54 protein-coding genes, 5 tRNA genes, 1 other RNA gene and 1 pseudogene (2 of these 61 running past the window's edge) are annotated in these 54,961 nt (G+C 72.2%); 21 read left to right on the plus strand and 40 right to left on the minus strand.

Going from position 1 to position 54,961, the window contains the following annotated elements; translation table 11 throughout:
* A protein-coding gene (locus AB0424_RS08535) for an MDR family MFS transporter (RefSeq protein WP_366303207.1) crosses the window boundary here: on the minus strand, window positions 1-945 show its 5' portion. The gene continues 654 nt to the left of window position 1, outside the view; only the first 945 of its 1,599 coding nucleotides appear in the window; its start codon is at window positions 943-945; its stop codon lies beyond the left edge, outside the window.
* Window positions 946-960: 15 nt separating this feature from the next.
* Window positions 961-1,404: a MarR family transcriptional regulator gene (locus AB0424_RS08540; protein WP_366303209.1), complete on the minus strand. Its 444-nt coding sequence runs from the start codon at window positions 1,402-1,404 to the stop codon at window positions 961-963.
* A 158-nt stretch (window positions 1,405-1,562) separates the two neighbouring features.
* Between AB0424_RS08540 and AB0424_RS08545 the strand changes: the two genes are divergently transcribed.
* Window positions 1,563-1,805 carry a hypothetical protein gene (locus tag AB0424_RS08545; RefSeq protein WP_366303211.1) on the plus strand — a complete coding sequence of 81 codons (243 nt, stop codon included), beginning with the start codon at window positions 1,563-1,565 and terminating at the stop codon, window positions 1,803-1,805.
* Between the two features lie 130 nt (window positions 1,806-1,935).
* Here the strand turns inward: AB0424_RS08545 and AB0424_RS08550 are convergent, their stop codons facing one another.
* Complete coding sequence (locus tag AB0424_RS08550; RefSeq protein ID WP_366303213.1) at window positions 1,936-2,598, minus strand: TetR family transcriptional regulator; 663 nt, start codon at window positions 2,596-2,598, stop codon at window positions 1,936-1,938.
* Between the two features lie 48 nt (window positions 2,599-2,646).
* Between AB0424_RS08550 and AB0424_RS08555 the strand changes: the two genes are divergently transcribed.
* Window positions 2,647-3,579: an oxidoreductase gene (locus tag AB0424_RS08555; protein WP_366303215.1), complete on the plus strand. Its 933-nt coding sequence runs from the start codon at window positions 2,647-2,649 to the stop codon at window positions 3,577-3,579.
* Window positions 3,580-3,616: 37 nt separating this feature from the next.
* Here AB0424_RS08555 and AB0424_RS08560 read toward each other — a convergent pair whose 3' ends face one another.
* The 9 genes from AB0424_RS08560 to AB0424_RS08600 form a co-directional block, all read right to left on the minus strand.
* Window positions 3,617-4,435, minus strand: coding sequence for a hypothetical protein (locus AB0424_RS08560; protein WP_366303217.1), 819 nt, complete (start codon window positions 4,433-4,435; stop codon window positions 3,617-3,619).
* Between the two features lie 119 nt (window positions 4,436-4,554).
* A complete protein-coding gene (locus AB0424_RS08565; protein WP_366303219.1) occupies window positions 4,555-5,463 on the minus strand; it encodes an RNA polymerase sigma factor SigF in 909 nt (302 codons plus the stop codon).
* Between the two features lie 235 nt (window positions 5,464-5,698).
* Window positions 5,699-6,544, minus strand: a complete 846-nt coding sequence (locus AB0424_RS08570) for an RNA polymerase sigma factor SigF (RefSeq protein WP_366303221.1) — start codon at window positions 6,542-6,544, stop codon at window positions 5,699-5,701.
* 213 nt (window positions 6,545-6,757) lie between these two features.
* Window positions 6,758-7,051: a Dabb family protein gene (locus AB0424_RS08575; RefSeq protein ID WP_366303223.1), complete on the minus strand. Its 294-nt coding sequence runs from the start codon at window positions 7,049-7,051 to the stop codon at window positions 6,758-6,760.
* Window positions 7,052-7,060: 9 nt separating this feature from the next.
* Window positions 7,061-7,225, minus strand: a complete 165-nt coding sequence (locus AB0424_RS08580) for a hypothetical protein (RefSeq protein ID WP_015034987.1) — start codon at window positions 7,223-7,225, stop codon at window positions 7,061-7,063.
* Window positions 7,226-7,632: 407 nt separating this feature from the next.
* Window positions 7,633-7,717: transfer RNA gene (locus tag AB0424_RS08585), tRNA-Ser, on the minus strand.
* Between the two features lie 67 nt (window positions 7,718-7,784).
* Entirely contained in the window at window positions 7,785-8,213 is a 429-nt protein-coding gene (gene tadA, locus AB0424_RS08590; RefSeq protein ID WP_366303225.1) for a tRNA adenosine(34) deaminase TadA, read from the minus strand.
* A gap of 65 nt (window positions 8,214-8,278) precedes the next feature.
* The gene (locus AB0424_RS08595) at window positions 8,279-8,812 is read right to left on the minus strand and encodes a hypothetical protein (RefSeq protein ID WP_366303227.1); all 534 of its coding nucleotides are present in this window, start codon (window positions 8,810-8,812) and stop codon (window positions 8,279-8,281) included.
* Between the two features lie 238 nt (window positions 8,813-9,050).
* Complete coding sequence (locus AB0424_RS08600) at window positions 9,051-9,260, minus strand: hypothetical protein (RefSeq protein ID WP_366303229.1); 210 nt, start codon at window positions 9,258-9,260, stop codon at window positions 9,051-9,053.
* A 91-nt stretch (window positions 9,261-9,351) separates the two neighbouring features.
* Here AB0424_RS08600 and upp point away from each other — a divergent pair, with 91 nt between their 5' ends.
* The gene (gene upp / locus AB0424_RS08605) at window positions 9,352-9,987 is read left to right on the plus strand and encodes a uracil phosphoribosyltransferase (RefSeq protein WP_366303231.1); all 636 of its coding nucleotides are present in this window, start codon (window positions 9,352-9,354) and stop codon (window positions 9,985-9,987) included.
* Between the two features lie 71 nt (window positions 9,988-10,058).
* On the opposite strand, the gene AB0424_RS08610 is transcribed toward upp, so the two are convergent.
* A complete protein-coding gene (locus tag AB0424_RS08610; protein WP_366303233.1) occupies window positions 10,059-10,694 on the minus strand; it encodes a LytR C-terminal domain-containing protein in 636 nt (211 codons plus the stop codon).
* 115 nt (window positions 10,695-10,809) lie between these two features.
* Window positions 10,810-11,106, minus strand: a complete 297-nt coding sequence (locus tag AB0424_RS08615) for a type II toxin-antitoxin system VapB family antitoxin (protein ID WP_017240525.1) — start codon at window positions 11,104-11,106, stop codon at window positions 10,810-10,812.
* A 97-nt stretch (window positions 11,107-11,203) separates the two neighbouring features.
* On the opposite strand from AB0424_RS08615, the gene AB0424_RS08620 reads away from it, so the two are divergent.
* The gene (locus AB0424_RS08620) at window positions 11,204-12,811 is read left to right on the plus strand and encodes a helicase HerA-like domain-containing protein (RefSeq protein ID WP_366303235.1); all 1,608 of its coding nucleotides are present in this window, start codon (window positions 11,204-11,206) and stop codon (window positions 12,809-12,811) included.
* On the opposite strand, the gene AB0424_RS08625 is transcribed toward AB0424_RS08620, so the two are convergent.
* From AB0424_RS08625 to AB0424_RS08645, 5 genes are all read right to left on the minus strand, one after another.
* Window positions 12,812-14,365, minus strand: coding sequence for a M28 family metallopeptidase (locus AB0424_RS08625; RefSeq protein ID WP_366303237.1), 1,554 nt, complete (start codon window positions 14,363-14,365; stop codon window positions 12,812-12,814).
* A gap of 115 nt (window positions 14,366-14,480) precedes the next feature.
* Complete coding sequence (locus AB0424_RS08630; RefSeq protein WP_366303238.1) at window positions 14,481-15,107, minus strand: HhH-GPD-type base excision DNA repair protein; 627 nt, start codon at window positions 15,105-15,107, stop codon at window positions 14,481-14,483.
* Window positions 15,108-15,149: 42 nt separating this feature from the next.
* A complete protein-coding gene (pip, locus tag AB0424_RS08635; RefSeq protein ID WP_366303240.1) occupies window positions 15,150-16,130 on the minus strand; it encodes a prolyl aminopeptidase in 981 nt (326 codons plus the stop codon).
* Window positions 16,131-16,140: 10 nt separating this feature from the next.
* Window positions 16,141-16,701 (minus strand): alpha/beta hydrolase, encoded by a 561-nt coding sequence (locus AB0424_RS08640; RefSeq protein WP_366303242.1) that lies wholly within the window; start codon window positions 16,699-16,701, stop codon window positions 16,141-16,143.
* A 53-nt stretch (window positions 16,702-16,754) separates the two neighbouring features.
* A complete protein-coding gene (locus AB0424_RS08645; protein ID WP_366303244.1) occupies window positions 16,755-19,070 on the minus strand; it encodes an excinuclease ABC subunit UvrA in 2,316 nt (771 codons plus the stop codon).
* Between the two features lie 102 nt (window positions 19,071-19,172).
* Here AB0424_RS08645 and AB0424_RS08650 point away from each other — a divergent pair, with 102 nt between their 5' ends.
* A complete protein-coding gene (locus AB0424_RS08650) occupies window positions 19,173-19,961 on the plus strand; it encodes a TetR/AcrR family transcriptional regulator (RefSeq protein ID WP_366303246.1) in 789 nt (262 codons plus the stop codon).
* Window positions 19,962-19,989: 28 nt separating this feature from the next.
* On the opposite strand, the gene AB0424_RS08655 is transcribed toward AB0424_RS08650, so the two are convergent.
* Window positions 19,990-20,697 (minus strand): TetR/AcrR family transcriptional regulator, encoded by a 708-nt coding sequence (locus tag AB0424_RS08655; protein WP_366303248.1) that lies wholly within the window; start codon window positions 20,695-20,697, stop codon window positions 19,990-19,992.
* A 184-nt stretch (window positions 20,698-20,881) separates the two neighbouring features.
* On the opposite strand from AB0424_RS08655, the gene wrbA reads away from it, so the two are divergent.
* On the plus strand, window positions 20,882-21,490 hold the full coding sequence (gene wrbA / locus AB0424_RS08660) for an NAD(P)H:quinone oxidoreductase (protein ID WP_366303250.1): 609 nt from the start codon (window positions 20,882-20,884) through the stop codon (window positions 21,488-21,490).
* Between the two features lie 77 nt (window positions 21,491-21,567).
* Here the strand turns inward: wrbA and AB0424_RS08665 are convergent, their stop codons facing one another.
* Window positions 21,568-21,855 (minus strand): metal-sensitive transcriptional regulator, encoded by a 288-nt coding sequence (locus tag AB0424_RS08665; protein ID WP_366303252.1) that lies wholly within the window; start codon window positions 21,853-21,855, stop codon window positions 21,568-21,570.
* A 101-nt stretch (window positions 21,856-21,956) separates the two neighbouring features.
* Window positions 21,957-22,628, minus strand: a complete 672-nt coding sequence (locus AB0424_RS08670) for a TetR/AcrR family transcriptional regulator (RefSeq protein ID WP_366303254.1) — start codon at window positions 22,626-22,628, stop codon at window positions 21,957-21,959.
* A 64-nt stretch (window positions 22,629-22,692) separates the two neighbouring features.
* On the opposite strand from AB0424_RS08670, the gene AB0424_RS08675 reads away from it, so the two are divergent.
* Window positions 22,693-24,099 (plus strand): MFS transporter, encoded by a 1,407-nt coding sequence (locus AB0424_RS08675; protein WP_366303255.1) that lies wholly within the window; start codon window positions 22,693-22,695, stop codon window positions 24,097-24,099.
* Between the two features lie 2 nt (window positions 24,100-24,101).
* On the opposite strand, the gene AB0424_RS08680 is transcribed toward AB0424_RS08675, so the two are convergent.
* The gene (locus AB0424_RS08680) at window positions 24,102-24,518 is read right to left on the minus strand and encodes a YciI family protein (RefSeq protein WP_366303257.1); all 417 of its coding nucleotides are present in this window, start codon (window positions 24,516-24,518) and stop codon (window positions 24,102-24,104) included.
* A 124-nt stretch (window positions 24,519-24,642) separates the two neighbouring features.
* Between AB0424_RS08680 and AB0424_RS08685 the strand changes: the two genes are divergently transcribed.
* Window positions 24,643-25,272: a MarC family protein gene (locus AB0424_RS08685; protein ID WP_366303259.1), complete on the plus strand. Its 630-nt coding sequence runs from the start codon at window positions 24,643-24,645 to the stop codon at window positions 25,270-25,272.
* A 162-nt stretch (window positions 25,273-25,434) separates the two neighbouring features.
* On the opposite strand, the pseudogene AB0424_RS08690 reads toward AB0424_RS08685, so the two are convergent.
* A pseudogene (locus AB0424_RS08690) lies at window positions 25,435-25,668 on the minus strand (crosslink repair DNA glycosylase YcaQ family protein); the annotation flags it as partial.
* A 147-nt stretch (window positions 25,669-25,815) separates the two neighbouring features.
* The gene (locus AB0424_RS08695; protein ID WP_366303262.1) at window positions 25,816-26,616 is read right to left on the minus strand and encodes an alpha/beta hydrolase; all 801 of its coding nucleotides are present in this window, start codon (window positions 26,614-26,616) and stop codon (window positions 25,816-25,818) included.
* 139 nt (window positions 26,617-26,755) lie between these two features.
* Between AB0424_RS08695 and AB0424_RS08700 the strand changes: the two genes are divergently transcribed.
* Entirely contained in the window at window positions 26,756-27,607 is an 852-nt protein-coding gene (locus AB0424_RS08700) for a helix-turn-helix transcriptional regulator (protein ID WP_366303263.1), read from the plus strand.
* A gap of 144 nt (window positions 27,608-27,751) precedes the next feature.
* On the opposite strand, the gene AB0424_RS08705 is transcribed toward AB0424_RS08700, so the two are convergent.
* From AB0424_RS08705 to AB0424_RS08715, 3 genes are all read right to left on the minus strand, one after another.
* The gene (locus AB0424_RS08705; protein WP_366303265.1) at window positions 27,752-28,810 is read right to left on the minus strand and encodes an aldo/keto reductase; all 1,059 of its coding nucleotides are present in this window, start codon (window positions 28,808-28,810) and stop codon (window positions 27,752-27,754) included.
* 89 nt (window positions 28,811-28,899) lie between these two features.
* Entirely contained in the window at window positions 28,900-29,733 is an 834-nt protein-coding gene (locus AB0424_RS08710) for an alpha/beta hydrolase (RefSeq protein WP_366303266.1), read from the minus strand.
* Between the two features lie 32 nt (window positions 29,734-29,765).
* Window positions 29,766-30,767: a DUF5937 family protein gene (locus tag AB0424_RS08715; protein WP_366303267.1), complete on the minus strand. Its 1,002-nt coding sequence runs from the start codon at window positions 30,765-30,767 to the stop codon at window positions 29,766-29,768.
* Window positions 30,768-30,889: 122 nt separating this feature from the next.
* Between AB0424_RS08715 and AB0424_RS08720 the strand changes: the two genes are divergently transcribed.
* Complete coding sequence (locus AB0424_RS08720) at window positions 30,890-32,080, plus strand: MFS transporter (protein ID WP_366303268.1); 1,191 nt, start codon at window positions 30,890-30,892, stop codon at window positions 32,078-32,080.
* Between the two features lie 21 nt (window positions 32,081-32,101).
* On the opposite strand, the gene AB0424_RS08725 is transcribed toward AB0424_RS08720, so the two are convergent.
* From AB0424_RS08725 to AB0424_RS08740, 4 genes are all read right to left on the minus strand, one after another.
* Window positions 32,102-32,311, minus strand: a complete 210-nt coding sequence (locus AB0424_RS08725) for a DUF4287 domain-containing protein (RefSeq protein WP_366303270.1) — start codon at window positions 32,309-32,311, stop codon at window positions 32,102-32,104.
* 76 nt (window positions 32,312-32,387) lie between these two features.
* Window positions 32,388-34,625: an FtsX-like permease family protein gene (locus AB0424_RS08730; RefSeq protein ID WP_366303389.1), complete on the minus strand. Its 2,238-nt coding sequence runs from the start codon at window positions 34,623-34,625 to the stop codon at window positions 32,388-32,390.
* Window positions 34,626-34,642: 17 nt separating this feature from the next.
* Entirely contained in the window at window positions 34,643-35,317 is a 675-nt protein-coding gene (locus AB0424_RS08735; protein WP_366303272.1) for an ATP-binding cassette domain-containing protein, read from the minus strand.
* A gap of 58 nt (window positions 35,318-35,375) precedes the next feature.
* Window positions 35,376-35,783, minus strand: a complete 408-nt coding sequence (locus AB0424_RS08740) for a hypothetical protein (RefSeq protein WP_366303274.1) — start codon at window positions 35,781-35,783, stop codon at window positions 35,376-35,378.
* 362 nt (window positions 35,784-36,145) lie between these two features.
* Here AB0424_RS08740 and AB0424_RS08745 point away from each other — a divergent pair, with 362 nt between their 5' ends.
* Window positions 36,146-37,405: a hypothetical protein gene (locus AB0424_RS08745; protein WP_366303276.1), complete on the plus strand. Its 1,260-nt coding sequence runs from the start codon at window positions 36,146-36,148 to the stop codon at window positions 37,403-37,405.
* Window positions 37,406-37,517: 112 nt separating this feature from the next.
* Here AB0424_RS08745 and AB0424_RS08750 read toward each other — a convergent pair whose 3' ends face one another.
* Window positions 37,518-38,156 (minus strand): helix-turn-helix domain-containing protein, encoded by a 639-nt coding sequence (locus AB0424_RS08750; RefSeq protein WP_366303390.1) that lies wholly within the window; start codon window positions 38,154-38,156, stop codon window positions 37,518-37,520.
* A gap of 305 nt (window positions 38,157-38,461) precedes the next feature.
* Between AB0424_RS08750 and AB0424_RS08755 the strand changes: the two genes are divergently transcribed.
* Window positions 38,462-39,262, plus strand: a complete 801-nt coding sequence (locus AB0424_RS08755; RefSeq protein ID WP_366303277.1) for a VOC family protein — start codon at window positions 38,462-38,464, stop codon at window positions 39,260-39,262.
* Window positions 39,263-39,302: 40 nt separating this feature from the next.
* Here AB0424_RS08755 and AB0424_RS08760 read toward each other — a convergent pair whose 3' ends face one another.
* The 3 genes from AB0424_RS08760 to AB0424_RS08770 all read right to left on the minus strand — a co-directional run bounded on the left by AB0424_RS08760 (window position 39,303) and on the right by AB0424_RS08770 (window position 43,211).
* Window positions 39,303-41,246 (minus strand): serine/threonine-protein kinase, encoded by a 1,944-nt coding sequence (locus AB0424_RS08760; RefSeq protein WP_366303279.1) that lies wholly within the window; start codon window positions 41,244-41,246, stop codon window positions 39,303-39,305.
* Between the two features lie 238 nt (window positions 41,247-41,484).
* Complete coding sequence (locus AB0424_RS08765) at window positions 41,485-42,960, minus strand: pentapeptide repeat-containing protein (protein ID WP_366303281.1); 1,476 nt, start codon at window positions 42,958-42,960, stop codon at window positions 41,485-41,487.
* Between the two features lie 163 nt (window positions 42,961-43,123).
* Window positions 43,124-43,211: transfer RNA gene (locus AB0424_RS08770), tRNA-Ser, on the minus strand.
* Window positions 43,212-43,353: 142 nt separating this feature from the next.
* Between AB0424_RS08770 and ffs the strand changes: the two genes are divergently transcribed.
* The 6 genes from ffs to AB0424_RS08800 all read left to right on the plus strand — a co-directional run bounded on the left by ffs (window position 43,354) and on the right by AB0424_RS08800 (window position 52,054).
* An RNA gene (ffs, locus tag AB0424_RS08775) (signal recognition particle sRNA small type) lies at window positions 43,354-43,452 on the plus strand.
* A gap of 182 nt (window positions 43,453-43,634) precedes the next feature.
* A complete protein-coding gene (locus AB0424_RS08780) occupies window positions 43,635-45,779 on the plus strand; it encodes a DNA polymerase III subunit gamma and tau (protein ID WP_366303282.1) in 2,145 nt (714 codons plus the stop codon).
* 61 nt (window positions 45,780-45,840) lie between these two features.
* Window positions 45,841-47,091: a phosphoribosylamine--glycine ligase gene (gene purD / locus AB0424_RS08785; protein WP_366303284.1), complete on the plus strand. Its 1,251-nt coding sequence runs from the start codon at window positions 45,841-45,843 to the stop codon at window positions 47,089-47,091.
* A 260-nt stretch (window positions 47,092-47,351) separates the two neighbouring features.
* Window positions 47,352-49,325, plus strand: coding sequence for a hypothetical protein (locus tag AB0424_RS08790; RefSeq protein ID WP_366303286.1), 1,974 nt, complete (start codon window positions 47,352-47,354; stop codon window positions 49,323-49,325).
* Window positions 49,326-49,553: 228 nt separating this feature from the next.
* A complete protein-coding gene (locus AB0424_RS08795; RefSeq protein ID WP_366303287.1) occupies window positions 49,554-51,014 on the plus strand; it encodes a N,N-dimethylformamidase beta subunit family domain-containing protein in 1,461 nt (486 codons plus the stop codon).
* A 128-nt stretch (window positions 51,015-51,142) separates the two neighbouring features.
* Window positions 51,143-52,054 (plus strand): phosphoribosylaminoimidazolesuccinocarboxamide synthase, encoded by a 912-nt coding sequence (locus AB0424_RS08800; RefSeq protein ID WP_366303289.1) that lies wholly within the window; start codon window positions 51,143-51,145, stop codon window positions 52,052-52,054.
* Window positions 52,055-52,098: 44 nt separating this feature from the next.
* On the opposite strand, the gene AB0424_RS08805 is transcribed toward AB0424_RS08800, so the two are convergent.
* From AB0424_RS08805 to AB0424_RS08820, 4 genes are all read right to left on the minus strand, one after another.
* Window positions 52,099-52,174, minus strand: a tRNA-Gly gene (locus AB0424_RS08805).
* A 161-nt stretch (window positions 52,175-52,335) separates the two neighbouring features.
* Window positions 52,336-52,408: transfer RNA gene (locus AB0424_RS08810), tRNA-Gly, on the minus strand.
* An 80-nt stretch (window positions 52,409-52,488) separates the two neighbouring features.
* Window positions 52,489-52,560 (minus strand) — tRNA-Gly (locus AB0424_RS08815).
* A gap of 136 nt (window positions 52,561-52,696) precedes the next feature.
* On the minus strand, window positions 52,697-53,038 hold the full coding sequence (locus AB0424_RS08820; RefSeq protein ID WP_366303291.1) for an Lsr2 family protein: 342 nt from the start codon (window positions 53,036-53,038) through the stop codon (window positions 52,697-52,699).
* Window positions 53,039-53,405: 367 nt separating this feature from the next.
* Between AB0424_RS08820 and purS the strand changes: the two genes are divergently transcribed.
* The 3 genes in view from purS to purL are tightly spaced (each overlapping or abutting the next) and all read left to right on the plus strand, a layout consistent with a single transcriptional unit that may run on beyond the window.
* Entirely contained in the window at window positions 53,406-53,651 is a 246-nt protein-coding gene (purS, locus tag AB0424_RS08825; protein ID WP_017240564.1) for a phosphoribosylformylglycinamidine synthase subunit PurS, read from the plus strand.
* Complete coding sequence (gene purQ / locus AB0424_RS08830) at window positions 53,648-54,328, plus strand: phosphoribosylformylglycinamidine synthase subunit PurQ (RefSeq protein WP_030760273.1); 681 nt, start codon at window positions 53,648-53,650, stop codon at window positions 54,326-54,328. The genes purS and purQ overlap by 4 nt, the downstream gene beginning before the upstream one ends.
* Window positions 54,328-54,961: the 5' portion of a phosphoribosylformylglycinamidine synthase subunit PurL gene (gene purL / locus AB0424_RS08835; protein WP_366303293.1), read on the plus strand. Its footprint extends 1,616 nt past the window's final position; only the first 634 of its 2,250 coding nucleotides appear in the window; its start codon is at window positions 54,328-54,330; its stop codon lies off the right edge, out of view. The genes purQ and purL overlap by 1 nt, the downstream gene beginning before the upstream one ends.

Genomic DNA, 54,961 nt, shown 5'->3' on the forward strand with positions numbered 1-54,961 from the left:
GTACTGGCTGAAGAAGACCGTGCCGGCGAACATCGCGACGCCCACGAACAGCGAGGCGAGCGAGGCGAGGGTGATCGTGCGGTTGCGGAAGAGGCGGAGCGGGATGATCGGCTCGCTCGCCCTGGACTCGACGAGGACGAAGAGCCCGCCGAGCGCGACCGCGCCGAGGACCATGACGGCCGTCTGCCAGGACATCCAGTCGTACTTGTCGCCGGCGAAGGTGACCCAGATCAGGAGCAGGGAGACGGCGGCGCTGATGAACAGGGCGCCGGCCCAGTCGACCTTGACCTGCCGCTTCACGACGGGGAGGTTGAGGGTCTTCTGCAGGACGATCAGCGCGATGATCGCGAAGGGCACGCCGACGTAGAAGCACCAGCGCCAGCCGAGCCAGTCGGTGTCGGTGATGACGCCGCCGAGCAGCGGGCCGCCGACCGTGGCGACGGCGAAGGTCGCGCCGAGGTAGCCGCTGTACCGGCCGCGCTCACGCGGGGCGATCATGGCTGCCAGGATGATCTGGGAGAGGGCGGTCAGACCGCCGACGCCGATGCCCTGGACGACACGGCAGGCGATGAGCATGCCGGTGCTCTGCGAGAGGCCGGCGACGACCGAGCCCGCGACGTAGACGATCAGGGCTATCTGGACGAGCAGCTTCTTGGAGAAGAGGTCGGCCAGCTTGCCCCAGAGCGGCGTGGTCGCGGTCATCGCCAGCAGGGCGGCGGTGACGACCCAGGTGTACGCGGACTGGCCGCCGCCGAGGTCCGAGATGATCTGGGGGAGGGCGTTGGAGACGATCGTCGAGGACAGGATGGCGACGAACATGCCGAGCAGCAGCCCGGACAGCGCCTCCATGATCTGGCGGTGCGTCATCGGTGCGCCGCCGGAGGCGGTGTCCCCCTCCTTGGCGCTCCCGCCGCGCACACCGGTCTCGGGTGTGGTGGTAGCCATCAACTTCCTTCGTTCTCAAGCGTGGTGGGCCCGGCAGTCCCCGAAGGAATCGCGGAGGCGGGCGAGCAGGGTGGTGAGCAGTTCGACGTCTTCGTCGGACCAGTCCGCGAGGGTGCGGGCGAGCGTGGCGGTCAGCCGCCGGTCGAGGACCGCGAGCATGTCCGCGCCCGCCGGGGTCAGGTGGAGGATGCGGGAGCGCCGGTCGGCGGGGTCGGGCAGGCGCTCGACCCATCCGCGGTCCACCGTGTGGGCCACGTGACGGCTGCTGACCGACATGTCGACGGCCATCAGCTCGGCCATCCGGCCCGTCCGGATGTCCCCGTGGTGGTTCAGCAGGGCGAGGACGATGGCGGACCCGCCGGGGCAGTCCGCCGGCAGGGTCCGCGCGAGTCCGCGCTTCACGGCTCCGACGGCGCTCACCTGGCGGGCGAGGTTCTCGTACCGATTGCCTCTGTCCATCAGGCACCCCATCGATGTTGTTGCTTAGGGCAACCATAGAGATGGATGGTTGCTTCAGGCAAACTAAATCGGTCAAACGGCGCTAAAGAATCGGCAAAGGAGGAGAGGGGAGTACGAGGGTTGGGGGCCCCGCCCCCCGTTCGCTAGGGTCCTGGCACATGGCACACAACCCCCAAGCACCGTACGGCCAGGGCCAGAGCCCTCAGGGTCAGGGCCCCGAGGGCTACGACCCCGCCGGCAGCACGCAGATGTTCCGCGCCTTCGTCGACGAGGGCACCCCGCAGAGCCGGCAGCCGCAGGCCGCGGCCACGTCGGGCGGCGGCCCCAAGGTCGGCCTGATCGTCGGCGTGGTCGCGGTGATCGTCGTCCTCGCGGCCGTCGCCTGGCTGGCGCTGGGCTGACCCTCCGCACGTCCGCACACCCGGGTGGGCCGGATCCGCGTCAGGCGGACCGGCCCGCTTTTTCTTTGCCGGCCGTACCCCTTCTTCTATGGCCCTGCCCCGGCGGGCTTCTGCGTCCGCGCCCCTTCTTCTACGGCCCTGTCCCGGCGGGTCCGTCCAGAGCCGGAGCGAGCACCGCGAACGCCTCGCCGATCAGCGCCTCCGGGGCCTCGCCGACCTGGGGGCCCTCGCCGGCGCTCCACCGGCGAAGGACGGCGTCGAAGGCGGCCAGGGCCATGCTCGCGGCGAGCCGTGGGCGGAGGTCGGTCGCGGGATCGAGACCCAGTCGGGCCCCCAGCTCCTCGGCCAGGCCCTCGCGCCACTCCGCCTGGTGCTCCAGGAAGCGGGCGAGCAGGGAGGGCGTCCGGAGGATCAGCCGGACGACGGGGAGGACGCGCTCGGCGTGGTCGCCGCAGGCGGCCAGGGGGACCGAGACGACGTGCCGCAGCGCCTCGGAGAGGGGTTCCCCGGCGGGGCGGGTCGCGAGGGAGGCGCGCATGTCGGCCCCCATGCCCGCCAGGAACTGGACGACCACGTCCTCCTTCGACGCGAAGTAGCGGAAGAAGGTCCGCTTGGAGACCCCGGCCCTGGTCGCGATCTCGTCGACGGTCGCCGCGTCGAAGCCCTTGAGGGCGAACAGCTGGAGGGCCGCCTCGGTGAGCTCGGTCGCGACGAGCTGGCGTTTGCGCTGGGCGAGGCTGGTCTCGGGGCGGAGGGTCACGGCCCGATGGTAACGCCGTGCCCTGGATGACATCCACAGTCACACTTGACACTCGGTGACATCAGCGGCAGCGTGTGTCGCATGACCGAGAAGCAGCGCCGGACCGCCGGTCCGATCCCCGATCAGACCGGGCGGGTCTTCGTCGTCACCGGAGCCAACAGCGGCCTCGGCCTGGCCACCACCCGGGCCCTCGCCCGCGGCGGCGGGCGGGTCGTCCTCGCCGTGCGGGACGAGAGGAGGGGCCGGGAGGCCGCCGACGGTCTCGCGGCGGACGGAGTGGATCCCGGCCTCCTCGACGTCCGGCGGCTCGACCTCGCCGACCTCGACTCGGTGCGGGCCTTCGCCGACGGGATACGGACGGACCACCCCCGCCTCGACGTCCTGGTCAACAACGCGGGCCTGATGGCGCCGCCCCGCACCCTCAGCCCCCAGGGCCACGAGCTCCAGTTCGCCGTCAACCACCTGGGCCACTTCGCGCTCACCGGGCTGCTGCTCGACCTGCTCGCCGCCGGGCGGGACCCCCGCGTGGTCACCGTCAGCTCGATCAACCACCGCCAGGGCACCCTCCGCTTCGACGACCTCACCGGCGAGCGCGGATACGCGCCCATGGCCTTCTACAACCAGTCCAAGTTCGCCAACGCCGTCTTCGGGCAGGAGCTCCACCGGCGACTGACGGCGGCCGGTAGTCCGGTCCGCGCGGTCCTCGCCCACCCCGGCTACACCGCCACGAGCCTCCAGACCAAGGACACGAGCGGCCTCGCGCGGCTGGTCTTCGGACGCATCGGCAACCCGCTGCTCGCCCAGCGCCCCGAGCGGGGCGCCCTGCCACAGCTGTACGCGGCGACCGACCCGTCCGTCGAGAGCGGTGAGTTCATCGGCCCGGACGGCCTCGGGGAACTGCGCGGTGCGCCGGCCCGCGTCCGCCTCTCCGCCGCGGCGGCCGACCCCGGGACGGGCCGCCGGCTGTGGGAGCTGTCGGAGAAGCTGACCGGGGTGCGCCCTCCCGGCCTGTGAGGCACGGGGCGACCGTGCCGGGCTCCGGCGCGGCCGCTCACCGCCACACGGCGGTGACCGCGCGGGTGTCCACGTGCATGCCGAGCGGCACCCGCCAGGAGTCCACGCAGACCGTGTACGTCCGGGTCGTCGCCGTCCCCGCGGCGATCGGAGCGGGCAGCGGCCGGGTGGAGGCGACGGTCGCCCAGTCGACGCCGAGGGCGCCGATGACGTGCGTGGCGAAGGTGACCGTGCCCGACGTCGCGGCGGAGCCCCCGGTGTTGCGGAAGGTGACGGTCACCTGCTCGCACCAGCGCCGGTCGGCGTCGGCGAGGGCGGGCGCGGAGACGGTGAGCACGGCGGGTCCGGGCGACGGCGCGGGGCTGCCGCCGGGCGTCGTCGGGGGCCGGGTCGCGGGGGTCGTCGGCACGGGGGAGGAGGGCGGGCGCGTCGGGTCCTGGCCGCCGGGCCGCGGGGCCGTCCCGCCGCCCGTGGAGGGCCGTCCGGGGGCCTGGGGCGTCAGCGGGCCGGTGCCGGTCCCCGAGGGCGCGCCGGGGCCCCGTGTGGCCGCCGGAGCGGCTCCCGGACCGGCCGTGGCGCCCGTCCCCGGGCTCGTACCCGCGCCGGGCACCGTGGACGGGCCGGAGGGTGCGGGGGACGGGGACGAGGTGCCGGAGGTCGGGCCGGGGGTCGTGGGGCCGTCCAGGGGGACCAGGGTGACCGCGCCGGAAGGAGCGACCGCGCCCTTCGGCGCGGGGCCGGCGCCGACCGCCGCGAAGCCGTCGTCGTCCCCGCCGCCGCACGCGGTCAGCGCCCCGCCGAGGCAGAGCGCCACCGCCACGAGTACCGGCCCCGGGCCGGGCTTCCTTGGCCTCATGGCCCCAGTCTGACTGACGGATCGTCAGCAAACCAGGGCTCAGGGGGAGTCGGCTCGATCGAAGGGTTCCGGCCGGTCCGGACGGGGCGGCCCCGTCGGTGCGACCGAGCCGGTGCGGCTCAGTCGGAGATGAGGCCCTCGCGCAGCTGGGCGAGGGTGCGGGTGAGCAGGCGCGAGACGTGCATCTGGGAGATGCCGACCTCTTCGCCGATCTGCGACTGGGTCATGTTGGCGAAGAAGCGCAGCATGATGATCTGCCGCTCGCGGGGCGGCAGTTTGGCCAGCAGGGGCTTGAGCGACTCGCGGTACTCGACGCCTTCGAGGGCGGTGTCCTCGTAGCCGAGGCGGTCGGCGAGCGAGCCCTCGCCGCCGTCGTCCTCGGGGGAGGGGGAGTCGAGCGAGGAGGCGGTGTACGCGTTCCCGACGGCGAGACCGTCGACGACGTCCTCCTCCGACACGCCGAGCACGGCGGCGAGTTCGGGCACGGTCGGGGAGCGGTCGAGCTTCTGGGCGAGCTCGTCGCTGGCCTTGGTGAGGGCGAGCCGCAGCTCCTGCAGCCGGCGCGGCACGCGCACGGACCACGAGGTGTCGCGGAAGAAGCGCTTGATCTCGCCGACGACGGTCGGCATCGCGAACGTCGGGAACTCCACGCCCCGTTCGCAGTCGAAGCGGTCGATCGCCTTGATCAGCCCGATGGTGCCGACCTGGACGATGTCCTCCATCGGCTCGTTGCGGGAGCGGAAGCGGGCCGCGGCGTACCGCACGAGGGGGAGGTTGAGCTCGATGAGGGTGTCGCGGACGTAGGTCCGCTCCGGGCTGTCCGCGGCGACTCCCTCGGTGTCCAGGGCGCGCAGCCGCAGGAAGAGGGAGCGGGAGAGGGTGCGGGTGTCGAGGGCTCCGGACGGGACGGCCACGGGCGGCGGAGGCGTGGCCTCCGTGGTCTCGGCCGCGGTCGGCGCCGTCGTCTGCGTGGGCACGGGAACGGGCGTGAGCGTGAGCACCTTCGAGCTGCCCAGTTCTGTGGACATGCCACCCCCTTGAGGTCGCGGACGGTCGCGGTGGCCGCGACCATCTGAGGAACGCAGCCTCCACCTGAATACCGGCGGTGGGGCTGCGGCAAACTCGGTTCCAGCAGAATGTCACATGTCGGCAACACGCTGTAGTGACTTGTCGACACGACGAAGGCGCATATCCGCAGGAAACAAGGGGTGTACGGCATTTGGTGCGACGCGGAACTGCTCCGAACCGGTCTACCCGTTTCGGTTACGCCTCGATTCTGTTTGCGGATCGCAGGCGCGCGAAGCTCCTGGCGAGGAGTCTTGACACGTGCATCTGGGAGACGCCCAGTTCCTGACTGATCTGAGACTGGGTCAGGTTGCTGTAGTAGCGCAGCATGAGGATCCGCTGCTCCCGCTCGGGCAGCTGGACGAGCAGGTGCCGGACGAGGTCCCGGTGCTCGACGCCGGCCAGTGCGGGGTCCTCGTAGCCGAGCCGGTCGAGGAGCCCGGGCAGCCCGTCGCCCTCCTGCGCGGCCTCCAGGGAGGTGGCGTGGTACGAGCGTCCGGCCTCGATGCAGGCGAGCACCTCGTCCTCCCCGATCCGCAGCCGCTCGGCGATCTCGGCGGTCGTGGGGGAGCGGCCGTGGGCGGTCGTCAGGTCCTCCGTGGCGCCGTTCACCTGGACCCACAGCTCGTGGAGCCTGCGCGGCACGTGCACCGTGCGGACGTTGTCGCGGAAGTACCGCTTGATCTCGCCGACGACGGTCGGCATCGCGAAGGTGGGGAACTGCACGCCGCGGTCGGGGTCGAAGCGGTCGATGGCGTTGATGAGGCCGATGGTGCCGACCTGGACGACGTCCTCCATCGGCTCGTTCCGCGAACGGAAGCGGGCCGCCGCGTACCGGACCAGGGGGAGGTTCGCCTCGATGAGCGCCCCGCGCACCCGGTGGTGCTCGGACGTGCCCGGCTCCAGGTTCTTGAGCTGCCCGAAGAGGACCTGGGTGAGCGCGCGGGTGTCGGCGCCACGGGTGCTCTGGGGGCGGGGGCGCGGGGTCTCCGCGCCGCCTGCCTCGTGCTGGGGCGGGACTTGAGGCGCTGTACTGGCCGGCACGTTCACGCCACCCCTTCGGCAGGTCTTGCTGGTCGACCGGATCAACTACGGTCAACTCATCCGTCAAAAGCGGTCATAGCATCACAAGACATGTCCACTGTGTGCAAGCACCGCATAACCACGTGTTGAGGGCATGATGGAGGAAAAAGGGGAGGTCACGCACGGAAAAGGCCCCCCGCCGCGAGGGCGGGGGGCCTCCGGGTGAGGCGGGGGCTAGAAGGCGTAGTCCGCGATCACCCAGGTGGCGAACTCGCGCCACTGCGCGACGCCGGCCTGGTGCGCGGGGTGCTCCAGGTAGCGCTGGAGCGCTTCGGTGTCCTCGACCGCCGAGTTGATGGCGAAGTCGTACGCGATCGGCCGGTCCGTGATGTTCCAGTCGCACTCCCAGAACCGCAGCTCGGGGATCTGCCCGCCGAGCGCGCGGAACGCCTCGACGCCCGCGACGACGCGCGGCTCGTCGCGCTCGACTCCCTCGTTGAGCTTGAAGAGGACCAGATGGCGGATCACGGAGGGCTCCTAGTTGATGAGTTCGGTCATGAACTCGCCGACACCCTGGGCGGCGCTGGAAATGCCCTCGAACCCTACCTGGACGAGATCGGCGGCCCGCGCCGGGGATGTGACGATCGTGTACAGCACAAAGACCACGACCGCGTAGAGCGCGACCTTCTTCGCTTGCACCACTGACCAGCCCTCCCCGGTACCCCCGCCGTACGATCGCGCCACTCTAACCGAGCCCTTATGGACCAAGGGCCCGGAGATCCGGGCCTTTTGCCGCCCCCCGGAAGGGTGACGCGGACGCAGGATGGATGTCGAGCCCAGCGGATCTGGCAGGAATCCGCGGGGCTCCTGGAACCGGCCCGCACTGCGGGGTCCGCGCCGCGAGCTTCCCCCCGAACGCGGCACGGACTTGCAGGTCCGGTTCTCATCGGGGGGAACGGCTTGTCCCCCCGATGCCGTTCCCCCCGTCCTACGCGAGAGGGCCCCGGCCGCGCCACGAGCGCGGCCGGGGCCCTCTCGCGTGCGCTCGGGCCGGGCATCCGGGATACGCCGAAGGGCCCGGTGCACTGCACCGGGCCCTTCGATCGAAGCGGTAGCGGAGGGATTTGAACCCTCGGTGAGTTTCCCCACACTCGCTTTCGAGGCGAGCTCCTTCGGCCGCTCGGACACGCTACCGAGAGAGAGCTTAGCCGAAGTTGGCGCTGCGATGAAATCCGTATCCCCGACGAGGTCAGCGGGGGTGTCAGCGGTCGCGGAAGAAGGCCGTCAACTGCTCCGCGCACTCCTCGCCGAGCACGCCGTGGACCACCTCGGGACGGTGGTTCAGGCGACGGTCCCGCACGAGGTCCCAGAGCGAGCCGGCAGCGCCCGCCTTCTCGTCGAGCGCGCCGAAGACCACCCGGTCGACCCGCGACTGGACGAGGGCGCCCGCACACATCACACAGGGCTCCAGGGTCACGACGAGCGTGCACCCCGTCAGCCGCCACTCGCCGGTCTCGGCGGCCGCCCGGCGCAGCGCGAGCACCTCGGCGTGCGCGGTGGGGTCACCGGCCGCCTCCCGCTCGTTGTGGGCCCGGGCGAGGACGCGCCCGTCCGGGCCGAGCACGACCGCGCCGACCGGTACGTCACCGGCCGGCCCGGCCGCGGCGGCCTCGTCGAGCGCGAGCCGCATGGCATCCCGCCAGGGATCCCGTACGGGGTCGGCCGCGGAGTGGGGAACGGGTACCGCCGATGCCACTAGCGCACGGCCTCCAGCACCTCGGAGGCGCCCAGCGCGTCCGCGATCACCGCGAGGGCGTCGCTGTCGAGCGCACGGAGCTCGCGCTCCGAGAGACCGAGGTCCGCGAGGACCAGCGCGTCGCCGACCGGGGCGGACGGCACCGCCCCGGCGAGCGCGCCGGCCTCGTCGTCCTCGTCCTCGTCGTCGGTGAGCGGTTCCCCGTCCTCCGTGCCGTCCAGATCCAGGGACGCCAGCTCGTCGAGCTCGGCGTCGAGGTCGTCGCCGAGGATCTCCCGGGTGAGGATCTCCCCGTACGAGGAACGGGCGGCGGCGGCGCCGTCCGAGACGTAGATCCGAGGGTCTTCCTCACCCTCGATCCGTACGACCCCGAACCACGCGTCCTCCTGCTCGATGTAGACGATCACCGTGTCGTCGTCCGAGACCTCGCGGGCCAGCTCGGTCAGATCCGACAGGGTCTCCACGTCGTCGAGCTCCGTGTCGCTCGCTTCCCACCCGTCTTCGGTGCGCGCGAGCAGTGCGGCGAAGTACACCTGACTCTCTCCCACTGATCAGAGGTGTGACGTTCCGGCGGCGCGCTCCTGGTGCCCCGCCCAATCGGCATCGTGACAGAAACGGGGCGCGCAGGAGAGGTCTTCGGCTCTTGAGTCGTGCATCAGTCTGAACGACACCGCCATCGGGCGGGCGTGCGACCCCGGCGCACGGAGGGGGCGCACGGCGGACCACCGGCCCGTCGCGTCCGCTGCCCCGCCCGGCGGTCCCCCGCCCGTCTCACCAGCGGAAGGTCCGCATGCGCATCGCCTGGCGCATCCGGGCGGCCCGGGCGCGCCGCGGCTGCACGCGTTCGCGCAGCGCCTTGGCCTCGTTCAGCTCGCGGAGGAACTGGGCGCGGCGCCTGCGGCGCTCCGCGTCGGTCTCCGGTGCCGGCGTCCGGTTCGCCCTCTTGGCGGTTCCCTCGGCCGGTTCTTCCAGGTCGGGCATAGGCCACACCACCCCATCACTGGGTCCCTGTGTCCCCACCTTCCCCCAGTGGCGTGGTCGATGCCAGTGTGCGGCGGGCTACTGTTGGGGCATGCGTCTCCACGTCGTCGACCACCCCCTGGTCGCCCACAAGCTCACCACCCTGCGCGACAAGCGCACGGACTCCGCGACCTTCCGCCGTCTCGCCGACGAGCTGGTCACCCTGCTCGCCTACGAGGCCACCAGGGACGTCCGGACCGAGCAGGTCGACATCGAGACCCCCGTCACGGCCACGACCGGCGTGAAGCTGTCGTACCCGCGTCCGCTGGTGGTCCCGATCCTGCGCGCCGGTCTGGGCATGCTCGACGGCATGGTCCGGCTGCTCCCGACCGCCGAGGTCGGCTTCCTGGGGATGATCCGCAACGAGGAGACGCTGGAGGCGTCGACCTACGCCACGCGGATGCCGGAGGACCTCTCGGGCCGCCAGGTGTACGTCCTCGACCCGATGCTGGCGACCGGCGGCACGCTGGTCGCGGCGATCCGCGAACTCATCGAGCGCGGCGCCGACGACGTGACCGCGGTCGTGCTCCTCGCCGCCCCGGAGGGCGTCGAGGTCATGGAGCGCGAGCTGGCCGGCACGCCGGTCACCGTCGTGACGGCCTCGGTCGACGAGCGCCTCAACGAGAACGGCTACATCGTGCCGGGCCTCGGCGACGCGGGCGACCGCATGTACGGCTCCGCCGAATAAGCACCGTCGGCTCCGCCGAATAGGCACAGTCGGCTCCGCCCGGGAATCAGGCGGAGCCGTCGCGTGTCACGTCAGCTCTGTGCGCAGGGCTTGGCCACGGGCGCGGGCTTGGTCAGGGCGACCAGGGCCGCGTCCGCCGTCGTTTTCGGGGACAGCGCCGTGAAGGCGGTCCCGATGATCAGGTCCACGTCGGCGGTGGCCCGGGCGTCCATCTTGGTCGTGGCGCCCTTGAGCTGGGTACCGAGGACCGGGAAGGCGCCCTTGGCGGCCGCGGGCGCGCCGAGGAGCAGTCCGGTGCCGGTGACCTTCTTGTCGTAGGCGGTGGGCGCGTTCCCCACCTTGCCGATCGTGAAGCCGCGTTTCTTCAGCTCGTCGGCGGTCGTCTTGGCGAGTCCGCTGCGCGGGGTCGCGTTGTAGACGTTGACCGTGATCTGCCCGGGCTTGGGGAGGGCGACGGCGGGGGCCGTGCTCGCCTTGGCGACGGGCTTGCAGTCGGCCTGTTTCCCGGCGGCCGTCTTCGTGCCCTCGTCGCCGGAGAAGACGTCGACGAGCTGGAGGGTGCCCCAGCCGGCCGCGCCGAGCACGACCACGGCGGCTGCGGACGCGAGGACGATCCGGCGCCGGCGGTGGGGGCGGCGCATGCGCGGGTAGACGTCCCCCGTGATGCGGTACTTTCCGCCCATTCCGGGGGGAGTGAGCATGCTCATGAACGCAGCGTAGTGCCGCCCGTCGGCGATGCCTACTTGATGATCATGTGATCGCGTCCGGATGGGGGTGAACTGACCCCGAAAGGGTCAGTGCGAAGGGCCGACCGGCGCCTTCTCAGTCCATCTCGAGGACGCGCGCGTGCAGCACCTGGCGCTGCTGGAGCGCCGCGCGGACGGCGCGGTGCAGTCCGTCCTCCAGGTAGAGGTCGCCGCGCCACTTCACGACGTGCGCGAAGAGGTCGCCGTAGAACGTGGAGTCCTCGGCGAGCAGCGTCTCCAGGTCCAGCTGGCCCTTGGTGGTGACCAGCTGGTCGAGGCGGACCGGGCGCGGCGCGACGTCCGCCCACTGCCGGGTGCTTTCCCGGCCGTGGTCGGGATACGGCTTTCCGTTACCGATGCGCTTGAAGATCACACGGAAAGCCTACCGGGCGAGCGGCTCCCGGCGCAGCCAGGCGCGGGCAGTGCGATGCTGGTGCACATCGTGACAAAACCGAAATGAGGGTGCGGTCATGAGCGTGAGCGAGCAGCCGCCGGAGGCTCCGGCGCCCGCGTCCGGGCCGGCCGCCGGGATCGCCGCCGGGTACGCCTTCGACGGCCCGGCACTCGATCTGGGGGCGCTCCTCTGGGACGGCGCGTGTCATCCGGACGCGCCGATCCGCATCCCGCTGCCGGTGCTCAACCGCCACGGCCTGGTGGCCGGCGCCACCGGCACGGGCAAGACGAAGACGCTCCAGCTGATCGCCGAGCAGCTGTCCTCGCACGGGGTGCCGGTCTTCCTCGCCGACGTCAAGGGCGACGTCTCGGGGATCTCGGCGCCCGGCCAGGACGGCGAGAAGGTCAGGGCGCGGGCCGCCGAGGTGGGCCAGGAGTGGCGCGCGACCGCCTTCCCCTGCGAGTTCTACGGCCTGGGTGGCCTCGGCTCCGGCATCCCGGTGCGCGCGACGGTGACCGGCTTCGGCCCGGTCCTGCTGTCGAAGGTGCTCCAGCTCAACCAGACGCAGGAGCAGTCGCTCGGCCTGATCTTCCACTACGCGGACGCGAAGGGGCTGGAGCTGGTCGACCTCAAGGACCTGCGGGCGGTGGTCGCCTTCCTGGTCTCGGACACCGGGAAGGCCGAACTGAAGGGGATCGGCGGTCTCTCGACGGTAACGGCCGGGGTGATCCTGCGGGCCCTCACGGCCTTCGAGCAGCAGGGGGCGAGCGGCTTCTTCGGGGAGCCGGACTTCGACACGGGCGAGTTGCTGCGGACGGCGGCGGACGGGCGCGGGGTCGTCTCGGTCCTGGAGCTGCCGGCCGTGCAGGACAAGCCGCAGCTCTTCTCGACGTTCCTGATGTGGATGCTGGCCGACCTCTTCCACGACCTGCCGGAGGTCGGCGACCTGGAGAAGCCGAAGCTGGTGTTCTTCTTCGACGAGGCGCACCTGCTGTTCAGCGGGGCCTCGAAGGCGTTCCTGGAGTCGATCACCCAGACCGTGCGGCTGATCCGCTCGAAGGGCGTCGGCGTCTTCTTCGTGACGCAGACCCCGAAGGACGTGCCGTCGGACGTGCTGGCGCAGCTCGGCAACCGGGTGCAGCACGCGCTGCGCGCCTTCACCCCGGACGACGCCAAGGCGCTGAAGGCGACGGTGCGGACCTTCCCGAAGTCGCCGTACGACCTGGAGGAGGTCCTCACCGGCCTGGGGACGGGCGAGGCGGTGGTGACCGTGCTGAGCGAGAAGGGTGCCCCGACGCCGGTGGCGGCGACCCGGCTGCGGGCGCCCGAGTCGCTGATGGGACCGGTCGACGCGGCGGCCCTGGACGCGGCGGTGAAGGGCTCGCCGCTGTACGGGCGGTACGCGGAGGCGGTGGACCGCGAGTCGGCGTACGAGAGGCTGACGGCCGAGCAGCGGGCGGCGGAGGGGGCGGCGCTGGAGGCCGCGGCGGCCGAGGAGGCGGAGAAGGCCGCGAAGCAGGCCGAGAAGGCCGGAGCGAGGGCTCCCCGACGGAAGGAGGAGCCCTCGCTGGCCGAACAGGTGGTGGGCAGTGGGATCTTCACGTCCCTGGCCCGGTCGATCGGCACCCAGCTGGGCCGGGAGATCAGCCGATCGGTCTTCGGGACGGCCCGCCGCCGGAGGTGACTACTCGGTGACCTCGTGGTGGTCGTCGTGCAGGCCGCCGCCGCTGCCCGCGTCGCCGGTGGTCGGGACGGAGACGACCGGCTTGCGCAGCGAGGAGATGTCGTGGGCGTAGGTGCCCACGGCGTTGGCGATGACCTTGATGTTGGCGTCGAACGCCTTCATGTTGACGTTGCTCAGGTTGTCGCCCTTGGCGTGGTAGTTCACGTCGTAGGCGACGCCCGCGGTGCCGCCGAAGCGGGCGGCCTGGGCGGCGGTCTTGATGCCCTCGGCGCCGGTGAAGGTGCCGCCGGAGGGGATGCCGACCTCGATGAACGGACCGTAGTCGGAGCGGCCGGTGAAGTCGGTTCCCTCGTGCGGGAGTCCGCGCGCGTCCATGAAGTCGGTGATGTCGCGCTCCAGCTGGGCGGAGCCCTCCGGACCCGCGCCGGCGCCGGTGGCGTCGGAGTCGTCGCCGTCGTAGACGAAGAGGCCGTAGTTCGGCGAGGCGATCATGTCGAAGTTCAGGTAGAGCTTGATCTCGTTCTTGTCGAGCGCCGTGAGGGTGTTCACGTAGTGCTCGGAGCCGAGGAGGCCGTTCTCCTCCGCGGACCACCAGGCGAAGCGGACCTTGTTGCGGACCTTGTCCTTCGACTTGGCGAGCTCCAGGGCGGTCTGGAGGAGGCCGGCCGAGCCCGAGCCGTTGTCGTTGATGCCGGGGCCGGCGGTGACGGAGTCGAGGTGGGAGCCGAGCATCACGGTGTTGGCCGCGTTGCCGCCGCGGGTCTCCGCGATGACGTTGTTGGTGGAGCGCAGCTCCTGGAGCTGGCGGATCTCCAGGGAGAGCGAGACCGGGCCGTTGGCCAGGTCGGCGGCGAGCGCGTTGCCCTCGGCCTGCGTCAGGCCGCCGGTCGGGACCTTGCCGGCGGCGGGGTCGCCGAGGGTGCCGGAGAGGGCGCCGTCGGTGTTGTTGTAGATGACGGCGGCGGCGGCGCCGGCCGCGGCGGCGTTCTGCTGCTTGATCGCGAAGGTACAGCCGCCGCGCTTGATCAGGGCGATCTTGCCGGTGAAGGTGTTCGAGGCGAAGTCGCCGGGCTCGCAGCCGGTGGTGCCGTCGGCGTCGACGGGGACGGCGGCGAGGGCGGCGGTGATGCCGCCGACCGGGGTGGACTTGGTGTAGGTCATCGCCTTGATGTCGAGCGCGCGGGGCGCGGGGGCGACGACGGCGGCCTTCTCGGCGAGCGTCTCCGTGTACTGGAACTCGAACTTCTGGTACCGGACGTCGTATCCGGCCTTCTTGAGCTGCGTGTACACGTACGCCGCCGAGGCGTCGTGGCCGAGCGAGCCGGCCGCGCGGTGGCCGCCGGCCGAGTCGGCTATCGCCTGGAACTTCTGCAGGTGCTTGTAGGCGTCCTGGGCGGTGGTTTCGCGGACCAGCTTCTTCGCCAGCTTGGCGGCATCGCGGGCGGGTGCGGCCGAGGGGTCCTGCCCCGCGGTGGCGGGGGAGGCGAGGACCAGCGGAGTGGCGAGTGCGGCAGCGGCCAGAATGGCCGCGGCACGACGCTGGGATGCGTTCACAGAAGTCCTTCCCGTGACGGACGAGGTTGAGGGGAAGTTAGCGATGGTGGGGGCATTCTGTGAACAGGTTCTGCGTAATTCCTGTCAACTTGAGCAGGATTGACATGTGGAATTTTCAATTCCCGGATGCTTTACCCTCCTTGGCGGCTTTCGCCGCTTTCGCGGCCGCCTTCATCTCCTGCTTGTGCGCCCGCACCTTCGCCAGCGACTCCGGCCCGGTGATGTCGGCGGCCGAACGGTACGACCCCTGCTCGCCGTAGGCGCCCGCCGCCGCGCGCCAGCCCTCGGGCCGTACCCCGTACTGCTTGCCCAGCAGGGCCAGGAAGATCTGTGCCTTCTGCTTCCCGAACCCCGGCAGCGCCTCCAGCCGGGCGAGCAGCTCCTTCCCGGTCGCCGCGTCCCGCCAGACGGCCGCCGCGTCGCCCCCGTACTCCTCGACGAGGTACCGGCACAGCTGCTGGACCCGCTGCGCCATCGACCCCGGGTAGCGGTGCACCGCGGGCTTCTCGGAGAGCAGCGCGGCGAACTCCTCCGGGTCCCGGGCCGCGATCTCGTGCGCGTCCAGGTCGTCGGCGCCGAGCCGCGAGGCGATCGTGTACGGCCCCGAGAACGCCCACTCCATCGGCACCTGCTGGTCGAGCAGCATGCCGACGAGCGCGGCGAGCGGCGACCGGCCGAGCAGTGCGTCGGCCTCCGGCTGCTGGGCGAGGTGGATGTCGGGCGGCGTGGACTCGGGACTCATACCCCGATCATCCCGCCGGGGCGCCGCGTCCGCCCGGCGGGCTCACCCCTTCGCGAACCGGTCCAGGGCCGTGAGCAGCAGTTTCCGCGTCTCCTCGCCCCCCAGGTGGCCGGCGGACTCCACCACGTGAAGCTCGGCGTCCGGCCAGGCCCGGGTGAGCTCCCAGGCGGTTCCGGGCGGGCCGCCCATGTCGAGGCGGCCGTGGACGAGGAAGCCGGGGATGCCGGCGAGCCGGTGGGCGTCGCGGATCAGGGCCCCCTCCTCCAGCCAGGCGCCGTGCGCGAAGTAGTGCGCGCAGATCCGCACGAACCCGAGCCGGGTGTCGTCGACCCGGTCGGTGTACGGGGTGCCCATGCCCTCCATCGACAGGACCGCGTCCTCCCAGGCGCACCAGGCGGCCGCCGCCCGCTCCCGTACGGCCCGGTCGGGGTGGTCCATCAGGGCCGCGTAGGCCCTGACGAGCCCCGGGGACCCGTCGGCCCCCGCACCGGCCCCGTGCCCGTCCCGGGCGGCACCGGTCTCCGCACCCGCGCGGAACCGCTCGTGGGCCTCGGGGAAGAAGCGGCCGACGCCCTCGTACAGCCAGGCGGTCTCGGAGCGGCGGGTGGTCGTCACGGCCGCGATGACGATCTCCGTCACGCGCTCCGGGTACGCCTCCGCGTAGGCGAGGATCAGCGTCGACCCCCACGAGCCGCCGTACAGCAGCCACCGGTCGATGCCCAGGTGCTCGCGCAGCCGCTCCATGTCGGCCACCAGGTGCGCGGTCGTGTTCACGGACAGGTCGGCCGCCGGGTCGCTCGCGTGCGGCGTGGAGCGCCCGCAGCCCCGCTGGTCGAAGAGGACGACCCGGTAGGCCGCCGGGTCGAAGTACCTCCTGGCCCGAGGGGACGAGCCGGAGCCCGGCCCGCCGTGCACGACCAGCGCGGGCTTGCCCGCCGGATTGCCGGAGACCTCCCAGTGGATCCGGTTGCCGTCACCCACGTCGAGCAGGCCCTGGTCGTACGCCGCGGTCTCCGAGTACATCCGCGTGAGCCTACCGGCCCTTCACCCGGACGGCCGGGTCCTCGCACCACTCCAGGACCGAGTCCCAGGCGCCGTACCCCGCATCGGGGTTGAGGTGCTCGCCGCCCGGCACGTGGTCCCGGTCGAGGCCCAGCGGGACGCCGTAGTGCACGTCCGCGCCCTCGGGGCAGTACGGGTCCCCGTCGCCGTACACCAGGCGGGCCGACAGGCCCCGCTCGGTCAGGTCGAGGCCGTCGGCGAAGGCGGCGATCTCGGGGATGGCGGCCGCCACCTGCGGCGACGGCGGCGCGACGAGCAGGACCCGGTCGGCGTCCGGCCGCCGCGCGCCCGCGCGCAGCCACAGCAGCACCGACAGGCTGTGCGCGAGCACGACGAACCCGCCCTCGGCCGGCCGCCGCCCGTGCTCCTCCAGGGCGTCGAGCCACTCGGCGAGGACGGGCGCGTCCGGCCCGGGAAGCTGCGGGTAGCGGACCTCGTGGCCGCGCTCCCGCAGCCGCTCGGCGAGCCAGTGCTGCCAGTGGCCGCGCGGACGGTGGTTCTGGAAGCCGTGCAGGATCAGATACGTGGTCATGCCACGATCCTGCGGCGCCGCCCGGCCCCGGTCCACCACCGTCCACGGAGCGGTCAGCCGCCGACGTACTCCCGCAGGTGGCGGGCGGTCAACGTATCGCCCTTCTCGACCAGTTGGGCGGGCGTGCCCTCGAAGACGACCAGGCCGCCGTCGTGGCCCGCGCCCGGCCCGAGGTCGACGAGCCAGTCGGCGTGGGCCATCACGGCCTGGTGGTGCTCGATGACGACGACGGTGTTGCCGGAGTCGACGAGGCGGTCGAGGAGGGCGAGCAGCTGGTCGACGTCGGCGAGGTGCAGGCCGGTGGTCGGCTCGTCGAGGACGTACACCGCCGCCTTCTCCGCCATGTGGATCGCGAGCTTGAGGCGCTGGCGCTCGCCGCCGGAGAGGGTGTTCAGCGGCTGGCCGAGCCGGAGGTAGCCGAGGCCGACGTCCTTGAGGCGGCCGAGGATGGTGCGGGCCTGGCCCTTGCCGGTGAAGAAGTCGTACGCCTCGTCGATCGACAGCGACAGGACCTCGTGGATGTTCTTCCCGTCCAGCCGGTAGGTGAGCACCTCGGGCGTGAACCGCTTGCCCTCGCACTTCTCGCAGACGGACGCCACGCCCGCCGCGATCGCCAGGTCGGTGTAGATCAGGCCGAGGCCGTTGCAGTGGCCGCAGGCGCCCTCGGAGTTGGCGCTGAACAGCGCCGCCTTGACGCCGTTGGCCTTGGCGAAGGCGGTGCGGATGGGGCCGAGGAGCCCGGTGTACGTCGCCGGGTTGGAGCGGCGGGAGCCGCGGATCGGGGACTGGTCGGCGACGACGACGCCCTCGCGGCCGGGCAGGTTGCCGTGGACGAGGGAGGACTTCCCGGAGCCGGCCACGCCCGTGACCACGGTCAGGACCCCGGTCGGGATGTCGACGCTCACGTTCCGCAGGTTGTGCTGGGTGGCGCCGGTGATCGCGAGGGCGCCGGTCGGGCGCCGGACCTCCGGGCGCAGCTTCGCCCGGTGCGTGAGGTGGTCGCCGGTGAGGGTCCCGGAGGTGCGCAGTCCGGGCACGTCGCCGCTGTAGCAGATCTCGCCGCCCGCGGACCCGGCCCGCGGCCCGAGGTCGACGACGTGGTCGGCGATCTCGATGACCTCGGGCTTGTGCTCCACGACGAGGACCGTGTTGCCCTTGTCGCGCAGGCGCAGCAGCAGGTCGTTCATGCGCCGCACGTCGTGCGGGTGGAGTCCGGTGGTCGGCTCGTCGAAGACGTACGTGACGTCGGTGAGCGGCGAGCCGAGATGGCGGACCATCTTGACGCGCTGGGCCTCGCCGCCGGAGAGGGTGCCGGAGGAGCGGTCGAGGGAGAGGTAGCCGAGGCCGATCTCGACGAGCGAGTCGAGCAGCTCGCGCAGGCCGGCCAGGAGCGGGGCGACGGAGGGGTCCTCGATCCGCCGTACGAACGCGGCGAGGTCGCTGATCTGCATCGCCGAGCACTCGGCGATGTTCACGCCGTCGATCCGGGAGGACAGGGCGGCCCGGGTGAGCCGGGCGCCCTCGCACTCCGGGCAGGTGCGGAAGACGACCGCCCGGTCGACGAAGGCCCGGATGTGCGTCTGGAGCGCCTCGCGGTCCTTGGCGAGGAACAGCCGCTGGACCTTGGGCACGAGCCCCTCGTAGGTGAAGGTGTTGCTGCCCACCTTCACCTTGCACTGCGGCTTGTGCAGGAAGTCCTGCCACTGCTCGTCGGTGAAGTCCGCGAGTGCCCGGTCGCGGGGGTAGAAGCCGGACTCGGCCATGATCCGCCAGTACCAGGAGTCCACGGCGAAGTTCGGGACGGTGATGGCCCCCTCGTCGAGCGACTTCGACCGGTCGACGAGCTCGTCGACGTCGATGTCCGAGACCTCGCCCGCGCCCTCGCACCGCGGGCACATGCCCTCGGGGAGGTTGAAGCTGAACGCGCCGGAGGTGCCGACGTGCGGGGTGCCGAGTCGGCTGAAGACGATCCGCAGCATCGTGTACGCGTCGGTGGCGGTGCCCACGGTGGAGCGGGAGTTGGCGCCCATCCGCTCCTGGTCGACGACGATCGCCGCGCTCAGGTTGTGCAGTCCGTCGACGTCCGGGCGGGCCAGCGACGGCATGAAGGACTGCAGGAAGGCGCTGTACGTCTCGTTGATCAGGCGCTGCGACTCGGCGGCGATGGTGCCGAAGACGAGCGAGGACTTCCCCGAGCCGGAGACGCCGGTGAAGACGGTGAGGCGGCGCTTGGGGAGGTCGACGTCGACGTTCCTGAGGTTGTTCTCCCGCGCCCCGCGGACCTGGATGACGTGGTGGCCGTCCGCGGTGGTGGACTCGTGCGCGCCGACGGGGTGGCCGGGGTGGTTCGTGCCGACGGGGTGGTTCATGCGTGCGCCCTCCGGTGGTGGTCCCATGCTCGGACGGACAGGTTACTCTATACGGCGTATAAAATAATGGCTGAACAGATCTGACCTGCGAGAATGAGTGCCATGGCGGCGACGGACGGCAAGAACGGCAGCGGGACCGGCGACCCGGCCCGCACCCTGGAGCTGCTCTGGCGCGACAGCGCCGCGGCACCGGCGGCCGGGCGGCGCGGCCCCCGCCAGGGCCTCACGGTCGACGGGGTCGTCGACGCCGCCCTCGCCCTCGCCGACTCCGGCGGGCTGCACGCCCTCACCATGCGCGCCGTCGCCGGGCGCCTCGCCGTCACCCCGATGACCCTCTACACGTACGTCCCCGGCAAGGGCGAGCTGCTCGACCTCATGCTGGACGCCGTCTTCCTGCGGATGGAGCGCCCGCCCTTCGGTCCCGGCCTCCCCTGGCGCGAGCGCGTCACCGCCGTCGCCGACGCGAACCGGGCCCTGCACCTGCGCCACCCCTGGCTGGTCGAGCTGCGGATCGTCCGCGCCCCGCTCGGCCCCGGCGTGATGAACAAGTACGAGTACGAGCTCGGCGCCTTCGAGGGCCTCGGCCTCGACGACGTCTCCCGCGACTCGGCCCTGACCTACGTCCTCGGCTCCGTACAGGCCGCCGCACGGGCCGAACTGGACGCGCGCGCCGTGGAACGGGAGAGCGCCATGTCCGACGGGGAGTGGTGGGACGCCCACGCGTCGCTGCTCGCCCGGGTCTTCGACCCGGACCGCTTCCCGCTGGCCGGCCGGGTCGGTGAGGCGGCGGCCGTCGCCTACGACGGGCTCTACGACGCGGACCACGCCTACGCCTTCGCGCTCGCCCGGGTCCTGGACGGCCTCGCGGCACTGGGCGGGGGAGCGGAGTAGTCCGCCGTCCCGCTCCTCGTCCGCGGGCTCAGCCCCGCAGGGTCAGCAGCGTCCGCACCCCCGCCTTGAGGCGCTCGGCGGAGAGCTCCTGCTCGACCGTCAGATGGTGCATGACGTCCGGCGAGAACGACGAGAGCAGCAGGTGGGCGAGGAGCGCGCTGTCGGCGCCCGGCCTGAGCTGCCCGATGAGCAGGGCCACGTGCGTGTGCATCACCCGGTAGGCGCCGCTGTGGTAGCGGGCGCGGGGCGCGGCGGAGTGGGCCGCGAGGAGGAGTCCGCGCTGCTCGCGCACCCGGTCCACCAGCGCGTCGAGGAAGGCGTCGAGCCGTTCCGCGGGCGGCGCTCCCGGGCCCAGCGGCGGCGGCCCGCTCATGTACGCCTCCTGGAACCGGCGCTCGCGGTCGTCGAGGAGCGCCCAGAGCAGCTGGGAGACGTCGCCGAAGCGGCGGTAGACGGTGCCGACGCCGATGCCGCTGGCGTGGGCGACCTGGTTCATCGTGACGGCGTCGGGGCCCTGCTCGGCGACGATCCGCGCGGCGGCGTCGAGGATCTTGCGCCGGTTGCGGGCGGCGTCCGCGCGCTCGGGGGCGGGCGCGTCGAGGGTGGGGAGCAGCCCGGGGGCGGGCGGTGCGGCGGCCGTGGCCGGCCCCGACGCGTCCTGGGCGCCGGCGCCTTCGCGCGCTATGTCCGCCCGGCCCGCTCCGGCGGCCTCGGCCCGCGGTTTCTCCGTGCTCATCTGCCGACTCCCGCTCTTTCTTCCGCTCGCCCGTTTCCCCCTCGGTCGTCTCTCGTTGTGAGCATACCCGCTCCGCTTGCGAACCGGATAGCGATCCGTTTACGCTCGAACCATCGAAGCGGAAAGTAATCCGCTTCGCAGTCCGGTTCGTGGGACCGGCCCGGGAGATCGAGGAGAGCTCGCCATGTCCGTCAAGGTCGCCGTCATCTACTACTCCGCCACGGGCGCCGTCCACCAGCTCGCCCAGGCCGTCGCCGAGGGCGCCGAGAAGGCCGGCGCCGAGGTGCGCCTGCGCCGCGTGCCCGAGCTCGCCCCCGACGCCGCCATCGACGCCAACCCGGCGTGGCGCGCCCACGTCGACACCACCCGCGCCATCGAGATCGCCACGCTGGACGACCTGGAGTGGGCCGACGCCTACGCCTTCGGCTCCCCGACCCGCTTCGGCAACGTCTCCGCGCAGCTGAAGCAGTACATCGACACCTCGGGCGGGCTCTGGCAGCGGGGCGTCATGGCCGACAAGGCCGCGACCGCCTTCACCAGCGCGCACAACATCCACGGCGGCAACGAGTCGACGCTCCTCGCCCTCTACAACACCTTCCACCACTGGGGCTCGGTCATCGTCTCGCCCGGCTTCACCGACCCCGCCGTCTACGCGGCCGGCGGCAACCCCTACGGCACCGCCCACCCCGCCGCCAACGGCGCCCCGGGCGAACACGTCCTCCAGGCCGCCCGCTACCAGGGCGCCCGCCTCACCCGCATCGCCAAGCGACTGAACGGCCTCGCGGACGACTGAACCGCGCACCTGCGCGACAACGCCGAGCACCCCCGGGGTCGACCCCGGGGGTGCTCGTCTTCCGTCGTCTTACGCGCCTACGCCAGCGAGAGGAACAGCTTCTCCAGGCGGGCCCGCATCGCCTCGCGGTCCTCGCCGTCCTTCCGGCCGTCCTCGATGTCCGTCAGGCACTGCTGGAGCCCGGTCGCGATGATCGCGAACCCTGCCCGGTCGAGGGCGCGGGAAGCGGCCGCGAGCTGCGTCACGACCTCCTCGCAGTCACGCCCCTCCTCGATCATCCGGATCACGCCGGAGATCTGGCCCTGGGCCCGGCGCAGCCGGTTCAGCACGGCCTTGAGCTCGGCGCCCGCGAGATCGAGTTCCACAGCGACTCCTCCACAGATACCCCAGGGGGTAATTTACTCCCCGACACGGGGTTCCGTCGAAGTCCAAGGATGACACCTGCGACCGGAAGCGCCCCGTCCGCTCACTGTCCCGCGGGCGGCCGGGGCGTCTCCCCGGGGGCGTAACGGAGGAGGAACATCTCCACGCCGTCGACGACGAGCCGCTCGCTCAGCTCCTCGGTGAGCTCCGCCCCGTACTGCTCGAAGACCATCTGCGGGAAGACGAGCAGCGCGTAGAGCTGGAGGACCGCGACCTCCAGGTCGGGCACGTCGAGCCGGCCCCGGTCGGCGAGGGTCCGCAGGGCGTCGGCGACGGCGGGGTGGTGGCCGGCCGGGCCGTGGGCGCGCCAGGCGCGGCCCAGTTCGGGGAAGCGGTGCAGCTCGGTGGCGAGGAGGGTGCGCAGGGCGCGGCCCTCGTCGTCGGTGCGGACGGCCAGGGCCCAGGCGCGGCCGGCCTCGACGAGCGCGGCGCGCAGGTCCTCCGCGTCGGCGAGGCGGGTGAGGTCGGGGCCGTCGGCGCCGGTCTGCAGCGGCTCGTCGAGGGCGCCCGCGACGACGGCGGTGAAGAGCGCCTCCTTGCTGCCGAAGTGGTTGTAGACGGTCACCTTGGAGACGCCCGCCTCGGCGGCGATGGCGTCCATGCCGACGCCGAAGCCCTCGCGGAGGAAGAGGTCGCGGGCGGCCCGTACGACGGCCTGCCGCTTGCGGGCGGCGCGGGCCCCGGTGGGGGCGGGCTTGGAGGGCTGGTCGTCCATGGGGGGAGCGTACCAACGGAACTGTACCGTTGAGTTCAACTGTACTGTGCCGTACAGTTCAGTTATGCCGACCCACTCCGCCGTACCCACCCCTGCCCGGACGCATCCCCGCCGCAGGACGCTGCTCGCGCTGCTCTGCGCGGCCCAGTTCATGCTGATCCTCGACGTCACCGTCGTGAACGTCGCCCTGCCCGCCATCACCGCCGACCTGCACCTCGAACGCACGGCTCTGACCTGGGTCGTCACCGCGTACACCCTCTGCTTCGGAGGGCTCATGCTCCTCGGCGGCAGACTCGCCGACACCCTCGGCGCCCGACGCGTCCTGCTCACCGGCCTCGCCGTCTTCACCGCCGCGTCCCTCGCCTGCGGCCTCGCGCCGAACGCCGGCGTGCTCCTCACCGGCCGTGTCGCCCAGGGCGTCGGCGCCGCCCTGCTCTCCCCGGCCGCGCTCGCCCTCGTCACCACCGTCTTCCACGGCCCCGAACGGGCCCGGGCCCTCGGCGTCTGGGCGGCCGTCGGCGGCACCGGCTCCGCCGTGGGCGTCCTCCTCGGCGGCGCCCTCACCGCGGGACCCGGCTGGCCCTGGGTCTTCCACCTGAACGTCCCCGTCGGCCTCGCGCTGCTCGTCGTGCTCCCCGGGCTCCTGCCCCGCACCCCGGCCGCCGGCACGGGCGGCGGCCTCGACGTCCCGGGCGCGGTCCTCGTCACCACCGCCACCGCCGCCCTCGTCTACGGCCTGGTGCGCGCCGGCGACTCCGGCTGGACCTCCGCCGCCACTCTGCTGCCCCTCCTCGGGTCGGTCGCCCTCTACGCGGCCTTCGCCACGGTCGAGCGCAGGAGCCGCACCCCGCTCATGGACCTGCGGATGCTGACCCGTCGGCCGGTCGTCGCCGGCTCGCTCCTCATGCTCGTCGCGACGGCCCTGCTGATCTCGTTCTTCTTCCTCGGCTCGCTGCGGCTCCAGCGCCTCGACGGACTGGACCCCCTCCGCACCGGCCTGCTCTTCCTCCCGGTCGCCCTCGCCACCGTCCTCGGCGCCCACCTCGGCACCCGCCTGGTCACCACCGCCGGCCCCCGCGCCTGCACCACCGCCGGCATGGCCCTGGCCACCGCCGGCTGCCTCCCCCTGGCCCTCCTCGACGCCCCCGACCCCTGGACGACCCTCATGCCCGCCCTGGCCACCGCGGCCTTCGGCCTCGGCGCCGTCCTCGTCACCGCCACCACCACCGCCCTCGGCCTCGTCGCCCCCCACGAAGCCGGCCTCGCCTCCGGCCTCGTCAACACCTCCCACGAACTCGGCGGCACCCTCGGCGTGGCCCTCGCCTCCACCCTCGCCCTCGCCACCCCCGCCGGCTTCACCACCGCCTTCACCGCCTTCACCCTCACCGCCCTCCCCGCCACCCTCACCGCCCCCCTCCTCATCCCCCGAGGCAGGCCCCACCCGCCGAGCGGGGCCCACGGGGTGCACTGAGATCAGTCCTGGCTCGGGCCCGATTCGTCGATGGGGCGGATGACGACGGGGTGGTCGGGGGAGCCCGGGGGGACGGGGCAGCGGGCGACGCGGGCGGCGATCTCGGTGACGCGGTCGAGGGAGGGGCAGTCGAGGACCCAGTAGCCGGCGAGGACCTCCTTGGTCTCGGCGTAGGGGCCGTCGGTGATCACGGGGTCGCCGTTGGCGTCGGCGGTGACGAAGCGCGTCGTGGCCGGGGCGGCGAGGCCCTGGGCGTCGAGCATCTCGCCGGTCGAGGCGAGTTCCTCGTTGATCGTGTTCATGTGGTCGTACATGGCCTGGAGCTGCGCCTTGTCCCAGGCGGGGCTTCCGTCGGAGCCGCGGCCCACCATGCCTTCGTAGTCGGCCTGCGACCCCTGGACCATCACCAGGTACTTCATGACGTCCTCCTCATCGGTGTGCGTGCTTCCGCAGGAGAGTCGGAGCCGGGCGCGGGATTTCGACACCGCGCGGGCGGTGGCCGGAAAAACGGGATAAATCACCCGGCCGCCTCATGATGCCGTTGTGAACGCCTTCAGCTTCTCCGCCGCCTTCATCGCCTTCTTCTCCGTCGTCGGGCCGCCCAAGGTGCTCCTCGCCTTCGCCGGGCTCGCCCAGGTCCACCCCGCCCGCCAGCTCCAGAACATCGCCCTGATCTCCTCGGGCGCCGCCGTCCTCGTCGGCGTCGTCACCGGCATCACGGCCCCCTGGCTGCTGGACCTCTTCCACATCAGCACACCCGCGCTCCAGCTCGCCGGCGGCGTCATCTTCTTCGTCTACGCCGTCGGGCTCGTCCTGGGGCTCCACCTCGGCTCCGACGGCCCCCACCAGGACGCCCCCGACCTGGCCAGCGGGGTGCGCGAGCTGCTCATGCCGTACGTGGTGAGCCCGCTGGCCATGACCGCCGTACTGATCGAGGCGGCCGCCCGCGACTCCTTCAGCTGGCGCTCGACGGTCGTCGGGGCGTACGTCTCCGTCATCGCCCTCGACCTGGTCTGCGTCATGGTCCTCGCCCGCGTCCTGCGCCGCACCCACCACGCCACCATCGAGCTCCTCGGCCGCCTGCTCGGCCTGCTCCTCGCCGCCGTCGGCGTCGACCTCGTCCTCGACGGCCTCTACGACCTCGGGGTCTCCGGCATCGAGATCCGGCACTGACCGCCGGGCCGGAGGACGAGGGGCTTCCCTGCTCCACCTCGTGGTCCGGTGCCGCAGCAGTCCGGTGCCGCGCGGTCCGGTGCCGCACAGGCCGGTGTGCCGTACCGCCTCGTGCCGTACCGCCCCGTGCCTCACGCCCCCGTCGCGAGCTCGCCCTCTAGGGGGGGTGCGGAAGCGAGGCGTGACCCGTACGTCCCCGATCCAGGCGGCGAGCCGTGCCGCCTCCGCCTCGACCGCGCGCCGTGCCTCCGCGCCCGCGTCGGCCAGGAAGCGGTGGGCGATGACGCCGTCGGGCCGCCGGGCCCAGCCGCCAGTGATCCGGCCGTTCCACCACACGGTGGGGCCGATGTTCCCGCTGCGGTCGTACAGCGCCGCCCGGTGCTCCGGGTCCCGGTACCCAGCGGAAGCGGCTGGACGTCCAGGTCCCCTGGGGCCCGACCCGGCCCGCGTCCACGCCGCCGGCCGCCGGTGCCGCACCCCCAGCCGCGCCCCGCGCTCCATCATCCCCAGCACCCTCGTCCCACCCATGCGCCCCCGCATGGTTCAGGCGGCGGCGGAACCCAGGAATCCCGTCACCGTCCTCACGAACTCGTCCTCCTTCTCGAAGAGCACGACGTGCCCGGCGTCGATCTCCGCGTACGTGCTGCCCGCGATCGCCGCGTGCAGGTCCCGGCTGTTCTCCACCGGCACGGTGGCGTCCTGCGTGGCGCCGACGACCAGCGTCTCCGCCGTGATCAGGGGCAGCAGCCCGCGGATGTCGACCCCCAGGTCGAGCGCCACGTGCCGCAGGGTGCCCGGCGTGGGCGGCATGTTCGGGATGAGCGCCTCGACGCCCTCGCGGCCGATCGAGTTGAGGAACCCGCGGCTGAAGCCGGTCATCGTCACGCTCCGCCCGAATCCCGCCGGGTCGTACGCGCCGAGCCGCTGCCACAGCGTGAACAGGTTCCGCATGTACTCGTCGCCGTCCGTGTACGCCCAACCCGCCACCAGCACAAGCCGGTTGACCAGGTCGGGGCGGAGCGCGGCGACGGCCGCCGACACCGGAGCACCCATCGAGAAGCCCAGCAGGTCGACCGGGCCGGTGCCCGCGTCCTCGATCACCGCGACGACCTGGGCCGCCAGCGTCTCGACGGTCAGCGGCCCCCCGTCGTCGACCGTCCGGTCGGCGCCGGACAGGTCCAGGGTGACGACCCGGCGGTCCGGCGTGAAACGGGGCGCCGTCTGGCCCCAGTTGATCACCGCACCACCCGAACCGGTGCCGTGGACGAGGACCAGGGCGGGGCCGCTGCCCGAGCCTTCGACGTCGTAGTGGACGCGGGCGGTGCCGACGGTGACGGTGGCCATGATCGTTGCTCCCGGTGGAGGGGGTGAGTGGCTGACACCGAGGACTCTGCCGACCGCCGGACGAGTGCGGGAGAGCCCTTCCGAGCCTGGGATCGGCAGTCCCTGGATGGGCTCTCGCACCTCCGGCAGGATGATCCGCATGACCACGATCGACCGCCGTGAACTGGCCGACTTCCTGCGCCGCTCCCGCGAGCGGGTCCGCCCGCAGGACGCGGGCCTCCCCGCCGGCCCCCGGCGCCGCACCCCCGGGCTCCGCCGCGAGGAGGTCGCCCAGCTCGCCGGCATGTCCGCCGACTACTACATCCGTCTGGAGCAGGCCCGCGGCCCGCAGCCCTCCCCGCAGATGCTCGCCGCGCTCGCCCGTGCCCTGCGCCTCGACACCGACGGCCGCGACCACCTCCACCTGCTCGCCGGCCACCGCCCGCCCGCCGGGCCCACGGTCGGCGACCACGTCGCGCCCGGCCTCCTGCACCTCCTCGACCAGCTGGAGTCCACCCCCGCCCAGGTCCTGAACGACCTCGGCGACGTCCTCGCCCAGAACGCCATGGCCCGCGCCCTCCTCGGCGGCGTCTGCACGGTCTCCGAACACGGCCGGAACGTCGTCTGGCGCTGGTTCGCCGACGACCGCGCCCGCGCCGCGTACCCGGCCGAGGAGCACGCGTACTACAGCCGCCTCCACGTCGCCGACCTGCGTGCCGCCGTCGGCCGCCGCTCCCACGACCCGGCCTCCGCCCGCCTCGTCGAGCGGCTCGGCGCCGCGAGCGACGAGTTCGCCGCCCTGTGGGCCGAGCACGAGGTCGCCGTGCGTCGCCACAGCCGGATGCGGGTCGTCCACCCGGTCGTCGGCCCCGTCGACCTCGACTGCCAGGTCCTCCTCGCCCCCGAGGGCGAACAGCGCCTCGTCCTCCACACCCCGCCGCCGGGCACCGACGCGGGCGAACGCCTGGCACTGCTGAGGGTGGTGGGAACGGAGCAGTTCAGCGCCTCCTAGCCGGACCGCGCCCGCGCGCCTCCCCCCCCGCCCTGGCGCGGCGGGCCCCCGCGCGCCGTCCGTGCGCCTCGGCCCGCCCCGGCGCGGCGCCCCCCGCGATGCTCAGCCCGCGATGCTCAGCCCGCGATGCTCAGCCCGCGATGCTCAGCCCGCCGCCCGGTCCGCCAACGGCCGCCTGCGCAGGGCAGGTTCGGTCAGGACCGGCGGACGCCAGGCCCCGTCGGGGTGGTAGAGGTTCGTCCCCGGCGGGACGATCGCGTCGATCCGGTCCAGGGCCTCGTCCGTGATGACCACGGTCGAGCCCTTCAGCAGCCCCTCCAGCTGCTCCATCGTCCGCGGCCCGATGATCACGGAGGTGACCGCGGGGTGCGCGGCGGCGAAGGCGATCGCCAGCTCGGGCAGGCTGCAGCCGATCTCCTCGGCGAGGACGACGAACTCCTCGACGGCGTCGAGTTTGGCGGCGTTGACGGGCAGTGCGGGGTCGAAGCGGTGCGGGGTGAGCTTCGGCCGCCCGCTGGTGAGGTCGACGGGGGAGCCCTTGCGGTACCGGCCGGTGAGGAAGCCGGACGCGAGCGGGCTCCAGGTCAGCACGCCCATCCCGTACCGCTGGGCCACCGGCAGCACGGACGCCTCGATCCCGCGTGCGAGCAGGGAGTACGGCGGCTGCTCGGTGCGGAAGCGGCGCAGCCCGCGCCGCTCGGCGACGGCATGGGCCTCGACGATCTCCTCGGCCGGGAAGGTGGAGCAGCCGAACGCCCGGATCTTCCCCTGGGTGACGAGGTCGCCGAGGACGTCGAGGGTCTCCTCGACGTCCGTCCGGTGGTCGGGCCGGTGCACCTGGTAGAGGTCGATCCAGTCGGTGCCGAGCCGCTTGAGGCTGTTCTCGACGGCGAGGGTGATCCAACGGCGTGACGAACCGCCCCGGTTGGGCCCTTCGCCGCCCATCGGGAAGTACACCTTGGTCGCGAGGACGGTCTCCTCGCGGCGCCGCGGATCGCGCAGCGCCTTGCCGACGATCTCCTCGGACTCCCCGGCCGAGTACATGTCGGCGGTGTCGACGAAGTTGATGCCCTGGTCCAGGGCGGCATGGATGATCCGTACGGATTCCTGGTGGTCCGGGTTGCCGACGGCACCGAACATCATGGTGCCGAGGCAGTACGTGCTGACGTCGATCCCGGTCCCGCCGAGTGTTCGATAGCGCATGCGCGCACTCTAGGAATTGGAGTGCACTCCAGGGCAAGGGAGTTCGGCGGCGGTCGTGGGGGCCGGCGACGGGTCGGCACGGAGGGCGGTCAGCGGCCGGCGTCGAAGCCGACGATCAGCCGGTGCAGCGCCTCCGGACGTTCGAGGTGCAGGTCGTGTCCGGTGCCGGGGAGGCTCGCGCCGTGCAGACCGGGCCGGAGCCGGACCATCTCCGCGTACTCCTCGCCGCCGATGACCCCGCCCTGGCCGCCTTCCCCGCCGTGACCGAGGACCACGAGGACGGGGCAGGCGATGGCGGTCCACTCGTCCCAGAAGGCGCGGGAGCAGAGCTCGTCGAGGGACCGGACCATCACGTCGGGGTCGAAGCGGGGCCGGAGCCCTCCGTCGCGCTCCTCCAGCCCGTCCGCCCAGCCCTCCCCGACGGGCCGCTTGCCGCCGCCGAGGTACGTCACGGCCGCCTCGCGCGTGGGGAACGGCAGCGGCCATCCCCGCAGCCAGTCCCCGATGGCCGCCGGCAGGTCCGCGCCGGCGCCGCCCGGTCCCGCCTCGACGAGGACGAGGGCGCGGACCAGCCCGGGGTGCGCGGCGGCGGTGAGGAGCGCCGTGTGCCCGCCGAGCGACTGGCCGACCAACAGCGGCTTCACGAGGCCGAGTTCCCGTACGACGGCGACGACGTCGGCGACGTAGGCGGCCCGCGAGGCGTCCTCCGGCCGACGCTCGCTCGCCCCGTGCCCGCGCTGGTCGAGCGCGACGACCCGGTGACCCGCGCCGCGCAGCAGCCGCGCGGTGGCGTCCCACTCCCCGACGTGCCCGGCGAGCCCGTGGAGGAGGAGGACGTCGGGCCCGGCGCCGCCCCAGTCGCGGCAGGACAGCCGCACCCCGTCACGCGTCACGGACCGTTCCGACCAGGAGGAAGTCGTCATCCCGCCATCCTGCATCACCGGCAGGGCGCCTCCTAGCGGTTGAGGAGCTGGTCGGCGACGGCGGTGCGGGCGTAGAGGACGGAACGGCCGCTGCGGTGCGCGGTGACGAGTCCGGCGTTCCGCAGGGCGATGAGGTGCTGGGAGACGCCGGCGGCGGACAGGCCGCAGTGGGTGGCGAGTTGCGTGGTGGACGACGGGGTGTCGAGCTCGGTGAGCAGCAGGGTCCGCGAGCGGCCGAGGACGGCGGCGACGGCGTCGGCGGCGTCGCTGGTGCGGGGCTCCCAGACGGTCCCGATTCCCCGTGCCGGATAGGCGAGTTGGGGCGGGTCGGGGTGGACGGATCGGGTGAGGACCTTGGGCCAGGCGAACACGGACGGGATGAGCAGCAGCCCGGAGCCGGCCTGGTCGCGGGTGAGCGCGCAGTGGCGGCGTACGAGCCGCAGCGTGCCGTCGTCCCACCGTACGGTCTCGTGGAGCTCGCTCAGGACCCGCGCCGAACCGTGCTCGGCGACCTGCCGGGCCCGGTGGAAGACGTCGGCCTCCAGGACCTTCTGGATCCGGGCCCAGTAGGGGGCGAGGGCGAGCTCCCAGTACGCCTCGATCTCCGCGGCGACCTTCCGCAGCGCGTCCTCCGGCGCCTCCCGCAGCACGGCGAGCCGGGGGTTGCCGGGACGGCCGGGCCCCTCGCCGCCGTTCTCCTCCCGCCCGAGCGTCTCCAGGTCGCGTCGTACCTGCTCGGCCGGGGTGCGGCGGATGGCGTCGAGTTCGGCCTCCAGGGTGGGGAAGGGGCCTGTGGGGGTCGGGTTGAGGAAGTCGGCCAGGTACCCGCGGCCGGGGATCAGCGCGTCGAGCCATCCGCGGTCGAGGCCGGCCCGCGCGATCCGGGGCCCGACCTGCGCGATCCAGCGGCGGTGCGGCGCGGTGTCGGGCTGCCGGACGAGGATGCGGTAGCTGGTGACGACCTCCCACATGGGGGAGACGGCGAACCGGGTCTGGGCGAGGTCCGCGGCGGAGAAACTGAGTCCCGAGTCCATGTCTCCCTCTCCTGTGCCCTCTCCTCGACGGCACGGCCGCAGGCCAGGACGCCCGCCCCGAATGGATTCGGCCCCAGCTTAATCATTGGAGCGGCGGGGGAGTCGGGGAGCACGCTCCCGCCATGCTCTCCTCCTTCCGCGGTCTCCCGTCCGTCGTCTGGACGATCTTCGCCGGCACGATCGTCAACCGCCTCGGCTACCTCGTCACGCCCTTCCTCGTCTTCTTCCTCGCCTCACGGGGAGTCACCGGCACGGAAGCCTCCTACGTCCTCGGAGCCCTCGGCGCGGGCAACCTCCTCGGCCCCGCCGTCGGCGGCGTCCTCGCCGACCGGATCGGCCGCCGCCCCACCATGCTCATCGGCCTCGTCGGCGCCGCAGCCGCCCAGGGCACCCTGTTCCTCGCCCCCGGCGTCTGGACCATGGCCGCCGCGGCCCTGCTGATCAGCGCGGCCGGCAGCACCGTCTCCCCGGCCGCGTACGCCCTCCTCGCCGACGCCGTCGACGGCGACAGCCGCCGGCGCGCGTACGCCCTCTTCGGCTGGGGAGTGAACATCGGCACCGCCGTCGCCGGCATCCTCGGCGGCTACCTCGCCGCCCTCGGCTACTGGATCCTCTTCGCCGTCGACGCCGGCTCGATGCTCCTCTTCGCCCTCGTCGTCGCGCTCCGCCTCCCCGAACCCGAGCGGGCGGCCGGCCCGGCGGCCGCCGGGGACGGCCTCGGCTACGGCGTCGTCCTCCGCGACCGCCTCGCCCTGCTCCTGCTGCCGGTCTTCGGCGTCCAGCTCTTCGTCTACTCGCTCACCGAGGTCGCCCTGCCGCTCGCCGTCCACGACAGCGGCCTCTCGCCCGCGGTCTACGGCGCGATGGCCGCGGTCAACGCGGTCCTGGTCGTCGCCCTCCAGCCGTTCACGACCGGCCTGCTGGCCCGCTTCCCCCAGCTCGCCGTGCAGAGCGCGGGCAGCGTCCTCATCGCCGTCGGCGTCGCCCTCACCGGCATCGCCGACACCGTCGCCGGCTACACCCTCTCGGTCGTCGTCTGGTCCCTCGGCGAGGTCGTCGTCGCCGGCATCGCGGCCGCCGTCTTCGCCAACCTCGCCCCCTCCCACGCCCGAGGCCGCTACCAGGGCGCCTTCAGCTGGACCTGGGGCCTGGCCCGCTTCGCCGCCCTCACCCTCGGCGTCGCCGCCTACACCACGCTCGGCCCCGCGGCCCTCTGGTGGACGGCCCTCGTCGCCGGCACCGTCACCGCGGCCCTCACCCTCGCCCTCACCACCCGCGTCGCCCGCCGCACCGACCACACCCTGGCCGCGTGACCCGGCCTCCCTCGCTCCGGCCTACTTCCCCCCGGCCAGCGTGTGGGCCACGAGCGCGTTCGCGTGCCCGTGGCCCATCCCGTACTCCGTCTTCAGCCACGACACCAGCTCCATGTGCTTCGTCAGCGGCGACGAACGGATCAACTCCTGCCACTCGCCCACCGGCCGCCCGTACTTCTTCTCGATCGACGGAAAGTAGCTGGCCGGACCCTTGACGACGTTCTCGGACACGATCTTCTCCTCTGCACGATGGGCACCTGCCTTTGAAGACCCCCACCCTGCCCGGAACTCATCGCTGCCCGCGCCCTCAATCCCGCCGGATGTGCTCCGGATCCACATGCCGCCGCACCATCGGCACCGACGCCAGCCCCGCCGCCACCATCACCCCCACCACACACGCCCCCAGCACCGGCAGCCCCTCCCAGTCCCAGTGCACCGCCCCACCCCCCGTGATCAGGTAACTCGACTCCGCCAGCCACCCCGCCACCACCGCCGCCCCCAGCCCCACCCCAAGCGGCACCACCACCTGCACCACCTGCACCCACCTCAACGTCCCCGCCCTCGCCCCCAACAACACCAACGCCGCCACCTGCCCCCGCCTCTCCAACGCCCTGTCCGCCACCGACACCACGAACGCCGCCACCCCGATCACCAGCCCCAACACCATCCCCACCACCAACAAACTCCGAATCACCCTCAACTGCGCCAACGAATCCACCACAATCCCCACCGGATCCACCTCCACCGTCGGCGCCACCGCCCCAATCCCATCCAGCACCCCCCGCACGGTCCCCTCCTCCGCCCCACTCACCAGCGTCAACGTGCCGTCGGCATCCGCCAGACCCGGCGGAAGAAGTGAGGGGGGTACGAGAAGGGCACCTGATGTGACGACGGATACGTCCCACGGGCGAACGTCGATCTGCTCCGCGGGTACCGTCACCAGGACCTTCCCGCCGTTCTTCAGCGCGAACGGGTAGCGCTCCCCCGGCTTCGGGTCATAGTCGGACGGTGTGCGCTCATCTCGCAGCTGCATGATCCTGCCGTCGACACACCCTGTCGCCCGCTCCGTGACGGCCGAAAGCTGCGCGCAGGTGGCGACCACGAGATCGGCGTGCGAGAAGTCGGCTTCCTCCATCCGGCGCCACGAGGTGTAGGAGACCACCTGCTGCTCCACCCCCCGTACCTGCCCCAGCTCCCGTCGTTGAGCGGGTCGGAGCTCATCCAGGCCGATGGCGTACTCCTGGAGGGGAGCCGTTCTGCGACTGACCTGATTGAGCTCTACGAGGACTCCCTGCGCGAGCGAGGTACCGAACACCAACAGAACGAGCCCGGTGGCCACGCGAAGGGACGACCCCGGATCCACCTCTGTTCGTCGCATGGCAAGCGTCAACGGCAGCGCCCTGGCGCCCCGCGCCATCCGCTCGGCCAACCAGGCAGTGACGGGCGCCAGCCCCAGCACGAGTCCGGCCCCGGTCAACAGAACGGAGGCGGGAACCAGAACGGAACTCGACGAGCCGCCCGACGGATCCCGCCCCATGACGCTGAGTGCGCAATAGCCACCGATCACCCCCAGCCCGGGGATCAGGAGAAGCGTCCCGAACTTGCGCGGCGGCTTCCGTTCTCCCGTGCGCCTCACACTGATGGGCGACAACGCCGCCCGACGGGCACTGAACAGTCCTACTACCCAGGCAAGTGCGGGGCACCCGAGTAGGCACACAGCGACCGTCGATGAGTCGGGCCAGGCGTCCTTGGGATACCACCGGAGACCTGGCAGCCCCACGTGTGCCATCACCTCGTTGAAGCCGAGATACCCCACGATTCCGAGCAAGGCCCCGGCGAAGGCGGCCATGAGGCTCTCTCCTGCATTGACTCGCATGGTGTCTTTGGCGCTGAGTCCGATGAGCCGTAGGGCCGCAAGGCGACGAGCCCGTGACTCACTGGACAGCCGCGCGCAGACGGACAGAAAGATGCCAAGGGGAAGGAGAACGATGCATCCGAGAGTGAAGCGAAGGATCTCGACCGTCGAAGGATCAATGATTTTCTGCTTCGAGTATTTGCTCCCGAAGTGGCCCAGGGGTACAGCGTTCGGGAGTGCCTGTGGAGTGGTGCCGATGTAGGCATAAAGGTCGTCCTGGCCCCCTAGCCCTTCAGCCTTGATGACGCCGGTCACACGCCCGGGAACGAGGCCGGAAACGGCTGGGTGTGCTGCCATGATCTCGCGCAGCTTTGGCGAGATAACGGATTCGCCGGCACCCGGTAGCCGAGAAACACCAGGGGGAAGCGGGCTTGGTCCTGGTCTGGTGCGCGCCACAAGAACTCGACGGAGCGGTTGCGCCCCATACGGATCATTGCGTTCCACATACACGAAGCTGCTTGCCGGGTCACCGAGTCTGGGCTCGCGTGCAGCTGTCCGAGCGTCATGGGCCGCGAGAATCGAGGGAATGGAGAGTGCAGCGGTGAGGCAAGCAACTCCCAGTGCGGATCCGAGAGCCATCAGAAGAAAGCGGATGCGCCCCCTGCGCTCGCTTCCCCACAGCAGGCGCATACCGAGAAGGAAGGTGCTCACGCCGTCACCAGTTGTGTCAGGACCCCGTCTGACATCTGGTACTGCTTGTCGGCCTTCGCTGCGACCTCTGCGGCATGCGTGACAATGACCACCGCCGTCTTCTGTCGGCGTGCGAGGTAAAGAAACTCGTTCAGTACGGTCTCTGCGTTGGCGCTGTCCAGAGCCCCGGTCGGCTCGTCAGCGAACACCACATCTGGCCTGTGCACCAGGGCTCGTGCAACCGCGACGCGTTGACTTTGACCGCCTGACAGCTTGGAGGTCCGGCGGCGCAGCAAATCGCCTAACCCAAGCCGCCCCAAAACCTGTGCTGCGACGGCATAAGCATGGTCTTTGCTGATGCCAGCCAGACGCAGTGGTAGGGCAGCGTTCTCTTGGACGGTTAGCTCCGGAAGTAGCTCTCCGTACTGGAAGACAAACCCGAGGCGTTCCCGGCGCAGTGCGCTCAACTCGCCATCAGGGAGTGACCCGAGATCGATGTCATCGAAAACCACTCGGCCGCTCGCTGGTGGCAGGACACCTGCGAGGCAGTACAGGAGGGATGACTTGCCGGACCCACTGCTGCCCATGATTGCGGCAACCTCGCCCCGCTCAAGAACGAAGTCAGCGCTGCGGACCGCGTGGTAAGTACCGTAAAAGAGATCCACGCCCTCGGCGCGGAGGATGCTGTCCATCGCTTGGCGAGCTCCATAGAAAGGGGAGCCGCCCCCCGGCGGCTCCCGTAACCATCGATTACCTACGTGAGAACTTCTGCAGCTTCGCGCAGTTGTCCGGGCGCAGGGCTCCCCGGTCCCGGCAGAGCTGAACCTCCACATCGCGGGTCACCAGAAGTGCCGGGTCCTTGAGGACCCGATCGATCCTGACGGTCTTCTTCTGTACGCCCTTGATGCGGCCCTTCGGGTAGGCGGCGATCTGGACTTCGAGGTAGACGTTGTGGCCGTCATCGGGCGATGAGTCCGTCAGCTTGCCCTGTACCTGAAGCCCGCTGGGCTGCTGGCTCTGCGGCTGCCACCTGTACTTGCCGACGAAGGTGGCGCCTGGTGTCTCCATCTTCCAGACGTGCCACGAGTCCGCCATCGCCACCCCCATCCCCCCGAAGAACAGCCCCGCGGCCACCACCGCCGTAGCCAACTTCCGCATGGATAACCCCTGTTTGGTCGAGCCGACTGGTCATCACAGAAAGTAGCGGCAGGGATACGGGGTGGAGTGCGCAGGAACGTCCCTCCCTCGGAGGACCGCCCGAAACGGTGAATGGGGGGTGGGGATGGGGTGCGTACAACCTTCGTGGGGGTGTGGGGGTCAGGGGAGGTATGACAACTCAGAGTGTTTCGCGTCGGGTTCGTGTGGCAGTGGTGCCGGCGGTGGCGGTGTCCGTGGTGTGGGGCGTGGGGGCGGCGGGGCCGGCCGCGGCGGTGAGTGATCAGTTGTGGGTGTACTCGAATCCGTATGAGCTGGTGTTGCCGGGCGGGGCGGAGGGAGGGGCGGCGGGGCCGGAGAGGTCCGTGGCGCTTCAGGTGTCGCACGACAACCAGGAGAACGAGGTCGGGGCGGGGCGGATCCGGGTGGACGCGAGTGGGCTGGCGGCGTTCGCGAAGGTGAGGTGGCCGGAGAACTGTGTCGTGGAGACGGTGGAGTCGGCGGTGTGTGACGTTCCGGCGTTCGTCGGGACGGAGCCGGTGACGGCGGCGGTGCTGGGGGTGCGGGCGCTGGAGGGTGCGGGTGCCGGGGCGGAGGGTGTGCTGCGGTACACGGCGAGTGCCGGGGGGATGGAGTCGTACCCGGGGGAGACCCGGGTCGTGCTGGGTGACGGGCCGGACCTGGCGCTGAGCCAGTCGCCGCGGAGGGACGGTGTGGCGCCGGGGAGCAGGATCACGGTGCCGGCGACGCTGGCGAACAACGGGAACCGTACGGCGCAGGGGGCCCTGCTGCGGCTGTTCGCGTCGCGGGGGCTCGGTTTCGTGGAGCGGCCGGCGAACTGCGAGTACCTGGACACGGAGGTCGGTACGGAGGCGCTGTGCGTGCTGGACGAGCCGATCGCGCCGGGGGATTCGTTCGCGCTGGCCAACCCGTTGAAGGTGCGGAAGAACGCGCTGTACGACCGGTACGACTACTCGGTGGAGCCGTACTCGGCGGAGGCGCTGGAGGCGGCGCGCGCGGGGCGGACGTTCACGCCGGGGACGGGTGCCGAGCTGAACCTGGTGACCGCGCCGGCGCTTCGGACGGCCACGGCCGCGGGGACCGCGAAGACCGGCGCCCGGACGGCGGTCGAGGCGCCCGTGCCGGATCTGGACCCGCAGGACAACTACCGCTCGGTGATCGTGCACGCCGCCAACACCGCCGACCTCAGGCTGCGGGGAAGCCGGGTCGAGGGGGCCGTCGGGGCGACCGTGCGGGCGGAGGTCACGGTGAAGAACCGCGGGCCGGCGTGGATCGCGTCGCTCGGTGCGGGCGAGCCGGCCGCGACGGTGGACGTGCGGGTGCCGGCCGGTACGACGGTCACGGCCAAGCCCGATTCCTGCTCGGCGCTCAGTGAGGGTGGCGAGTGGCTGGAGCAGCAGCTGGGGGCGCCGCGCTACCGCTGCACGACGCCGATCTACCTGTACGAGAACGCGTCGCACACCTTCGGCTTCGACCTGCGGATCGACCGGGCCGGCAAGTCCCGGTCCACGGTGGCGCTGGACAACGACCAGTCCGAGCCGCCGGTCCGTTCCTTCGACCCGGACCTGACCAACAACACGGCCGCGATCGTCGTCAACGGCTGACGCGGGACGGGCCGGAGCCCGTACGCCTGCGGGACGCTTCGGCGTCCGCGTACCACCGGACCCCGAGGGGCCCCGCCCGTACAGGGTGGGGCCCCTCGGGGTCCGTGCGTGTTCACCAGGTGGCGGGGTCGCCGCCGAGGGCGCCGGCGAGGAGGGTGCGGAGGTGGTCGGCCTCGGGGAGCAGGGTGGCTTCGATGTGGTGGTCGTCGTGGCCGGCCAGGGTGAGTTCCTGGATGCGGCGGAAGAGGAGCCGGTCACCGGCGGCGATCAGGGCCGCGGCGGCGCGCGGGGCGATGGAGGGGGCGGAGCCGTCGCCGTCCGACGTGGGCATGGCCGCCGTGAGCGCCTGGGCGAGCGCCTCCTCGCGCTGGTCGTGGAGCTCGCGGAGGCGTGCGGTGAGGGTGGGGCTGTCGGCGACCATGCGGGCGAACGCGTGGCCGGTGAAGCCGACGACGGGGTCGTGGGCGAGGAGGGCGGCGCGGAAGGTGCGGGCGAGGGCGGTGAGCGGGGCCTCGTCGGGAGCGCGTTCGGCGACGGCCCGCCCGAGGCCCTGGGTGAAGACGTCGAAGTGGTCGAGGGCCAGGTCCTCCTTGCGCGGGAAGTAGTTCGTGACCGTCTTCTTGGCCACGCGCGCCGCCGTGGCGATCTCCGCGATGGTGGTCCGCTCGAAGCCCTGGTCGATGAAGAGCCGGGTGGCGCAGTCGGAGATCAGCTGCCTGGTCTCCTGCTTCTTGGACTCGCGGAGTCCCATCTCGGTAGCCATGGAAAAATCTTACACCCGTGGCAAAAATACTCTTGACCGACGTGGGTGGTCGGATCTAAGTTTACGTCCGTTGCAAAAATATTCTCGGGGAACGACGGGTGGTCGAACGCGGCCGGCACCGTCGTGTTCCAGGTCCTCGACCACGCCAGGGAGTCCACATACAGAACGTCGCCTCACCCGCAGCGCCCCAGGGCGCGCAGGAGCATCGACCGGACCCGCACCACCTCCCGTCCTCGCTGTCCTTGCCCTCCTCGCCGGCCACGTCCGTCCGTTCTCACCCGTCGGGAGCCGCCATGCACGTCACCACCTCCACGCTGTCCCTGACCGTCGCCGACGTGGACGCCTCCCGCGACTTCTTCCGTACGCACCTCGGCTACGAGGTCGCCATGGCCGCCGACGGCTTCGTCTCCCTCCGCCGCGACGACGCCGCGGCCGACGTCGTGCTCCTCCGCAGCGGCAGCGAGGTCCTCCCGCCCGAGCAGCGCGACCGCCGGGCCTCGGGCCTGATCCTCGCCCTCACCGTCTCCGGCATCGAGGCCGAGGAGCGCCGCCTCGTCGAGGCCGGCGCCCCCGTCACCATGCCGCTCCGCGAAGAGCCCTGGGGCGAGCGACTGTTGCAACTCACCGACCCCAACGGCGTCGTCGTCCAACTCGTCGAATGGGCCACGCCGGCCGTCGAGGAGCCCCTCCCCACCGCCACCGCCACCGCAGAGGAGTTCGCCATGCACGTGATCACGCCCACCGACGAGAACGTCACCACCTCCCCCAACGCCCGGATGACCGGCCTGGCGGCCCCGAGCCGCGGGAGCGCGGAACTCAGCACGTGGACCGTCGAGATGGAGGCATGTCAGACCGGTCCCGAGCACGTCGTCAGCCGTGAGCAGGTGTGGACGGTGACCTCCGGGGTTCTGGAGGTCACGTGCGGGGCGTACAGCGAGAAGGTCGGGGCGGGTCAGACGGTCGTACTCCCGCCGGGCGTCGTCCGCCGGATCCACGCCCCGCTGGCGGCCGAGGCGCACGTCGCCATGCGCGCGGACGGCGTCGCCTCCGTCCCCGGCACGGAGGGCACCCGCGTCCTGCCCTGGGCGCGGTAGCAGGAAGGTCCGGGCAGGGAGCGGTCCGTGGGGCCGCGGCTCAGCCCTTCTTGCGCAGCACGATGTAGCGGTCCTGCTGGAGAAGGTCCATGTAGTGGAGCGATCCGTCCTGCTGCATCGTGATCAGCCGGTAGATCGACTCGTCGGTGGCGCACGGGTCGCCGGGTGAGGAGCGGGTCACCCGCGACGCGTACGAGGCACGGCTCGCGTCGGCGTCGGTGAGCGTCCAGGCGGCCTCGCACCAGGTGCCGGTGGCCGGCGTCTCGGTGCGGACCTTGCTCTTCTCCTCGCTCGACGCCGACTGGGCGATCGTGAGGGTGACGGTGGTCATCTCCCCGTCGGTTCCCCTGCCCTTGCCGACCCACGTCCCCAGGTACTTCGCGGGAACGATGTCCGGCCCCGGGGTGTCCGTGGAGTCGGGGTCGGGGCTGTCCTCGGTCGGATCGGGAGTGCCGCCGCTCGGATCGGGGCTGCCCGACAGCGGGTCCTCGGGTGTGTCGGGTGGGGAGGACTCGGTCGGCGAGTCCGTCGGGGAGCCCGTGGACGAGTCCGCGGAGGAGTCGTCCGACGGCGTGGTCTGCCGGGGGTTCGCCGAGGTGTCCCGCCGGCCGTCGTCCCGCAACTGGTCGAACAACAGGTACCCGCCGCCCAGCAGCAGTACGCCGACCAGCGCGGCGAGCGGTACGCCGTACCTGCGCCGGCCCCCCGCGCGCTGCGGGTACGGCGGATGCCCCGGCACCGACGGCGGATGGCCCGGCGGGGCGGGGGCCGCAGCTGCCGTCGCGATCGGCCCGGCGATCGGTACCGGCCCAGTGGTCGCCCCGGCGGCCGGCCCCGACATCGGGGCCGCGGTCGGGACCGGCGGGTACGTCCCGGCCGGCCCCCCGGGTGCCATGGTCGGCGGGCCGAACCCCGCCGCGACGGGAGGCCCGAACCCGGAAGCGCTGGGACTACGGGGAGCCCCGGCCCCCTTCACCCCGGTCCCCGTCTCCTCGGCCCGCCCTTCCCCGGTCTTCTCCTCCCCGCCTTCCCCCTCCCCGGCCCGCCCTTCCCCGGTCTCCCTCTCCCCGGGTTCGCCCTCTCCCTCCAGATCCAGGAGCTGGACGGCGCTGCGCCCGACCGCCGCCGCCAGGGCCACGGGCAGCCAGTCGCCGCGTCCCAGCCGGGCGGCGGCGGTGCCGTCGTCGTCGAGGAGTTTCCGCAGGCGTTCGGGGGTGGGGCGGGCGGACGGGGCCTTGGCGAGGCAGTCGTGGACGAGGGAGTGCAGGGGGCCGGGGAGCTCGGAGAGGTCGGGCTCCTCGTGCAGTACGCGGTAGAGGAGGACGGGGGCGCTGACTCCGGAGCCGAAGGGCATGGTGCCCGTCGCGGCGTACGCGAGGAGCGCGCCGAGCGAGAAGACGTCGCTGGCCGGTCCGGCGGGGAGCCCGTTCGCCTGCTCCGGCGACATGAAGCCCGGGGAGCCGAAGACCGCGCCGGAGCGGGTGAGCACGGTGGTGGCGTCGAGGGCCCGGGCGATGCCGAAGTCGATCAGCCGGGGCCCGTCCAGGGTCAGCAGGACGTTCGACGGCTTGACGTCCCGGTGGACGAGGCCGAGGCCGTGCAGATGGGCGAGCGCCTCGGCGAGGCCGACGCCGAGAGTACGGACGACCGGCTCGGGCAGGGGGCCGAAGTCCTGCACGGCGTCGGTGAGCGCGGGCCCGGCGACGTAGCCGGTGGCCACCCAGGGGTGCACGCCCTCGGTGTCCGCGTCGAGGACCGGCGCCGTCCAGGCGCCGCCGACCCGTCGGGCGGCGGCCACCTCCTGGCGGAACCGGGCCCGGAACTCGGGGTCGCCGGCCAGGTCGAGGCGGACCACCTTGACGGCGACCGTCCGTCCGCCCGCGGTCCGGCCGAGGTAGACCCGGCCCATCCCGCCCGCTCCGAGCTGCCGCAGCAGCCGGTACTCGCCGACCTGCCGCGGATCGTCCGCTGCCAGCGGCTGCATGCCCACGCTCCCCCCGAGCCCGGCGCCCGTGTCCCCCGACCGCGCGTCCGGAGCAGACGCTATCGGCCCGTGACCGCCAGCGGGACGTGATCGCGAGGAACGACGACGGAGGTGACGCCCCACCCAGCGGCCGAACGCCCGGACTGCGCCCCGCCCGCCTCCGGTCCCCTGGCGGACCCACGTTCTGCCCGAGGAAGACGGGCCGGAGGCGGACGTCCTGATCGCAGGGCCGCCCGCATCAGGGGCTTCCGGCGGTGCGCCAGACGTCGGGGAGGGTGAGCCCGGGCACCGGTCGCGAGCGGGGGAGGTCGATCGGGCAGCGGCCCGATGCGCGATCGAAGTCGACCGTGGCGCCCGAGAGCCGCGCCCGTGTGAAGCCGACCGTGCTGTTCGAGAACATCGCGCCGGTGAAGCCGACCCGGCCTCTGGAGAACGAGGCTTCCGTGAAGTCGACCACTCCGCCGGAGAACTGCACCCCGGTGAAGTCGACCGTGCCGCCGAAGAACCGCGCCAGGGTGAAGGCGACGTCTCCGCCGAAGAACCGTGCCTCGGCGAAGCTGACCGTCCCGGCGCTGAAGGTCGTGCCCGCGAAGTCGACGTCCGCGCCGAGGAAGGCCGCGTGGAGGAAGTCGACGGTGCCACCGGAGAACTTGGCCCGGGTGAACCTGACCGTGCCGGAGGAGAAGGCCGACTCCGCGAAGGAGACGAGATCGCCGGAGAACCCCGCTTCGCTGAAGTCGACCGCGCCGCCGGAGAACCGGGCCTCGTTGAAGAGGACCATGCCACCGGCGAACTTCACCTTGCTGAAATCGGTCAGCCCGCCGGAGAACGTCACCCCTGTGAAGTCGGTCAGGCCACCGGAGAACCTGGCCCGGGTGAGGTCGACCACGCCGGCGGAGAACACGGCGCCGGTGAAGTCGACCGTGCCGCCGGAGACGTGCACCCCGGTGAAGTCGACCGTGCCGCCGCGGAAACGCGTCCCTGTGAAGTCGACCCTCCCGCCGGAGAACACCGCCTGGGAGAGATCGACCGTACCGCCGGCGAACTCCGCGTTCGAGAAGTCGCCGCCGTCGAAGACGACGCCCGTGAAGTCGAGGTGGAGCCCTCCCCAGGAGTGCGGTTGATCGGAGAGGCGCAGGTGGTCGCGGACGAGCCGGATCACGGTGTGGCGTACCTCCCGTAAGGACAGATAGGCGTGCCGGGCAGCGGTGTCGCCGACCGGGAGGTCGGCTTCGGCCGCGTAGGGCAGGCGGAGGTAGGCGCACAGCACGTCGACGCAGGTCTGGCGGAGTTCGCGCGTGGGGGCGTCGTCGGCGAGGCCGGCCAGGGCGTGGACGCCGCCGAGGCGGACGGCGGCGGAGTCGTCGCCGAGCTGGGAGACGGCCGTGGTGAAGCGTTCGGTGTGCAGGCGGGTGGCATCCCGCAGAGCGCCGTCCTCGTCCACCCGCTGGCGGCGGTAGGCGACGACCAGGGCCACCAGGGCTCCGGCGCCCGCGACGACCCCGAAGGACAGCTTCACCAGGTCGAACAGCGTCTTCGAGTCGATCTTCGGTTGCTGCTGGAGCTCCCGGGCGCCGAGAAGGTCCCAGCCGGTGTAGAAGACGAAGCCCGCCGTCAGGACCGCCGCCGTGAAGGCCAGCACGAGGACGAGGCCGACGTTCCACAGGCGCAGTCCGCGCCGTTCGGCCCGGCGCCGAGGGGTCGGTGTGGTCACATCCACAAGGACAGTCCAGGCATGAGCCCGGTGGCAAGAGGCCCGACTCCGACCAGCGCGCAACGGCGGCGCGGCCTTCGGGCTCCCACGACGGTGACCGCCGAACGTCGAAGGGCCCCACCGCGAACGGTGGGGCCCTTCGACAACGTGCCCGGTGAGGCACTGGCGGAGGATACGAGATTCGAACTCGTGAGGGGTTGCCCCCAACACGCTTTCCAAGCGTGCGCCCTAGGCCACTAGGCGAATCCTCCGCGGCAAACAATACAAGACGTTGAGGGGTGCTCGCGAACGTGATCGGTTCGAGGTTCCTCGGGGTGGGATCGGGGAGGGGGTGCGGGTGGAGTTCGGGCGGGATCGGGGGGACGGAGGGGGCCGGGGATCGGGTACGCTGAGCGAAGCCCCTCACGCGGTGCTATCTGACTGAACTCCCCCAGGGCCGGAAGGCAGCAAGGGTAGGTCGGCTCTGGCAGGTGCGTGGGGGGCGCTTGCGTTTCCGGGGCCGGACCGGGACAGGGCGGGACCGGGCTGTGCCCGTGCCCGTGCGGGGCGGGGCCGTACGGACGGGGCGCGAGGGTCCACCGGACCGGCGCTCGGGGGACGGGGCGCGGGGGGCCAGGCCCGTGGTGGTGGCGGTTTTTCCCGGGTTGTCGGTGGGCGCCTATAACCTCGTACATGTGTCGTCTCTCGCGCTCTACCGCCGCTATCGCCCCGAGTCCTTCGCCGAGGTCATCGGGCAGGAGCATGTCACCGACCCGTTGCAGCAGGCCCTGCGGAACAACCGGGTCAATCACGCGTACCTGTTCAGCGGTCCGCGCGGCTGCGGGAAGACGACCAGTGCGCGGATCCTGGCCCGCTGCCTGAACTGCGAGCAGGGGCCGACGCCGACGCCGTGCGGGGAGTGCCAGTCGTGCCGCGACCTCGCGCGGAACGGGCCGGGGTCGATCGACGTGATCGAGATCGACGCGGCGTCGCACGGTGGTGTGGACGACGCGCGTGACCTGCGGGAGAAGGCGTTCTTCGGGCCTGCGTCGAGCCGGTACAAGATCTACATCATCGACGAGGCCCACATGGTCACGTCGGCGGGCTTCAACGCGCTCCTGAAGGTGGTCGAGGAGCCGCCGGAGCACCTCAAGTTCATCTTCGCGACGACGGAGCCCGAGAAGGTCATCGGGACGATCCGGTCGCGGACCCACCACTACCCCTTCCGGCTGGTGCCGCCCGGCACGCTGCGGGAGTACCTGGGCGAGGTCTGCGGGCACGAGGGCATCCCCGTCGCGGACGGCGTGCTGCCGCTCGTGGTGCGGGCCGGCGCCGGGTCGGTGCGTGACTCGATGTCGGTGATGGACCAGCTGCTCGCCGGCGCCACCGACGACGGTGTGACGTACGCCATGGCCACGTCGCTGCTCGGCTACACGGACGGATCGCTGCTGGACTCGGTCGTCGACTCGTTCGCGTCCGGGGACGGGGCCGCCGCGTTCGAGGTGGTGGACCGGGTCATCGAGGGTGGCAACGACCCCCGTCGGTTCGTCGCCGACCTCCTGGAGCGGCTGCGCGACCTGGTGATCCTGGCCGCGGTTCCGGACGCCGCCGAGAAGGGGCTCATCGACGCCCCGGTCGACGTGATCGAGCGGATGCAGGCGCAGGCGTCCGTCTTCGGCGCGGCCGAACTCAGCCGCGCGGCCGACCTGGTGAACGCCGGACTGACCGAGATGCGGGGCGCGACCTCGCCGCGGCTCCAGCTGGAACTGATCTGCGCGCGCGTGCTGCTGCCCGCCGCCTTCGACGACGAGCGCTCGCTCCAGGCCCGGCTGGACCGGCTGGAGCGCGGGGCCGCCGCCGCGCCCGCCCCCGTCTTCACGCAGGGGCCGCCGGCACCCGCCATGGGGTACGTGCCCGGGCCCGAGGCCCACACGCCGATGGCGCCGCCGCCGCCCGCCCCGGCGCCCGTCCAGGCGGCGCCGGCCCCCGCTCCCGTGCAGGCGCAGCCCGTCGCGGAGCCGTCCGCTCCCGCCGCCCCGCGGCCCGGCGCGTGGCCGGGGGCCGCGGCGCCCGGCAGCGGTGCGCCCGGTGCGTGGCCCGGCGCGTCCGCCCCGGCCGCTCCGGCGGCGTCGGCTCCCGCGGGCGCCTGGCCGGGTGCCTCGGCTCCGCAGGCTCCGCCCGCCGCCGCCCCCGCTCCCGCGCAGCCGTCCGCTCCGGCCCCGGCCCCGACGGGTGGCGGCGGTGGGGACACGGCGCAGGTGCGGAACATGTGGCCGCAGATCCTCGACGCGGTGAAGAACCGGCGCAGGTTCACCTGGATCCTGCTCAGCCAGAACGCGCAGGTCGCGGGCTTCGACGGCACCACGCTCCAGCTCGGCTTCCTGAACGCCGGCGCCCGCGACAACTTCGCGAGCAGCGGCAGCGAGGAGGTCCTGAAGCAGGCCCTTGCCGAGCAGTTCCACGTGAACTGGAAGATCGAGGCGATCATCGACCCCTCGGGCGGTGCCGCGCCCCCGCCCGCCGCGACCGGCTTCGGCGGCTCGGGCGGCACCGGCGGATTCGGCGGCGGCCGGCCCGCGGCGCAGGCCCCGTCCTTCCAGCAGGCCCCCGCGCCCGCTCCCGTACAGCCGCAGGCGGCGTCCGGGCCGGCTTTCCCGCAGGCGGCTCCTACGCAGGCCCCCGCGCCCGCGTACAGCCCGCCGGCGCCGCAGCCCGTGGCGCCCGAGGACGACGTGCCGGAGGAGGACGACCCCGACCTCGTGGACTCCGCGCTGTCCGGGCACGACCTGATCGTGCGCGAGCTGGGAGCGACCGTTGTGGAGGAATACACGAACGAGTAGGGGCGTCTCGCTCGGTGGCCCGCACAAGGGGCATCCCGGCCCGCGGGCTACCCTGGCTGGCGTGAAGGTCCTCGTCATCGGCGGCGGCGCCCGCGAACACGCCCTGTGCCGCTCTCTCTCCCTCGATCCCGACGTCACCGCTCTGTACTGCGCGCCCGGCAACGCCGGAATCGCGGAGGTCGCCGAGCTGCACCCGGTCGACCAGCTGGACGGTGACGCCGTCGCGCGCCTCGCCGGCGAGCTCGGTGCCGAGCTGGTCGTCGTCGGCCCGGAGGCCCCGCTCGTCGCGGGTGTCGCCGACGCCGTCCGCGCGGCCGGCGTCCCCGTCTTCGGCCCGTCCAAGGAGGCGGCGCTGCTGGAAGGCTCCAAGGCGTTCGCCAAGGACGTCATGGCCGGAGCGGGAGTGCCCACCGCCCGCAGCTACGTCTGCACGACCCCCGAGGAGATCGACGAGGCGCTCGACGCCTTCGGCGCTCCGTACGTGGTCAAGGACGACGGTCTCGCCGCCGGCAAGGGCGTCGTCGTCACCGCCGACGTCGAGCAGGCGCGGGCGCACGCGCTCGCCTGCGACCGGGTCGTCATCGAGGAGTACCTCGACGGCCCCGAGGTGTCCCTCTTCGCGATCACGGACGGCACCACCGTCCTCCCGCTGCAGCCCGCGCAGGACTTCAAGCGCGCGCTCGACGGCGACGAGGGCCCGAACACCGGCGGCATGGGCGCGTACTCGCCGCTGCCCTGGGCCGACCCCAAGCTGGTCGAGGAGGTCCTCGGGTCCGTCCTCCAGCCGACGGTCGACGAGCTGCGCCGCCGCGGCACGCCGTTCTCCGGTCTGCTGTACGCGGGTCTGGCGATCACCGGCCGCGGTGTCCGGGTCATCGAGTTCAACGCGCGCTTCGGCGACCCGGAGACCCAGGTCGTCCTGGCCCGTCTGAAGACCCCGCTGGCGGGTGTCCTGCTGAACTCGGCCAACGGCACCCTGGCCGACCAGGCCCCGCTGAACTGGTCCGACGACGCCGCGGTCACCGTGGTCGTCGCGTCCCACAACTACCCGGACACCCCGCGGACCGGCGACCCGATCGAGGGTCTGGACGACATCGCGGCGCAGGACGCCCCGCACGCGTACGTGCTGCACGCCGGCACGAAGCGGGACGGCGACAAGGTCGTCAGCGCGGGCGGCCGGGTGCTGTCGGTCACCGCGACCGGTTCGGACCTGACCCAGGCCCGCGAGCGGGCGTACGCGGCGGTCGGCCGTATCCGTCTTGACGGCTCGCAGCACCGGACGGACATCGCGCGGAAGGCCGCCGAGGGCTGATCCTGCCCCGTTCCTCCTGAGGCCGTGCGGTGGCGAAGACGTGGACCGCACGGCCTCTTGAACGCCATCACCTTTGCCCAAAGCCATTCCATCGAGTGACGGCTCAGCCATACGGATGACGCCCGCCGACGCCCCAACTAGGGTGCGGCGAAGGCGTTCCGGCACTTGGCCCACCGGCATTGCGATGTCGGTGGCGGGTGCCACAGTGGGGGAGTGAGCAACACCGCCACAGGCAGTCCCGTCGAGGGCAGGAGGGGGTGATGTACGGCGTGTCCGGTACCGGTGCCGCTGTCGGCGAGGAGTGGGGTGCGCGCGCCGCGCGCTCCCGGGCCCTCGCCGTCCTCCGTGTCCGTGGCAGGGCACTCGGCCTCGCGGTGCTGCCCGCCGCCGTGGCCGTCGTGCTGTACGCGGGCGGGGTCACCGGCCACTTCACCGGCGCGGCCTGGGACACGGCCCGCTGGGTCGTGACGGTCCTCGCCGTCGTCGTCCTCGTCGCCGCCACGGCCGTCGCCCTCGTCGTCGGCCGGGCCCGTCCGGCCGCCACGCCGACGGTGGAGCTCGCCGAGACCGCCGCCCCCGACCTCTACCGGCTCGTCCGGGAGCTGGCCGACCGCCTCGACGTCCCCGCGCCGGCCGGGATAGCCCTGACGCCCGACTGCGACAGCTGGCTGGAGGACCGCACGCACCGGGCCCACCGCGCCCGGCGGACGGTGTCCGGCGACGGCGCCCCGGTCCTGGTCATCGGCTCCCCGTTCCTGTGGTGGATGCGCGTCGCCGAGCTGCGCGCCGTCCTCGCCCCGGTCGTCGCGGGTACGGGACCTGCCGCGCATCCCGACATAGCCGCGGCCCGCCGCTTCGTCCGCGGCCTCGACGCCGCCGTCGCCGTGCCCGAGAAGCCCGGACTCGATCCGCTGCGCAGGCTCGGCGCCCACGGCGTCGGACGGATCGCCCGCCTGCTGCTGCGCGCCTGCCGCGGGCACGCCGCCGAGATGGAGCGCGGCGTCGCCGCCGCCGGCTCGGAGCGCGCCCAGGCCGTGGACTACGGCGTCCGGATCGTCGCCCAGGAGCAGGTCGGCCTGGCCTACGCGGGCTGGGACCGGCTCCTGACCCGGGTCGCGCTGCCCGCCTGGCGGATGGGCCGATGGCCCGCCAAGCTCGACGCGGGCGTCGTCTCCGCCCTGACCGAGCTCTCCCGCCGCGACCGGCTGGCCGACGGGTTCTCCTCCCGGCTCGGCGAGCGTCCGGCCTGCGACCTCCTGGAGGAGCCGGGCGCGGTCGACGAGGCCACCTCGCTGCTCGCCGCCCGCCTCTTCCACGGCGGCCCGGCCGAGCACGGCCCCGACTGGTCCCCGGTGGAGTGGAGCCAGTACCCGGAGGAGGTCGTCGACCGGAAGTGGCGTACCGACGCGGCCCGGCTGCACCAGGTGCTCGACGGCCTCGGCGTCGCCGCCTCCGCCGCCGGGACCGCCCCCGACCCCGCCGGCCCGACCCTGACCCGCGTGATCGACCACCTGACGACGACCAGGCCCCCGACGGGCACCACCGACCCGACGGCTCCGGACGCCGCTCGGCCGCTCCCCGGCGGCACTCCGGCCGACACCGGTTCGACCGGCACCGGTTCGACCGGCACCGGTTCGACCGGCACCGATCGCGTCGGCACGGCCGAGACCGCCACCGATCCCGCCGAGACCGCCACCGATCCCGCCGGAACCGCTCCCGCCGATACCGCTCAGGCCGATCCCGCCACCGACCCCCACACCGACCTCGATCCCGCGCACCTGGACGACGACGAGCCCGTCAATCCCGCCGCCGAGGCGCTCGCCGGGGCGCTCAGCGCTCTCCTCGTGCGGGAGGAGGCCGCGCGGGAGGCGCGGGTCGCCGCGGCCGAGAGCGCCCGGGCGGCGGAGAAGAGCCGGAAGGCGACGGCCGCGCCTGCGGCGGTCAGCGGCCCCGACGGGCCCCTGCCGCTCTTCCCGCTCCAGCCGCCGCGGACCGGCCGCGACCTGCTCGCCGATCACGTGACGGCGATGGTGTGCTGCGCCGCGGTGGACACGGCGGAGGCCGTGCCGGGGCTCGACTGGCTCGACGGGCCGGCGCTGATCGTCGGCGGCGAGCGGGCGGCGGACCTCGGTCCGAAGGTCCTCGCCCTGGTCGAGGACGGCGACCCGGAACCGCTGAGCCGCTGGCTCGCCCGCACCGGGGTGCGCCCGGAGAAGCCGGTGCGCCTGGTCTGAGCCTCCGACACGGAGGCCCACACCCGGGCGCACGCCCGGGCCCACTCCCGGGCCCACGCGGAGGATCGGCTTCCACTCTCGCCAATTCACGACGAAGGGTGACGGAGTGCGTGCGTTATGTGATGTGCTGGAGACCGTCACTGACAAGGGCAAGAACCAGCGGCACCGACCAGCCGACAAGCCGACGAGCAGGCCAGCCGACCGGGGGAGTCGAGGGAGGGGCGCAGCATGGGGGCGGAGCAGATCAGACGGTGGGAGTCGGGTGCGCTGGCGCACGCCGTGAGCGATCCCTTCGGCCAGGGACCCCTGCCCTGGCTGCGCGGCTCGGACAACTACTTCGACGACACCGGCCAGATGGTCCCCTGGTACGCGGACGAGATCCTGGCCCGGGGCGGCAGGGGCGGCCCGCGCACGGCCGACGACGTCCGCCGTCAGATCAAGGGGTTCGCGTCCGACGGGGCGGTCGCGCCGGGCGAGTCGATCGATTTCCACGTCACGGTGGACCCGCCGCAGCAGTTCTCGGTCGACATCTACCGGATCGGGCACTACGGCGGCGACGGCGCGGCGAAGATCACGACCAGTCCGCGCCTCTCCGGGATCGTCCAGCCGGCACCGCTCACCGCCGACCGCACGGTCTCCTGCCACCACTGGTGGCAGTCCTGGCGGCTGCAGGTCCCGTCGTACTGGTCGATCGGGGCGTACGTGGCCGTGCTGACCACGGCCGACGGCTACCGCTCGCACATCCCCTTCACGGTCCGCGACAACCACCCGGCCGACCTGCTCCTCGTCCTGCCGGACGTGACGTGGCAGGCGTACAACCTCTATCCGGAGGACGGCCACACCGGCGCCAGCCTCTACCACGCGTGGGACGAGGACGGCCGGCTGCTGGGCGAGGAGGAGGCGGCGGTCACCGTCTCCTTCGACCGGCCGTACGCGGGCGCGGGCCTGCCGCTGCACGTGGGGCACGCCTACGACTTCATCCGCTGGGCGGAGCGGTACGGCTACGACCTCGCGTACGCGGAGACCCGTGACCTGCACGCGGGCCGGGTGGACCCGAGCCGCTACCGGGGCCTGGTCTTCCCGGGGCACGACGAGTACTGGTCGGCGCCGATGCGCCGGACCGCCGAACTCGCCCGCGACCAGGGCACCTCGCTCGTCTTCCTGTCGGCGAACACCATGTACTGGCAGGTGGAGCTCGGCCCGTCGCCGTCGGGAGTGCCGGACCGGCTGCTCACCTGCCGGAAGAGGCGCGGCCCCGGCCGGCCCGCGCTCTGGCGGGAGGTCGACCGGCCAGAGCAGCAGCTCCTGGGCATCCAGTACGCGGGCCGGGTGCCCGAACCGCACCCGCTGGTCGTGCGGAACGCGGACCACTGGCTGTGGGACGCGACCGGCGCCGGGGACGGCGACGAGCTCCCTGGCATGGTGGCGGGCGAGGCCGACCGCTACTTCCCGCGCACCGCGCTCCCCGAGCACCAGGGCCGCATCCTGCTCGCGCACTCGCCCTACCGGGACGGCGAGGGTGCCCTGCGCCATCAGGAGACCTCGCTCTACCGGGCCCCCTCGGGCGCCTGGGTCTTCGCCTCCGGCACCTTCGCCTGGTCGCCCGCGCTGGACCGCCCGGGCCACGTCGACGCCCGGGTCCAGCGCGCCACGGCCAACCTGCTCGACCGGATCTGCAAGAGGGACTGACCGGATCCGACGGGTTGCGGGAAGACCTTCGGGAGGTCCCGGGCGGCATCGACCGGGCCCAGGCGCCGACGGCCCGGTCCGGTGCGAGAGAATCAGAGGGCTCCTGGATCAACCTACGCGGAGGAACCGTGTCCGGATTCGTAGAAAAGCCCGAGCCCGTCCAGGTCCCGGGCCTCACCCATCTCCACACGGGCAAGGTGCGCGACCTGTACCGGAACGAGGCCGGTGACCTCGTGATGGTGGCGAGCGACCGCATGTCCGCGTACGACTGGGTCCTGCCCACCGAGATCCCCGACAAGGGCCGGGTCCTCACCCAGCTGTCCCTGTGGTGGTTCGACAGGCTCGCCGACCTGGTGCCGCACCACGTCCTCTCCACCGACCTCCCGGCCGGCGCCCCCGCCGACTGGGCGGGCCGCACGCTGATCTGCAAGTCGCTGAACATGGTGCCGGTCGAGTGCGTCGCCCGCGGCTACCTGACCGGCTCCGGCCTCGTCGAGTACGAGGAGAGCCGCACGGTCTGCGGCCTCGCGCTGCCCGAGGGCCTGAGCGACGGCTCCGAGCTGCCCGCGCCGATCTTCACCCCGGCGACGAAGGCCGCGGTCGGCGACCACGACGAGAACGTGTCGTACGAGGAGGTCGCCCGCCAGGTCGGCGCCGAGACGGCCGCGCTGCTGCGCAGGACGACGCTGGACGTCTACGGCCGCGCCCGTGACATCGCGCGCGAGCGCGGCATCATCCTGGCCGACACGAAGTTCGAGTTCGGCTTCGAGAGCACCCCCGACGGCGACCGGCTCGTCATCGCCGACGAGGTCCTCACCCCGGACTCGTCCCGCTTCTGGCCCGCGGACCAGTGGCAGCCGGGCCGCGCCCAGCCCTCGTACGACAAGCAGTTCGTGCGGAACTGGCTGACGTCGCCGGCCTCCGGCTGGGACCGCAAGAGCGAGCAGCCCCCGCCGCCGCTCCCCCAGGAGATCGTGGACGCCACCCGCGCCAAGTACCTGGAGGCGTACGAGCTCCTGACCGGAAACCGCTGGTCCTAGGAGACGAGAAAGCCCCCCGGTCGAATGACCGGGGGGCTTCTTCATGGAGCGGACGACGAGATTCGAACTCGCGACCCTCACCTTGGCAAGGTGATGCTCTACCAACTGAGCCACGTCCGCATGCGCCGTAGCGCGCTGCTAACTATACCCAACGCCCCGGGTGCTCGTGACACCCTTTTTCCGTGGGCTGCTTCACAGTGGTCGGCCGGCCCTCGGGCAGGGACTTCCGGGGGTACGACGAAGGCCCCGGTTCGTGAGAACCGGGGCCTTCGATCTTCCTGAGCGGACGACGAGATTCGAACTCGCGACCCTCACCTTGGCAAGGTGATGCTCTACCAACTGAGCCACGTCCGCATTGCTGCCGCTCGGCTTTCACCGGGCGGTGCGAGCACCACTCTACCTGATCCACCGGAGTGGTCGGTCGAGCGATGCAGAGCGGGTGACAGGAATTGCACACTGCGCCTTCCCCCTGGAAGGGGGATGTTCTACTACTGAACTACACCCGCACGCTGCGTCGGACTCGGCTTTGCGGCCTTGCCCTTCGGCGTGATCCAGACTCTACCGGATCATCGGGGGTGCAATGCAAATCGCCTCGGGCCGAGGTCAGGGGCCGGGTCGTCGCCCCGGCCCCTGAACGGTCGTTCAGCTCGCCGCGCGGAAGGCTTCGTAGACCCGCTTCGGGATCCGGCCGCGGGCCGGGACGTCCATCTTGTTGGACTGGGCCCAGGCGCGGACCGCCGCCGGGTCGGGGGCGAGGTCGGTGTGGGTGAAGCTCTGCACCGCGGGGCCCCGGCCGGCCGCCAGCCGGGCGGGGAGCTTGCGCCCGGCGGCGAGGTAGGGAGCGAGGGTCTTGCGGAGTTTCTTTGCATTGGCAGCATTCAGGTCGATCTCGTACATCTTCCCGTCAAGGCCGAACGCGACCGTTTCTGCAGCTTCTCCGCCGTCGATGTCGTCGGAGAGGGTGACCACCACACGCTGAGCCACGGATATCGGTCCTTTCCTGCGGCCACCGAGGTCGCGAGGACGCTTGTGGCGCCTCTGACGTGCTGCGATGCCGACCGTACGGCTGTGCCGGGACAATGCTGCTTTCTTCTGGATTCCTTTGTACAGCGGCAGGTGTCGCATTGTGAAGCCCTGCCAATTGTTTCAGCGTGTCCCGGTGCATTGCGGTCCGCAATATTTCACTGGAATTTTGCGTGGGGAGCGCCGGTCCGGCGCGTGGAGGGTGTTCGTGTGGCGCACGTCGCATCGAACCGGCCTTTTGTAGGATCCTTCAGATCTCTACCCGCGTAGAATTTGGAGGCAGGTACGCTGAGGGAACCGCCCACGCAACACACCACCGGGAGTGCCAGTGGCACGCGTCGTAGTCGACGTCATGCTCAAGCCGGAGATCCTCGACCCTCAGGGGCAGGCGGTGCAGCGTGCACTGCCCCGCCTGGGATTCGCCGGAATCGCCGACGTCCGTCAGGGGAAGCGCTTCGAGCTGGAGGTGGAGGGGCCGGTCGACGACGCCGCCCTCGCCCGCATCCATGAGATGGCCGAAACCTTCCTTGCCAACACCGTGATCGAAGACTTCATCGTGAAGGTGGAGTCGTGACCGCACGCATCGGCGTCGTCACGTTCCCCGGAACGCTCGACGACCAGGACGCGCTGCGTGCCGCCCGCCTCGCGGGCGCCGAGCCCGTCTCGCTCTGGCACCGCGACAAGGACCTCAAGCAGGTCGACGCCGTGGTCCTGGCCGGTGGATTCTCCTACGGCGACTACCTGCGGGCCGGAGCCATCTCCCGCTTCTCGCCGGTGATGGAGACCGTCATCGAGCAGGCGAAGGCGGGCATGCCCGTCCTCGGGATCTGCAACGGCTTCCAGATCCTCACCGAGGCCCATCTGCTGCCGGGCGCGATGCTGCGCAACAACCACCTCCACTTCATCTGCCGCGACCAGAAGCTGCGGGTGGAGAACGCGGAGACCGCCTGGACCTCGGACTACTCCGCGGGCCAGGAGATCGAGGTCCCGCTCAAGAACATGGACGGCCGCTACGTCGCCGACGAGCGCACGCTCGACGAGCTCGAGGCCGAGGGGCGGGTGGCCTTCCGCTACCTGGACGTGAACCCCAACGGCTCGCTGCGCGACATCGCGGGCATCACCAACGCCGCGGGCAACGTGGTCGGCCTCATGCCGCACCCCGAGCACGCCGTCGAGCCGCTGATCGGCACCGGCAAGACGGACGGCCTCGGTTTCTTCACCTCGATCCTCAAGAAGCTGGTCAACGCCTGATGAGCCTCGACACCGTCAAGCACGCGAGCGAGACGCCGGACAGCGAGCAGCCCTGGAAGGAGCTCGGCCTCAAGGAGGACGAGTACGCGCGCATCCGCGAGATCCTCGGCCGCCGTCCCACCGGCGCCGAGCTCGCCATGTACTCGGTCATGTGGTCCGAGCACTGCTCCTACAAGAGCAGCAAGGTCCACCTGAAGCAGTTCGGCGAGAAGACCCCCGAGAACGACGCCATGCTCGTCGGCATCGGCGAGAACGCGGGCGTCGTCGACGTCGGCCAGGGGTACGCGGTCACCTTCAAGGTGGAGTCGCACAACCACCCCTCGTACATCGAGCCCTACCAGGGCGCGGCCACCGGCGTGGGCGGCATCGTCCGCGACATCCTCGCCATGGGCGCCCGCCCGGTCGCGGTCGTCGACCCGCTGCGCTTCGGTGCGGCCGACCACCCCGACACCAAGCGCGTGCTGCCCGGTGTCGTCGCCGGCATCGGCGGCTACGGCAACTGCCTGGGCCTGCCCAACATCGGCGGCGAGGTCGTCTTCGACTCCTGCTACCAGGGCAACCCGCTCGTCAACGCCGGCTGCATCGGCGTGATGAAGCACGAGGACATCCACCTCGCCAAGGCTTCCGGCCCCG

Source organism: Streptomyces sp. NPDC051180 (assembly GCF_040689545.1).
In the GTDB taxonomy this organism is placed as follows: Bacteria; Actinomycetota; Actinomycetes; order Streptomycetales; family Streptomycetaceae; genus Streptomyces.

What these genes read in the sequence shown, in the direction of transcription:
- AB0424_RS08555 (WP_366303215.1), top strand. Translation starts at nt 2,647, where the DNA reads ATGACCGAGAAGCAGCGCCGGACCGCCGGTCCGATCCCCGATCAGACC.
- AB0424_RS08715 (WP_366303267.1), bottom strand. Translation starts at nt 30,767, where the DNA reads ATGGACTCGGGACTCAGTTTCTCCGCCGCGGACCTCGCCCAGACCCGG.
- AB0424_RS08695 (WP_366303262.1), bottom strand. Translation starts at nt 26,616, where the DNA reads ATGGCCACCGTCACCGTCGGCACCGCCCGCGTCCACTACGACGTCGAA.
- AB0424_RS08630 (WP_366303238.1), bottom strand. Translation starts at nt 15,107, where the DNA reads ATGAGTCCCGAGTCCACGCCGCCCGACATCCACCTCGCCCAGCAGCCG.
- pip (WP_366303240.1), bottom strand. Translation starts at nt 16,130, where the DNA reads ATGTACTCGGAGACCGCGGCGTACGACCAGGGCCTGCTCGACGTGGGT.
- AB0424_RS08670 (WP_366303254.1), bottom strand. Translation starts at nt 22,628, where the DNA reads ATGGACGACCAGCCCTCCAAGCCCGCCCCCACCGGGGCCCGCGCCGCC.
- AB0424_RS08735 (WP_366303272.1), bottom strand. Translation starts at nt 35,317, where the DNA reads ATGGACAGCATCCTCCGCGCCGAGGGCGTGGATCTCTTTTACGGTACT.
- AB0424_RS08545 (WP_366303211.1), top strand. Translation starts at nt 1,563, where the DNA reads ATGGCACACAACCCCCAAGCACCGTACGGCCAGGGCCAGAGCCCTCAG.
- AB0424_RS08705 (WP_366303265.1), bottom strand. Translation starts at nt 28,810, where the DNA reads ATGCGCTATCGAACACTCGGCGGGACCGGGATCGACGTCAGCACGTAC.
- AB0424_RS08720 (WP_366303268.1), top strand. Translation starts at nt 30,890, where the DNA reads ATGCTCTCCTCCTTCCGCGGTCTCCCGTCCGTCGTCTGGACGATCTTC.
- AB0424_RS08760 (WP_366303279.1), bottom strand. Translation starts at nt 41,246, where the DNA reads ATGCAGCCGCTGGCAGCGGACGATCCGCGGCAGGTCGGCGAGTACCGG.
- AB0424_RS08655 (WP_366303248.1), bottom strand. Translation starts at nt 20,697, where the DNA reads ATGAGCACGGAGAAACCGCGGGCCGAGGCCGCCGGAGCGGGCCGGGCG.
- AB0424_RS08755 (WP_366303277.1), top strand. Translation starts at nt 38,462, where the DNA reads ATGCACGTCACCACCTCCACGCTGTCCCTGACCGTCGCCGACGTGGAC.
- AB0424_RS08640 (WP_366303242.1), bottom strand. Translation starts at nt 16,701, where the DNA reads ATGACCACGTATCTGATCCTGCACGGCTTCCAGAACCACCGTCCGCGC.
- AB0424_RS08710 (WP_366303266.1), bottom strand. Translation starts at nt 29,733, where the DNA reads ATGACGACTTCCTCCTGGTCGGAACGGTCCGTGACGCGTGACGGGGTG.
- wrbA (WP_366303250.1), top strand. Translation starts at nt 20,882, where the DNA reads ATGTCCGTCAAGGTCGCCGTCATCTACTACTCCGCCACGGGCGCCGTC.
- AB0424_RS08540 (WP_366303209.1), bottom strand. Translation starts at nt 1,404, where the DNA reads ATGGACAGAGGCAATCGGTACGAGAACCTCGCCCGCCAGGTGAGCGCC.
- AB0424_RS08750 (WP_366303390.1), bottom strand. Translation starts at nt 38,156, where the DNA reads ATGGGACTCCGCGAGTCCAAGAAGCAGGAGACCAGGCAGCTGATCTCC.
- AB0424_RS08650 (WP_366303246.1), top strand. Translation starts at nt 19,173, where the DNA reads ATGGCGGCGACGGACGGCAAGAACGGCAGCGGGACCGGCGACCCGGCC.
- AB0424_RS08565 (WP_366303219.1), bottom strand. Translation starts at nt 5,463, where the DNA reads ATGTCCACAGAACTGGGCAGCTCGAAGGTGCTCACGCTCACGCCCGTT.
- AB0424_RS08645 (WP_366303244.1), bottom strand. Translation starts at nt 19,070, where the DNA reads ATGAACCACCCCGTCGGCACGAACCACCCCGGCCACCCCGTCGGCGCG.
- AB0424_RS08560 (WP_366303217.1), bottom strand. Translation starts at nt 4,435, where the DNA reads ATGAGGCCAAGGAAGCCCGGCCCGGGGCCGGTACTCGTGGCGGTGGCG.
- AB0424_RS08680 (WP_366303257.1), bottom strand. Translation starts at nt 24,518, where the DNA reads ATGAAGTACCTGGTGATGGTCCAGGGGTCGCAGGCCGACTACGAAGGC.
- AB0424_RS08740 (WP_366303274.1), bottom strand. Translation starts at nt 35,783, where the DNA reads ATGCGGAAGTTGGCTACGGCGGTGGTGGCCGCGGGGCTGTTCTTCGGG.
- AB0424_RS08700 (WP_366303263.1), top strand. Translation starts at nt 26,756, where the DNA reads ATGACCACGATCGACCGCCGTGAACTGGCCGACTTCCTGCGCCGCTCC.
- AB0424_RS08600 (WP_366303229.1), bottom strand. Translation starts at nt 9,260, where the DNA reads ATGCCCGACCTGGAAGAACCGGCCGAGGGAACCGCCAAGAGGGCGAAC.
- upp (WP_366303231.1), top strand. Translation starts at nt 9,352, where the DNA reads ATGCGTCTCCACGTCGTCGACCACCCCCTGGTCGCCCACAAGCTCACC.
- AB0424_RS08610 (WP_366303233.1), bottom strand. Translation starts at nt 10,694, where the DNA reads ATGAGCATGCTCACTCCCCCCGGAATGGGCGGAAAGTACCGCATCACG.
- AB0424_RS08620 (WP_366303235.1), top strand. Translation starts at nt 11,204, where the DNA reads ATGAGCGTGAGCGAGCAGCCGCCGGAGGCTCCGGCGCCCGCGTCCGGG.
- AB0424_RS08550 (WP_366303213.1), bottom strand. Translation starts at nt 2,598, where the DNA reads ATGTCATCCAGGGCACGGCGTTACCATCGGGCCGTGACCCTCCGCCCC.
- AB0424_RS08675 (WP_366303255.1), top strand. Translation starts at nt 22,693, where the DNA reads ATGCCGACCCACTCCGCCGTACCCACCCCTGCCCGGACGCATCCCCGC.
- AB0424_RS08730 (WP_366303389.1), bottom strand. Translation starts at nt 34,625, where the DNA reads ATGCGCCTGCTGTGGGGAAGCGAGCGCAGGGGGCGCATCCGCTTTCTT.
- AB0424_RS08790 (WP_366303286.1), top strand. Translation starts at nt 47,352, where the DNA reads ATGTACGGCGTGTCCGGTACCGGTGCCGCTGTCGGCGAGGAGTGGGGT.
- AB0424_RS08795 (WP_366303287.1), top strand. Translation starts at nt 49,554, where the DNA reads ATGGGGGCGGAGCAGATCAGACGGTGGGAGTCGGGTGCGCTGGCGCAC.
- tadA (WP_366303225.1), bottom strand. Translation starts at nt 8,213, where the DNA reads ATGCGGCTCGCGCTCGACGAGGCCGCCGCGGCCGGGCCGGCCGGTGAC.